Origin of the sequence: Enterobacter cloacae complex sp. SYL001, assembly GCF_049237025.1 — a bacterium.
Taxonomy (GTDB): Bacteria; Pseudomonadota; Gammaproteobacteria; order Enterobacterales; family Enterobacteriaceae; genus Enterobacter; species Enterobacter intestinihominis.
In genome coordinates this window covers 1-46,542 of the sequence record NZ_JBMKJI010000031.1, presented here as the reverse complement: position 1 = coordinate 46,542, position 46,542 = coordinate 1, and the positions used below count along the sequence as shown (strand labels likewise).

General features: G+C 49.8%; 41 protein-coding genes. 2 read left to right on the top strand and 39 right to left on the bottom strand.

Going from position 1 to position 46,542, the window contains the following annotated elements; translation table 11 throughout:
• Positions 1-135: 135 nt before the first annotated feature.
• Complete coding sequence (wzzB, locus tag ACOTZP_RS21035) at positions 136-1,116, bottom strand: LPS O-antigen chain length determinant protein WzzB (RefSeq protein ID WP_271075220.1); 981 nt, start codon at positions 1,114-1,116, stop codon at positions 136-138.
• A 192-nt stretch (positions 1,117-1,308) separates the two neighbouring features.
• On the opposite strand from wzzB, the gene ACOTZP_RS21030 reads away from it, so the two are divergent.
• Positions 1,309-2,313 (top strand): NAD-dependent epimerase, encoded by a 1,005-nt coding sequence (locus ACOTZP_RS21030; protein WP_271075219.1) that lies wholly within the window; start codon positions 1,309-1,311, stop codon positions 2,311-2,313.
• A 49-nt stretch (positions 2,314-2,362) separates the two neighbouring features.
• Here ACOTZP_RS21030 and ugd read toward each other — a convergent pair whose 3' ends face one another.
• The 38 genes from ugd to ACOTZP_RS20840 form a co-directional block, all read right to left on the bottom strand.
• The gene (gene ugd, locus ACOTZP_RS21025) at positions 2,363-3,529 is read right to left on the bottom strand and encodes a UDP-glucose 6-dehydrogenase (protein WP_271075218.1); all 1,167 of its coding nucleotides are present in this window, start codon (positions 3,527-3,529) and stop codon (positions 2,363-2,365) included.
• A gap of 225 nt (positions 3,530-3,754) precedes the next feature.
• On the bottom strand, positions 3,755-5,161 hold the full coding sequence (gene gndA / locus ACOTZP_RS21020) for an NADP-dependent phosphogluconate dehydrogenase (RefSeq protein WP_271075217.1): 1,407 nt from the start codon (positions 5,159-5,161) through the stop codon (positions 3,755-3,757).
• 167 nt (positions 5,162-5,328) lie between these two features.
• A complete protein-coding gene (gene cpsG / locus ACOTZP_RS21015; protein WP_271075216.1) occupies positions 5,329-6,699 on the bottom strand; it encodes a colanic acid biosynthesis phosphomannomutase CpsG in 1,371 nt (456 codons plus the stop codon).
• 67 nt (positions 6,700-6,766) lie between these two features.
• Positions 6,767-8,194 (bottom strand): mannose-1-phosphate guanyltransferase, encoded by a 1,428-nt coding sequence (cpsB, locus tag ACOTZP_RS21010; protein ID WP_271075215.1) that lies wholly within the window; start codon positions 8,192-8,194, stop codon positions 6,767-6,769.
• A gap of 6 nt (positions 8,195-8,200) precedes the next feature.
• Positions 8,201-9,214 (bottom strand): hypothetical protein, encoded by a 1,014-nt coding sequence (locus ACOTZP_RS21005; RefSeq protein ID WP_332976674.1) that lies wholly within the window; start codon positions 9,212-9,214, stop codon positions 8,201-8,203.
• Complete coding sequence (locus ACOTZP_RS21000) at positions 9,198-9,800, bottom strand: DapH/DapD/GlmU-related protein (RefSeq protein WP_332976672.1); 603 nt, start codon at positions 9,798-9,800, stop codon at positions 9,198-9,200. The genes ACOTZP_RS21005 and ACOTZP_RS21000 overlap by 17 nt, the downstream gene beginning before the upstream one ends.
• A gap of 2 nt (positions 9,801-9,802) precedes the next feature.
• On the bottom strand, positions 9,803-10,837 hold the full coding sequence (locus ACOTZP_RS20995; RefSeq protein ID WP_271075212.1) for a glycosyltransferase family 4 protein: 1,035 nt from the start codon (positions 10,835-10,837) through the stop codon (positions 9,803-9,805).
• A complete protein-coding gene (locus tag ACOTZP_RS20990; protein WP_271075211.1) occupies positions 10,821-11,876 on the bottom strand; it encodes a hypothetical protein in 1,056 nt (351 codons plus the stop codon). The genes ACOTZP_RS20995 and ACOTZP_RS20990 overlap by 17 nt, the downstream gene beginning before the upstream one ends.
• A gap of 185 nt (positions 11,877-12,061) precedes the next feature.
• A complete protein-coding gene (locus ACOTZP_RS20985) occupies positions 12,062-12,952 on the bottom strand; it encodes a glycosyltransferase family 2 protein (protein ID WP_271075210.1) in 891 nt (296 codons plus the stop codon).
• Complete coding sequence (locus tag ACOTZP_RS20980; RefSeq protein WP_271075209.1) at positions 12,945-13,469, bottom strand: acyltransferase; 525 nt, start codon at positions 13,467-13,469, stop codon at positions 12,945-12,947. The genes ACOTZP_RS20985 and ACOTZP_RS20980 overlap by 8 nt, the downstream gene beginning before the upstream one ends.
• Before the next feature lie 62 nt (positions 13,470-13,531).
• Positions 13,532-14,041 carry an acyltransferase gene (locus ACOTZP_RS20975; RefSeq protein ID WP_271075208.1) on the bottom strand — a complete coding sequence of 170 codons (510 nt, stop codon included), beginning with the start codon at positions 14,039-14,041 and terminating at the stop codon, positions 13,532-13,534.
• Between the two features lies 1 nt (position 14,042).
• Positions 14,043-15,539 (bottom strand): oligosaccharide flippase family protein, encoded by a 1,497-nt coding sequence (locus tag ACOTZP_RS20970; RefSeq protein WP_271075207.1) that lies wholly within the window; start codon positions 15,537-15,539, stop codon positions 14,043-14,045.
• A complete protein-coding gene (locus ACOTZP_RS20965; protein ID WP_271075206.1) occupies positions 15,536-16,366 on the bottom strand; it encodes an NAD-dependent epimerase/dehydratase family protein in 831 nt (276 codons plus the stop codon). Before ACOTZP_RS20965 ends, ACOTZP_RS20970 begins: the two co-directional genes overlap by 4 nt.
• A gap of 1 nt (position 16,367) precedes the next feature.
• Positions 16,368-16,919: a dTDP-4-dehydrorhamnose 3,5-epimerase gene (gene rfbC, locus ACOTZP_RS20960; RefSeq protein ID WP_271075205.1), complete on the bottom strand. Its 552-nt coding sequence runs from the start codon at positions 16,917-16,919 to the stop codon at positions 16,368-16,370.
• Between the two features lie 14 nt (positions 16,920-16,933).
• Positions 16,934-17,797: a glucose-1-phosphate thymidylyltransferase RfbA gene (rfbA, locus tag ACOTZP_RS20955; protein ID WP_271075204.1), complete on the bottom strand. Its 864-nt coding sequence runs from the start codon at positions 17,795-17,797 to the stop codon at positions 16,934-16,936.
• Positions 17,797-18,882 (bottom strand): dTDP-glucose 4,6-dehydratase, encoded by a 1,086-nt coding sequence (gene rfbB, locus ACOTZP_RS20950; RefSeq protein WP_271075203.1) that lies wholly within the window; start codon positions 18,880-18,882, stop codon positions 17,797-17,799. Before rfbB ends, rfbA begins: the two co-directional genes overlap by 1 nt.
• Positions 18,883-19,244: 362 nt before the next feature.
• Positions 19,245-20,141, bottom strand: coding sequence for a GalU regulator GalF (gene galF, locus ACOTZP_RS20945; protein WP_032669522.1), 897 nt, complete (start codon positions 20,139-20,141; stop codon positions 19,245-19,247).
• Between the two features lie 215 nt (positions 20,142-20,356).
• Positions 20,357-21,352 carry an NAD-dependent epimerase/dehydratase family protein gene (locus ACOTZP_RS20940; RefSeq protein WP_059295509.1) on the bottom strand — a complete coding sequence of 332 codons (996 nt, stop codon included), beginning with the start codon at positions 21,350-21,352 and terminating at the stop codon, positions 20,357-20,359.
• A gap of 189 nt (positions 21,353-21,541) precedes the next feature.
• The gene (gene wcaM, locus ACOTZP_RS20935) at positions 21,542-22,933 is read right to left on the bottom strand and encodes a colanic acid biosynthesis protein WcaM (RefSeq protein WP_063148525.1); all 1,392 of its coding nucleotides are present in this window, start codon (positions 22,931-22,933) and stop codon (positions 21,542-21,544) included.
• A 12-nt stretch (positions 22,934-22,945) separates the two neighbouring features.
• The gene (gene wcaL, locus ACOTZP_RS20930; protein ID WP_032623954.1) at positions 22,946-24,166 is read right to left on the bottom strand and encodes a colanic acid biosynthesis glycosyltransferase WcaL; all 1,221 of its coding nucleotides are present in this window, start codon (positions 24,164-24,166) and stop codon (positions 22,946-22,948) included.
• Positions 24,163-25,443: a colanic acid biosynthesis pyruvyl transferase WcaK gene (gene wcaK, locus ACOTZP_RS20925; RefSeq protein ID WP_154849137.1), complete on the bottom strand. Its 1,281-nt coding sequence runs from the start codon at positions 25,441-25,443 to the stop codon at positions 24,163-24,165. Before wcaK ends, wcaL begins: the two co-directional genes overlap by 4 nt.
• Before the next feature lie 15 nt (positions 25,444-25,458).
• A complete protein-coding gene (wzxC, locus tag ACOTZP_RS20920) occupies positions 25,459-26,937 on the bottom strand; it encodes a colanic acid undecaprenyl disphosphate flippase WzxC (RefSeq protein WP_022648629.1) in 1,479 nt (492 codons plus the stop codon).
• A 1-nt stretch (position 26,938) separates the two neighbouring features.
• Positions 26,939-28,333 carry an undecaprenyl-phosphate glucose phosphotransferase gene (wcaJ, locus tag ACOTZP_RS20915; RefSeq protein WP_023300544.1) on the bottom strand — a complete coding sequence of 465 codons (1,395 nt, stop codon included), beginning with the start codon at positions 28,331-28,333 and terminating at the stop codon, positions 26,939-26,941.
• A 128-nt stretch (positions 28,334-28,461) separates the two neighbouring features.
• Positions 28,462-29,832, bottom strand: a complete 1,371-nt coding sequence (gene cpsG / locus ACOTZP_RS20910; protein WP_271075201.1) for a colanic acid biosynthesis phosphomannomutase CpsG — start codon at positions 29,830-29,832, stop codon at positions 28,462-28,464.
• A 108-nt stretch (positions 29,833-29,940) separates the two neighbouring features.
• Complete coding sequence (gene cpsB, locus ACOTZP_RS20905; RefSeq protein ID WP_023300545.1) at positions 29,941-31,377, bottom strand: mannose-1-phosphate guanyltransferase; 1,437 nt, start codon at positions 31,375-31,377, stop codon at positions 29,941-29,943.
• A 3-nt stretch (positions 31,378-31,380) separates the two neighbouring features.
• Complete coding sequence (gene wcaI, locus ACOTZP_RS20900) at positions 31,381-32,604, bottom strand: colanic acid biosynthesis fucosyltransferase WcaI (RefSeq protein WP_022648633.1); 1,224 nt, start codon at positions 32,602-32,604, stop codon at positions 31,381-31,383.
• Complete coding sequence (locus tag ACOTZP_RS20895) at positions 32,601-33,080, bottom strand: GDP-mannose mannosyl hydrolase (RefSeq protein ID WP_072201098.1); 480 nt, start codon at positions 33,078-33,080, stop codon at positions 32,601-32,603. Before ACOTZP_RS20895 ends, wcaI begins: the two co-directional genes overlap by 4 nt.
• 2 nt (positions 33,081-33,082) lie before the next feature.
• Entirely contained in the window at positions 33,083-34,048 is a 966-nt protein-coding gene (fcl, locus tag ACOTZP_RS20890; protein WP_015572377.1) for a GDP-L-fucose synthase, read from the bottom strand.
• 2 nt (positions 34,049-34,050) lie between these two features.
• Complete coding sequence (gmd, locus tag ACOTZP_RS20885; protein ID WP_003863514.1) at positions 34,051-35,172, bottom strand: GDP-mannose 4,6-dehydratase; 1,122 nt, start codon at positions 35,170-35,172, stop codon at positions 34,051-34,053.
• 24 nt (positions 35,173-35,196) lie between these two features.
• On the bottom strand, positions 35,197-35,745 hold the full coding sequence (gene wcaF, locus ACOTZP_RS20880; RefSeq protein WP_063841327.1) for a colanic acid biosynthesis acetyltransferase WcaF: 549 nt from the start codon (positions 35,743-35,745) through the stop codon (positions 35,197-35,199).
• 16 nt (positions 35,746-35,761) lie between these two features.
• Positions 35,762-36,508: a colanic acid biosynthesis glycosyltransferase WcaE gene (gene wcaE, locus ACOTZP_RS20875; RefSeq protein WP_023300546.1), complete on the bottom strand. Its 747-nt coding sequence runs from the start codon at positions 36,506-36,508 to the stop codon at positions 35,762-35,764.
• Between the two features lie 16 nt (positions 36,509-36,524).
• Entirely contained in the window at positions 36,525-37,745 is a 1,221-nt protein-coding gene (gene wcaD, locus ACOTZP_RS20870) for a colanic acid polymerase WcaD (RefSeq protein ID WP_022648637.1), read from the bottom strand.
• The gene (gene wcaC, locus ACOTZP_RS20865; protein ID WP_023300547.1) at positions 37,720-38,937 is read right to left on the bottom strand and encodes a colanic acid biosynthesis glycosyltransferase WcaC; all 1,218 of its coding nucleotides are present in this window, start codon (positions 38,935-38,937) and stop codon (positions 37,720-37,722) included. The genes wcaD and wcaC overlap by 26 nt, the downstream gene beginning before the upstream one ends.
• Positions 38,934-39,425, bottom strand: coding sequence for a colanic acid biosynthesis acetyltransferase WcaB (gene wcaB, locus ACOTZP_RS20860; RefSeq protein WP_023300548.1), 492 nt, complete (start codon positions 39,423-39,425; stop codon positions 38,934-38,936). Before wcaB ends, wcaC begins: the two co-directional genes overlap by 4 nt.
• Entirely contained in the window at positions 39,425-40,267 is an 843-nt protein-coding gene (gene wcaA, locus ACOTZP_RS20855; protein ID WP_006811246.1) for a colanic acid biosynthesis glycosyltransferase WcaA, read from the bottom strand. Before wcaA ends, wcaB begins: the two co-directional genes overlap by 1 nt.
• Before the next feature lie 122 nt (positions 40,268-40,389).
• Positions 40,390-42,552 carry a tyrosine-protein kinase Wzc gene (gene wzc / locus ACOTZP_RS20850; RefSeq protein WP_058646963.1) on the bottom strand — a complete coding sequence of 721 codons (2,163 nt, stop codon included), beginning with the start codon at positions 42,550-42,552 and terminating at the stop codon, positions 40,390-40,392.
• Between the two features lie 2 nt (positions 42,553-42,554).
• Positions 42,555-42,998 (bottom strand): low molecular weight protein-tyrosine-phosphatase Wzb, encoded by a 444-nt coding sequence (gene wzb / locus ACOTZP_RS20845; RefSeq protein WP_003862078.1) that lies wholly within the window; start codon positions 42,996-42,998, stop codon positions 42,555-42,557.
• A 6-nt stretch (positions 42,999-43,004) separates the two neighbouring features.
• Entirely contained in the window at positions 43,005-44,141 is a 1,137-nt protein-coding gene (locus ACOTZP_RS20840; RefSeq protein WP_022648641.1) for a polysaccharide export protein, read from the bottom strand.
• A gap of 692 nt (positions 44,142-44,833) precedes the next feature.
• On the opposite strand from ACOTZP_RS20840, the gene ACOTZP_RS20835 reads away from it, so the two are divergent.
• Positions 44,834-46,417 carry a TerC family protein gene (locus tag ACOTZP_RS20835; RefSeq protein ID WP_015572372.1) on the top strand — a complete coding sequence of 528 codons (1,584 nt, stop codon included), beginning with the start codon at positions 44,834-44,836 and terminating at the stop codon, positions 46,415-46,417.
• Positions 46,418-46,542: the final 125 nt, after the last annotated feature.

Sequence of the window (46,542 nt, the reverse complement as noted above, 5' to 3'; positions counted from 1 at the left end):
GAGGGCCTGGGACAGTTCCATTTAAAAAGGGCTCCATGATGAACACAGAACCCTTTTTACACCAGCCGCTGGATCGGTCAACCGATCCTTAAACGATCGGCATTAGGGGAAACCCGGTCTTTTTTTGTGTGTAAATCAGGCTCTTGGTTTGTAGTTTCTCAGCGCGTTACGGCCGAGGACGACAGCAGAACCGATGATCCCGCCGAGGAGAACGGCAAGGATGAGGGTGATGGCCTTTTTCGGGCTGTCACGTCGGATAGGCAGATTAGGTTTCATAACGTAACGATAGACGTGAATGGTGTCTGGGTTAACGTTGAGGTTCTGAATATCCAGTAAGTTTTGTTTGGTCTGGTAGTAAGCGCCTGAGAAGACCAGCGGACGTGACGCTTCGTTATCAATCATTGACTTGAGCGCTACGGTACCCAGCAGGAACATGGTTTCCTGAGTGACATCCTGCGTTTGCTGGAGCTGTGGAGTACTAATTTTAGCTGCTTCCGCATTCTTGTAAGCTTCAGAGATCTGTTTGATACGCAGATCTTTCTGCTCCTGTGCCACTTTCTCCTGGTTCTGAAGCGAGTCTTTCAGGGTTGTGATCTGCTGCTTGAGGTTATCTCTGAGGTCAAGCGTCAGTTCTTTAGCCGTCTGCTCATCAACCTGCTGAATATACTGAGCTAATTGCTTTTGAGCTGCATCAGCGGATTCGCCCTGATAGCTTACGGTTAAAGGTAAACTTTGCCCTTTTACGGTAGGCTCAATAGTCAGTTTTTCCGGATCTTCCTGATTCTCCAGCGCCTGAGCTAATGCCGAGAAGGAGGAATTAAAACGACCAATAGCACGATTCTGAATATCCAGCATGGATGGAGCTGCCCCACCATAGAGGATATTCAACGCATTGGAATAAGTGGCAATTTGTGCCGCATCTGGCTGGGCTATGATGGCGGATGACGTCCATTTCTCTTTTGCAACAGTGATGTAAACAACGGCAAGAACAATAAAAGCAGCAACGAATGCTCCAACTACCCACTTACCACGCCACAGCTGTAGCACTAAATCCAGTAAATCAATTTGCTCCGGGTCATTGTTGCGTGTGACCAGGCTATTGTTGTTTTGCGTCATACAATCCCTAACAGATGAAAAAGGGCAAAAATAATCTTGTTTCCTTAGTGTATCTGTTGCTGGCGATTTTTCTATAAGAATCCGATGAGTTATATCGGAAAGATGGGTTATGTAAGTGAAGTACGACGCGCTATCATAGGCGGATTCTGATGTCCTGGGACATCAACAAGAAGACTGTGAATGAGGGAAGCTATGAAATTTCTGGTAACTGGCGCGGCGGGCTTTATCGGGTCTCATGTCAGCAAGCGCCTGCTTGATGCAGGGCATGAAGTTGTTGGGATGGATAATCTGAATGATTACTATGACCCTAACCTCAAACTCGCTCGCCTCGAACTGCTCAAATCCGAGAGTTTCACCTTCTACAAGCTGGACTTAGCGGACCGCGAGGGCATGGCAAACCTCTTCGCTGATGAGAAGTTTGACCGCGTAATCCATCTTGCCGCACAGGCGGGCGTGCGTTACTCGCTGGAAAACCCGCATGCCTACGCTGATGCGAACCTGGTAGGTCACCTGAACGTGCTGGAAGGCTGTCGCCACAATAAGGTTCAGCATCTTCTGTATGCGTCATCCAGCTCTGTATACGGCCTCAACCGTAAGATGCCGTTTTCTACTGACGACTCCGTAGATCATCCGGTATCGCTGTATGCCGCAACCAAAAAAGCTAACGAGCTGATGTCGCATACCTATTCGCATCTGTACAATCTGCCTACCACTGGCCTGCGCTTCTTTACCGTGTATGGCCCATGGGGCCGACCGGACATGGCGCTGTTCAAATTCACCAAAGCCATGATTGAAGGCAACAGCATCGACGTATACAACTACGGCAAGATGAAGCGCGACTTCACCTATATCGATGATATTGCGGAGGCGATTATTCGCCTACAAGACGTCATTCCTCAGGCCGATGCCGACTGGACGGTCGAAGCCGGTTCGCCAGCAACCAGCTCTGCCCCGTATCGCGTGTATAACATCGGTAACAGCTCACCTGTCGAACTAATGGATTACATCACCGCGCTTGAAGAGGCGCTGGGGAAAGAAGCGGTGAAAAATATGATGCCGATCCAGCCGGGGGACGTGCTGGAGACCAGTGCGGACACCAAAGCGCTGTATGACGTTATTGGGTTTAAACCACAAACCTCAGTCAAAGAAGGCGTGAAAAACTTCGTCGACTGGTACCGCAACTTCTATAACGTTTAAAAACAAAAAACCCGGCACAGTGCCGGGTTTTTTTATATCACGATTTTGATCAGTCGCTGCCGAACAAATCGCGGGTATAGACTTTATCTTTCACGTCCGCCAGCTCTTCCGCCATACGGTTGGAGATAATTACATCCGCTTCTTTCTTAAACGCATCCAGATCGCGGATCACACGCGAATGGAAGAACTCATCTTCCTGCATCGCCGGTTCATAAATAATGACCTGCACGCCCTTCGCCTTAATACGCTTCATGATCCCCTGAATGGAAGAAGCGCGGAAGTTATCGGAACCGCTCTTCATGATCAGACGATAAACACCCACCACTTTCGGCTGACGCGCGAGAATGGAATCCGAGATGAAGTCTTTACGCGTGCGGTTGGCATCCACAATGGCGGAAATCAGGTTGTTCGGCACCGCCTGATAGTTAGCCAGCAGCTGCTTGGTATCTTTTGGCAGGCAGTAGCCGCCGTAACCGAAGGACGGGTTGTTGTAATGGTTACCGATACGCGGGTCAAGACACACGCCCTCGATGATCTGACGGGTGTTCAGACCTAAGCTCTCGGCATAGCTGTCCAGCTCGTTGAAGTAAGCCACACGCATCGCCAGATAGGTATTGGCGAAAAGCTTAATGGCCTCTGCCTCGGTGGAATCGGTGAACAGAACCGGAATATCTTGCTTGATAGCGCCTTCCTGAAGCAACAAAGCAAAACGTTCTGCACGCTCGGAACGCTCGCCAATCACGATACGGGATGGGTGCAGGTTATCGTAAAGCGCCCTCCCTTCACGCAGGAACTCTGGCGAGAAGAAGATATTATCAATACCAAATTTTTCTTTGATGGATTTGGTAAAACCAACCGGGATCGTCGACTTGATAACCATTACTGCATCAGGGTTAATGCCGATAACATCTTTGATAACCGCTTCGACGGTTGAGGTGTTGAAATAGTTGGTTTTTGGATCGTAGTCAGTAGGCGTGGCAATAATGACGTAATCCGCATCGCGGTATGCATCTTCTTTATCCGTCGTGGCGCGGAAATTCAGCGTTTTGTTGCTGAGATAATCCTGGATTTCTTTGTCGACGATCGGCGATTTCTTCTCATTGAGCATATCCACTTTGGCCTGCACGATATCAAGTGCAACCACTTCATGGTTCTGAGCAATCAAAATGCCGTTTGAAAGACCGACATACCCTGTTCCGGAAATTGTTATTTTCATTCGCTAATGACTTCTTTTAGTTAACTGTACTGATGGCCGCCAGACCATCGCGATAAACATAACTGTTGGGCTTTGTACCTCCTGGCAAACAACACTGTCAAGGCAAACCAGGAGTAATCATTACGAGCGGGACGAGATTCAGACTACTTCGATTATTGCGCGGCATTTTTTGCATAAAAAAACCCGGAGACGAGCTCCGGGTTGATGTTATTGCAGAGAGTTAACTCATTCCATCCATTCGGTATGGAAGACACCCTCTTTATCCGTACGCTTGTAGGTATGCGCACCGAAGTAGTCACGCTGTGCCTGAATCAGGTTCGCTGGCAGAACGGCAGCACGATAGCTGTCGTAGTACGCCACCGCAGCGGAGAAGGTAGGAACTGGGATACCATTCTGCACCGCGTACGCAACCACATCACGCAGCGCCTGCTGATATTCATCTGCAATTTGCTTGAAGTAAGGAGCCAGCAGAAGGTTTGCGATACCTGCATTTTCTGCATAGGCATCGGTGATTTTTTGCAGGAACTGTGCGCGAATGATACAGCCAGCACGGAAAATCTTCGCGATCTCACCGTAGTTCAGATCCCAGTTGTTTTCGTCTGAAGCTGCACGCAGCTGAGAGAAGCCCTGCGCGTAAGAAACGATTTTTCCCAGGTACAGTGCACGACGTACTTTTTCAACGAATTCAGCTTTGTCGCCGGCTGGTTTTGCCTGCGGGCCGGACAGCACCTTAGATGCCGCAACGCGCTGCTCCTTAAGAGAAGAGATATAACGCGCGAATACGGATTCGGTGATTAGAGACAGCGGCTCGCCCAGATCAAGAGAGCTCTGGCTGGTCCATTTACCGGTACCTTTGTTCGCCGCTTCATCCAGAATCACATCGACCAGGTATTTACCCTCTTCATCTTTCTTAGTGAAGATATCTTTGGTGATGTCAATCAGGTAGCTGTTAAGCTCGCCTTTGTTCCACTCGGTAAAGGTCTCAGCGAGTTCTTCGTTAGAGAGGTTCAGGCCGCCTTTCAGCAGGGAGTAAGCTTCGGCTATCAGCTGCATATCGCCGTATTCGATGCCGTTGTGCACCATCTTCACATAGTGGCCAGCACCGTCAGGACCGATATAGGTCACGCATGGCTCACCGTCTTCAGCAACGGCTGCGATTTTGGTCAGGATTGGCGCGACCAGTTCGTACGCTTCTTTCTGGCCCCCAGGCATGATGGATGGACCTTTCAGAGCGCCTTCTTCACCGCCGGATACGCCAGTACCAATGAAGTTGAAGCCTTCAGCAGACAGTTCACGGTTACGACGAATGGTGTCGTGGAAGAAGGTGTTACCACCATCAATGATGATGTCGCCTTTATCCAGATATGGCTTCAGGGAGTCGATAGCTGCATCGGTACCTGCGCCCGCTTTCACCATTAACAGGATACGACGAGGCGTTTCCAGAGACTCAACGAACTCTTTTACCGTATAGAAAGGAACGAGTTTCTTGCCTGGGTTTTCGGCAATCACTTCTTCAGTCTTATCACGGGAGCGGTTGAAAACGGAGACGGTATAACCACGGCTTTCGATGTTGAGCGCCAGGTTGCGCCCCATAACTGCCATACCGACAACGCCGATCTGTTGCTTGGACATTACATACTCCTGTCAGGTGTGGTCACCACGGCTTATGCGCGGCTTGAAATGTGGTTGAGATGTTAACTCAGTATTAGGTGACCTGAATAGCTTTTGCTGATCTATGTCACACTGATTGCACAATCCAGGTACAGTCAAGTCGCCAGAAATACGCTGGCGGCAGACCCTCACTTCCTGAGCAAAGCCAGAATTTCTTGTGTCTTCTCTTCCATCAGCGCCGTGTCAGCACGGGATTCCACGTTCAGGCGCACCACCGGCTCGGTGTTGGACGAGCGCAGGTTGAAGCGCCACTGCGGGAAGGCCATGCTGATGCCGTCCGTACGGTCAATTTCCAGCGCGTGAATCGCAAAGTGCTGCTCCACGCGGGCAATGGCCTCGGCTGGCTCCGCCAGCTTGCTGTTGATTTCCCCGCTCGCCGGGAACGCCGCCATACGGTCGCGCACCAGCTCGCCCAGCGTCTGTCCCTTCAGGCACAGCAGCTCGGTAACCAGCAGCCACGGGATCATCCCGCTGTCGCAGTAGGCAAAATCACGGAAGTAGTGGTGGGCACTCATCTCGCCGCCGTAGATGGCGTCTTCCTCGCGCATACGCTCTTTGATAAACGCGTGACCGGTTTTGGACATCACCGGCTCGCCGCCCGCGGCCTTCACCACGTCGACGGTGTTCCAGGAGAGGCGCGGATCGTGAATGATCTTCGCCCCCGGGTTTTTCTCGAGGAACGCTTCCGCCAGCAGGCCGACAATGTAGTAGCCTTCGATAAACTGCCCTTTCTCGTCGAACAGGAAGCAGCGGTCGAAATCGCCGTCAAAGGCGATACCCATATCGGCGCCGTGCTCAATCACCGCGTTGCGGGTGTCGTCGCGGCACTCCGGCAGCAGCGGGTTAGGAATACCGTTCGGGAAGTTGCCGTCTGGCGTGTTGTGCACTTTGACGAAGGTCACCGGCGCGTTCAGCGCCTTAAAGCGGGCTTCAAGTGCATCGACAATCGGGCCTGCCGCGCCGTTGCCGGAGTTAATCACCAGCTTCAGCGGTTTGAGGTTTGCCACATTGATGTAGCCCAGCAGGTGGTCGATGTACTCTTTTTGCAGGTTAATCTGCTTATAGCTGCCGCGTGTGGCTTCATTCACCGGCGGGAAGTCGTTGGCCTCGGCCAGACGCTGCACGTCACGCAGGCCGGTGTCGCCGCTGATAGGACGCGCGCCCTTGCGCACCAGCTTCATGCCGTTGTAGTCCATCGGGTTGTGGCTGGCGGTCACTTCGATACCGCCGTCCACGCCCATGTGGAAGGTGGCAAAATAGATCTCTTCTGTACCGGAAAGACCGATGTCCTGCACGTCGACGCCCGCGTCCTGCAGCCCTTTCGCCAAGGCCAGCTTCAGGGATTCACTGGTCAGACGCACGTCGCCGCCCAGCACGATGGTCTGTGGTTTTAAATATTCGCCGTACGCGCGGCCAATGCGCCACGCGATGTCTTCATTCAGCTCTTCGCCCAGCCTGCCGCGAATATCGTAGGCTTTAAAACATCTCAATTTTTTCATAGGGTTCGCTCCTTCGGAGGATCATTTCCATTTAAAGTATGTAGTTAATGGCATGGATTAATGGTAATCAGATTCGCCCGTAGCGATCTTTAAAACGAACGATATCATCTTCTCCAAGATATGTTCCGGAACGCACTTCAATGATCTTAAGAGGTATTATTCCTGGATTTTCGAGGCAGTGACGAACTCCCTGAGGGATATAGATAGACTCATTTTCTCGGAGCAATTTCACTTCCTCCCCCAAAGTTACCTGGGCAGTACCTGAAACCACAATCCAATGCTCCGCTCGGTGATGATGCATCTGTAAAGACAATCCTTCACCTGGCTTCACAGTCAGTCTTTTCACTTGATACCCATTACCCGTATCGATTGAGTCATACTTGCCCCACGGACGGTATACTTCGCGGTGAATGTGGTGCTCGTGGCGGCCATCTGCCTTGATCTTCTCCACAACTTTTTTAACGTCCTGCACGGCGTTACGATCGGCAATCAACACAGCGTCTTTGGTTTGGACAACCACCAGATCTTTCACCCCAACCGTGGTCACCAGGCCAGACTCAGCGTAGACGTAGCTATTTTCCGTAGCATAGCTGATTACATCGCCATGATGAACATTGCCGCTGAGATCTTTATCACTGATATCCCATAATGAAGACCAGGAGCCAACATCGCTCCAGCCTGCATTCATGGGCACGACCACCGCATCAGCAGTTTTTTCCATAACGGCATAATCAATTGACTCGTCAGGACAAGCCAGAAATGCCTGTTCGTCTACCCTGACAAAATCGAGATCATGGTCAACGCCAGCGATTGCCTCTTCACAAGCGGCCAATATATCAGGTCGGAATTTCGCCAACTCTTCCAAATAACGTGATGCGCTGAACAAAAACATGCCACTATTCCAGTAATAATCACCACTGGCAATATATTTCTTAGCCGTAACCAAGTCTGGCTTTTCAACAAATTGAGCTACATCAAAGGCAAAATCATAGTTATTTTCAGATACGCATGTACCACGACGAATATAACCGTACCCCGTTTCAGGTTGATTAGGAACAATACCAAATGTGACTAACTTTCCCATCTCTGCAAGAGGTATTGCACTACTAACTGCTTGACGAAAAGCATCTTCATTCTTGATGACATGATCTGCAGCAAGAACAAGAATAAGAGAATCCTCAGACTGCGTAGTACGTAAGATGGTTAGAGCAGCTAATGCTATAGCAGGAGCAGTATTTCTTCCTGTTGGTTCAAGAATGATATTCTGAGTTAGTTTATCAAGCTGACGCAGTTGCTCAGCAACAATCGAACGGTGATGCTCGTTACAAATCACAATCGGGTTTTCACATGCAATACCATTAAGACGATTAATGGTTGTTTGCAGCATAGTCAGCTCCCCTGTTAGACAAAGAAACTGTTTCGGATAAAGCTCACGAGAACGCGGCCACAACCTACTACCTGCTCCCCCAGCCATAATTACTGGAAAAAGACTCATATATAATCAACCCTTTGTTAGCAACACATCAACCCATTCAGATAAAGATAAACATCCTGAAATTTTAACACGTTCATCTTCACTAATAAGATTTTTAATATATTTCTCACATTGCTCGATAGACCACTCAAGCCCTGTATCTCGATCAATAACCGTAACATTATGGCTATTAATATGTGCTAGCACTGTTGGGTTAGTTGTCACGAGTTTGCTATTACTTTGGAGTGTTTCCCATGTACGCATCGTCAGACCCGTTTGTTTCTGATGATGGATATCAATAGTATAATGGCTTACAGCAGTAATTTCTTCTAGTTTTTTTCTTGAGATTGGTTTAAAAGTTACCCATTCTTTTGGACAAGAACGCAAAGCCGGATTTAAGAGGTAATAAATAATATACTGCAATCGACTTTGGAAGTATATTTTAACATAATGCCTGATTGATTTTTTAGGCCCTAAAAAACGAGAAAGGACATTTACACGATCACCATGATAACTACCGATGAAGCAATAATCGAATATTGCTTTTATATCGTGAATATGTTTTTCATCATGATGACTTGAATTATAAAATAGAGGTAGATATGGTATTTTATATTTTTGACTATCTTTCAAATCAAAAGTATAAGTATGGTTAGATAATTTTGAAAGTGTAATAAACGTTTTAATATTGGATATGGAATCCCACGTGTAAGTCGTTATATTAATGTTATAATTACTACTTCGGAGTTTTTGTAAGAAAGAAGGAGTAATACAAGTTCCTTTTATTATTATAACTTCAGATATGGAAGATAAATCATCAGCTATAGAATCATAAATATCCCTACAGTATTTTTCTGAAAGTCTAGAAGAATAAATTGGAAAGTTATATTTAAAAAGGGCTTTGGAAATAGATGAGCATACGGGCCTGTCAGAGAAGCTATAGAGTTTATCGAAATGCTTGCTTAACTCTTCTTCTATCAATTTTTTATAATCAAAAAAATTGGGACAGATAAACAAGACAGAATTAATTTTTGCCATCATAGTTAACCCATTCGTTTTTATCAAAATCAAATTGCTTTATAATTCTAACAGGGTTACCAACAGCAATTGAATATTCGGGAATACTTTTAGTAACTACCGAATTAGCCCCTATGATTGAAGACTTACCAATACGTACTCCAGGTAAAACCACAACCCCTTCTCCCAACCATACATTAGATTCAATATATACTGGATCGGTATGTAACTCTCTTTCTCTACAGATTGTATCCGGATGCGAATGATTGTTGCCGGCATATTGACCATGATTTAAGTCTGTAATAAATACCCTGCTTGCTATCAATACATTATCTCCAAGACTGACACATTCCCCAGCAACAATATGGACTGAATCATTGATTTGACAATCAGAACCAATAATCAAAGCAGGTGTTTGCTTTTCACCATGCGCTTCAAGACGGCAGTAACGTCCGGTTGTAAAACCGCTGCCTATTGCGATCTTATCTTTACCGCGGATATCAAAAGGATGTCGGATAATGCGAGCATCACGACAAATCAGAAAAGTTAATAATTTATCTATAAATAAACGTAAAACACCTAATATACCGTACCGACGTAAAAAAGACATTATTATAAGAGCTCCTTATAAGCAGACAAGGTATCATTATAACATTTTTCCCAGGAAAACTTTTTCGCTTGAATAAAGCCTTCATTACGTAATTGATGGTAGAGCGCTGTATTTTGTAAATCGTTAAGAGCTTGAGAAATTGTGACTGGGTTAGGCTGTTCCAGTAAAACAGCTGCATTTCCAGCAACTTCTGGAATAGAGGAAACATTAACAGCGATTACAACACACCCGCTGCGCATCGCTTCAATTACAGGTATGCCAAAACCTTCATATAACGAAGGATAAAGTAAGCAGAACACACGGTTATAAATTTCATTAAGTTCTTCATCAGTGACACGACCAAGCTGTTGGTAGCGTCCAGGAATTTTACTTTCAAGAAGCTCTATTTCGTCACGTGTTAGCTGTCCGCCACCAACAATACTCAACACCAATGAAGGAGAAAGCGCGAGAGCATCGACAGCCATGGAGAAGTTTTTATAACCACCTCTGGCACCAACAAATAATACTTCGTTAGTTTTAATAGTATTATCTATTGGATAATATTTTTCGGAAGCACCATTATGGACAACACGAATTTTATTTTCAGATACAGGACAAAATCTCATTAAATCATTGGCGGTATTTTGTGATACACAAAGGATGAGATCGCTATTCCTAATCGCTCGATTTTTCTGCCAAGTATGCATCCATTGAGCTGGGCCACTACGGAAAAGCTCATAGGTAAAATCATGGACCGTTGTAATTATTTTTGACTGTTTCTTATTTGTTGGCAACCGATAATGGGTGGAATGAAATATCGTATTTAGATCAAATTCATTAATATTAACATCACGCCAGCGTTCTTGAATACGTAAAGCGCGATGAGTAACATGAGTATTATTACCGCTTAGTGTTATATTCTCATGGCTGTTATTATATCTTATATAGTTTAATTTATGATTATCTTTTTGATAAAATGATAATATCTGATCAAAATAAACCGTACAACCTCCGCCATTTTGTAGGTTTTCAATGATTCCATCAATGACTAGTTTCATAAGAAATCTCTTTTCGCACAATTTTATTAGGTATGAAATATAAAACCGAAACAATTAAAAAGAACATACCGGGAGTAAAATAGCCAGCCCCTCGAATAAAAAACTCAAGGAAACTTGCTAAATAAAAACTTGAAAAAAGTAATGTCTTTTTATCAACATTGAAGCGTTCTCGCCTCACTGCTAAAAAAATCCTGACCCATCCCACAAGATATAGCATTACGATGAGAATACCAAAAACCCCAAATTCACCAATAATCTTTGGCGCAGTTGCACCGGCATCGAACTGATTAATATATATATTAAGCATTTCGAAAATTTTATTAGATATATTCCCGTATATAGTGGATATACCATATTGTTGAAAACCTGCACCGATTGGACTCTGGTGCAAGGTCAAAAACGCATTATCCCATCCCTGCATGAGAACAAGTGCAGATAAATTATTAGTATCACTGGATAAATCAAGTCGTTCTCTATAATAGACAAAAAAATCGCTTTCGATAAAAATATAAACAAGGATCGCGAACAAGCAAAAAATGACAAATGCTGGTAAAAGATGTTTTGCTGAAATCACATAGGCTAATACCACTGCAAGAATCATAGTGAAATTCTGAATGTATACACCCCAAAGCCCAAATATTAATAGCAAAATTAATCGTAATGGACTTCTAATATTACTAAACGAAAAATATATGAGTAAGGGGGCACAGACCAGAGCAAAATGCGAAGGTTCCTGGAATACAAAAGTAGGTTTTTCCAACATCGTATTGAAAAAATCTATCTTTGTAAGGCTAATCATCGCATTGAATATAATAACATATAATATGAATAAAATCGTGGAATGGATATCTACTTCCGATGTATCATCAATTGCGCTTTTAACAACATAAGCAGCACTTGCTGATATAATAATAAAGATGAAACTCAAGAGGAACTTTGGGAAGTCGGGTTGAGCTAACTCTCCACCAAATATGAAATTCACTAGAGTAAAATGCATAACGATAAAAAATAAAAAGGATACTAACAGCAGAACGAGCATTACATCCTTATTACTAAATACAATTTTCTGCTGATTAACCAGAACTCGCAAAAAAATAATAACAAGTGAACTTATTACTATTCCTATTGTGAATGAAGACTGATGCGCCAGTATCATTAGTAACGAAGGTAAAAATATTACCATGGAAGCCATCAGGGACAAATTGATAACATTCAATCGGATTTTCATTTCATTTTTAAACCATCAATGAGACCTTTGCGAATTGCTTTTTTCTGAGTATTAGAGGTCATCAACATAATATAGATTCTAGTCAGGAGTACAAAACTTAAGGCAATATATCTTTTGAATCCCTTCAAATTCTTGCGAATAAAATAAAGACGATTACGCGTTAAATGATACATTCCGAAATAAGAAAGGTCTCCACCGGTACTAGCACCAACTTTATGATAAATAATAAGTGATGAAATAACGTTCACTATAAAACCTGCTTTATAAGCACGAAAAAGGAAGTCTGTATCATCATAATAAGCAAAATATTTCTCATCCATTTCACCGACTGCATCCCAAAGACGACGGGATACCATTAAGAAACATGTAGGCGCATAGGCATGCTGGTGAACTTCTTGATAATCAGATATATTATATTCTTTATCGATATTATTATGTGGTGCTAATGCTTTATATTCATCGAAATAACCGCCACAATACCATATCTTTTTTTTAGGGTAATTTAAAATTGTTGGCCCAACCATATCTAGTTTTTTTGTCTGAGCTTCAAAAACTAGTCTTTGCAATATATTAGGATCTTCAAATATCAAATCATTATTAAGAAAAACGATGTAGTCACATTCGTCAACATATGCTTCCTTCGCCCCTTGATTATTCCCAGCGGCGACACCGACATTCACGCCATGATTATCAATAAAATGAGTAGGAATGATGAAATCTGCACTTAATTTTTTTGCTAATTCTATAGATTCTGGCGATGAGCTGTTATCAACAACATACAAGAAATAATTATTATAGTTTTGGAGAGCAAGGCTGGAAAAAAAATCTGATAAAACTTCGGGTGAATTATATAAAACAGTCACCAGCCCAATCTTAGGGTTATTCATATTTATAACTTTCCCATCTGTTACTCTTTAAATTCAATGATTTTATAATTCGTGCAGGATTACCGGCCACTACGCAATTATCCGGTATATCTTTTGTAACAACCGACCGTGCCCCGACTACACAATTTTTACCTATTTTAACGCCAGGGTTGATATGTGAGCCAAAACCGATAAAACTATTATCACCGATTGAGACAGGCAATACTTTATTAGAAATACGATTACCAATTTTTTCTATTTCGTATTGCTCATCGAATGGATGGATAATATCAACAATAGAGCAACAACCTGTGATAGAAACATTATTTCCAATTTTTATATGGTTTTTTGCTACGATATGCACATACTGTTCGATATTAACATTATCACCGATATCAATGACAATTCCGTTGCCACTATTCAAAACCTCAATTCTGGCACCATTGCGAATAAGAACATTGCGACCTATCGCAACACGAGAGGTATTCACCATAAGTAATGGTTTTATAATACGACTCCCTTTGCCAAATTTAGCCATGATAATCCGATATCGTATAAGATCGATAAAATACATAATCTTATTACAGAATTTTTTTAATATCATGGCGCAACCCATTCTCCGGTATTTTTGTTGTAGTGTTTAATTATACGTGCCGGATTACCACCAATCATAACAAAACCATCGGGAAAAGATTTTGTCACAACAGCGCCTGTCCCAACGATGGTCCAACTACCCAAGACTACCCCAGGTAGAACTTTTGCACCAAACCCAAGGAATACATTATCCTTAAGCACTATTTCCCCTTTATCAATATCTTTCTGGGAAAGAATTGGACCTGCGGAAGGCTCCATTCCATGCGCCAACGTGCTTAAAAAAACATAATCGCTTAGTACCGAGTTCTCACCAATGACAATTTTTGAATTTGTATGAATATTAGCGTATCGACCGATATAAACGCCGGACGCTATATCTATTGAAGCTTGCGAATTATCACGGATGATGAACGTTGCACCATGATGGATAAATGCTGATTTTTCGATATTAATTCTGCGATCAGTTAAGTATAAATATTTTATTTTGTAATATACGTTTAATATTCTGCTTATCACATTACCTCCCTAATATATGTTTTATTTTTATTGTATTTTTTAAAATAAATATTGCAGTCAACACTAAAAGTACAAACATAGACGTGGAAAATAGTATATATTCTGTTCCATCTGTTATGTTCATTTTTACCTTCATAATCGACAGGATTACCGTAAACAAAACTACTGGTCCACCTGCCAGCAGTAACCTATAGCGAAGCCTACTTCCTTCCTGAGCAGAGATTCCTATTAGTTTGAATGAATAAATAAGCATGATAAGGGCTGTTGATATTGCCAAGGATATTGCAGAAGCATATATACCGAACTTGCTAACAAACACATATGTAAGAACCACACTGACTACTCCTTCGAGTAATGGTAAATACATAATTTCATTTTGTTTGCCCTTTGCCAGGTAAACGAGCCCCAGCGGTGAACCAATCAATCGAGTTAAGTTAGTCAACAGTAGGAATGAAAAAATGGGATATGTCAGTATCGCCACATCATACCCTATCCATAATTCCATTACATATTTACCAATAAAGAAATTAGCGATTAGAATAAAGAAAGAAAGATATAAAAGTGTTTGTGATAACAAAAACACAAAACGATCAAGCGAATTTTTATCGTCCCGATGAACCATTTTAATCAAAGGCTGCAATACTGGAGTAATTGCTGCATTCAAAAAGCCAACCACAGCAGTTACTAATGTAATCGACAATGCATAATATGCATATTCTTTGAATGCAAACTTGCCAATCAAAACACTATTTAGGTTTACAATTAAGAATGTGGATAGATTAAAAATGAAGACACCCAAACAATAATTAATAAACTCACTGAATTTAACATTATCTAATAAATTTTTAGTTTGCGTCTTTCCAATAATTCTTAAAGTGCTAGCTTTCCTATATAAAAGATAAGTTATTATATAGGAAAAAGTATTTATCAATAAAAATACACATGCCATCGTAAGCATACTGTTTCTTGCTGATAAATATATCCCCACCCCAAGAATTACGCGTGAGGTTAAGTTTATATATGCTGGTATTTCGTTTTTCTCAATCCCAGTAAAATAACCATTATATGAACTGGTAATCAATCCTAAAATAAAAGAGAGAGAAACAATAAAAAAAACAACAGGAGCAAAAGGAGAATCACCCTGCTTTATAGCATTAAAGATCTCATAAAAATTATAATAGCTAAAACAAAGAACAGTAACTGACACCAGCACACCAAGCAAGGATACGATTAATCCAAAATTTATTACACGACGAACTTGTAGTTCATTCTGCTGTGCTTTCGCCAATGTTACGTAACGTGCAACAGATAATTGTCCAGTAAAACCAATTAATGAAAAAAATGCACCAACTTGCAAAGCCAAAGACCAAATGGCAAAATCATTTATTGATAGTATTTTAATCAATAAAGGGGATATAATTATCCCCAAAATTACATTTGAAAAACCATTTATTACATTTGATATGGCATTTTTTATGAGTCGATTAAACCCACTCATTGGTAGTTTACCATCTCAGCTCGGAAACGAGTCACCATATTTTCGATATCATCAAGAACGTTTCTTGGATTATAGTCTGGCATAACAGATTTAAGAATACTGATGTTGTTAACGGGGAATACTTCTCTTGGGAAGTTACGCTCGTGCCAGGTTACTGTACAATTTGTTGTTTGAATCAGTACATCAGCAATCTGCTCTGCAGAAATATTATATCCAGCAGCTATATTATAAATATTTCCAGATGTATTCTTATTCTGTGATAAGTTGATGCAAGCTTCTGCAACATCCTCGACTGACACATAATCTTTTTCATAATGTCGATCAATGAACATGTCGATATGACCATTATTAATTGCATTACGTGTAATTGATGGTAAGAATAGCGGGCTATTCAACGCTACACCATAGACATTACTTGGTCTGACAATGACAATATCTTTTCCGCTTTTAAGGCATAGCTCTTCTGATACAAGTTTTGTCAGATTAAATAGCCGGCGAGCATCATCCTCACTAACAACCAAATCGGCATTTTCTCGTGTATCACTGCCATTCATGTAAACACGAGTAGAAGACATAAATACCAGGCGATTAAATTTCGAATACTGCAAAACATCAGATAGAAGTGCGCAGTTAGCCCGGAAGACATTAAATGGTGTGTTTTGACAATCACCATTGCCGGCACAATAAATAACGGTGCCCAAGTCTTTTGTAAAGAGGGTTTGCTCGTCTCGTTGTGGAACCCAAACATCGTGTTTTAGTTCTTTTAACTGTTCGACGATTTCGTTACCAATGAATCCCCGTCCACCAACTACTGTATACTGCGCCATTTTACCATCCCTCCTTAATTTTTTTAGTTATTTGTTCTAATGAAGGAAGAATTTTGTCTTTCTCAGATAGAATTGGATCTTTTATTGGCCAATCAATATTCACAATTGAATCGCTCCAGATTAATCCGCCTTCATCAGATGGATCGTAGAAATCTGTGCATTTATATTGAAAATCAGCACTATCACTTAACACACAAAAGCCATGAGCAAACCCCGGGGGAATGTAAAACTGAATTTTATTCTCTCCAGTTAACACAATAGATTCATACTGGCCAAATGTCGCAGAACCAAATCGGAGATCAACCGCGACGTCGAAAACTTCGCCCTGAGTGACAGTTACCAATTTTCCTTGGGGTTTCGTTTTCTGGAAATGGAGTCCTCGTAATACGCCTCCTGTTGAACGAGAGCGGTTATCCTGAACAAACTCTTCCTTAATACCCGCGTCTTTGTAACGTTTCGCATGAAATGTCTCATAAAAGAACCCACGTTTATCACCGAAAACTCGAGGTTCAATAACCAGTACACCTTCCAACTTTGTTTTAATAACATTCATGATGAAATAGACTCTTATTTTACGAGATTTAACAAGTAGCTACCGTAACCAGTTTTAGATAAAGTTTTGCCAATAGACTTAACCATTTCTTTATCTAACCACCCTTGGTTGTATGCAATTTCTTCGAGGCATGCAATTTTAAAACCTTGCCGTTTCTCGACAGTTTGCACAAACTGTGATGCCTCAAGTAACGAGTCATGCGTACCGGTATCCAGCCATGCGAAACCACGACCTAGCTGCTCAACTTTTAGTTCACCCATTTCAAGATATTTTTGGTTAATACTAGTTATTTCAAGCTCGCCCCGCTCCGAAGGCTGTACTTTCTTAGCAATGTCAACAACACGATTATCATAAAAATAAAGTCCTGTAACTGCCCAATTTGATTTTGGCGTTTTTGGTTTCTCTTCTATGGATATTGCATTAAAGTCTTCATCGAATTCAACGACCCCAAAACGTTCCGGATCCATAACTTTGTAACCAAACACTGTCGCACCATTAAGATGTTCGACTGCGTGTTTGAGTTGTTTTCCAAAAGACTGACCAAAGAAGATGTTGTCTCCTAGCACCAGACAAACACTATCATCACCGATGAAATCTTCACCCAAAATAAATGCCTGAGCGAGCCCATCTGGAGTGGGTTGAACCTGGTACTGTAAATTGATACCAAACTGATTGCCATTGCCAAGAATACGTTTGAAGCTTGCCTGATCTTCTGGCGTTGTGATCAATAAAATGTCGCGAATCCCGGCCAGCATCAGCACCGACAGTGGATAATAAATCATAGGTTTGTCATAAATAGGTAATAATTGCTTAGACGTACCCAATGTAATAGGATGCAGACGCGAACCAGAACCACCAGCGAGAATAATGCCTTTCATCAGTTATTTTCTCCATATTGTTTTGAAAGCCATGAAGCATATGCTCCACTTTTTACATTATTTACCCACGATTCATTAGATAAATACCACATAACTGTTTTACGAATTCCACTCTCGAAAGTTTCTTGAGGATGCCAACCTAGCGCATTACCAATTTTTGTTGCATCAATTGCATAACGACGATCGTGCCCAGGCCGATCCTTAACATAAGTGATCTGATCGCGATAAGAACCTTCTTTTGGCACAATTTCATCCAGCAGGTCGCAAATTGTATGCACCACCTCCAAGTTCTGCCTCTCGTTATGACCGCCAATATTGTACGTTTCACCCGGTTTCCCTTGAGTTACAACGGTATGCAGTGCACGCGCATGATCTTCAACGTAGAGCCAGTCGCGGATCTGATCGCCCTTGCCGTAAATAGGCAGAGCTTTCCCATCCAGCGCATTCAGGATAACCAGCGGGATCAGTTTTTCCGGGAAATGATACGGGCCATAGTTATTTGAACAGTTGGTGACGATGGTCGGGAAACCGTAGGTACGCAGCCAGGCACGCACGAGATGATCGCTGGAGGCTTTCGACGCTGAATACGGGCTGCTGGGCGCATACGCCGTGGTCTCAGTGAAGAACGGCAGCTCAGTTGATGCCGGTTGCTCATCAGGATGCGGTAAATCACCATACACTTCGTCGGTAGAGATGTGATGGAAACGAAACGCTTTCTTCGCCTGGTCATCCAGCGTGGACCAGTAACCACGGGCGGCTTCGAGAAGAACATAAGTGCCAACGATATTGGTTTCGATAAACGCTGCCGGGCCGGTAATGGAACGATCGACATGGCTTTCAGCGGCCAGGTGCATCACCGCATCAGGCTTATGCTTTGCGAAGATGCGATCCATGGCGTCTTTATCGCAAATATCCGCATGCTCAAAAGCATATCGGTCGCTATCGCTGACGTCATTAATCGACTCAAGGTTGCCGGCATAGGTCAGCTTGTCCACATTGACGACGTCGTCCTGGGTATTTTTAATAATATGTCGTACAACCGCAGAGCCGATAAAGCCGGCCCCGCCCGTCACAAGAATTTTCACGTTATCTGTTCCGTCTAGTGTATATATCTGGATACTGGCGTTCTGAAACCTGAACATTTATTAACGGTTTCAGAAATTAAGCACGCTACCGCCCCTGGCTTAACAGCTACCAGTGCACTGAGCGATGTTTGATTGAATGATTCTACTTGTCTGGTTACAGACAAAAACTGGCGTTAATTGTCGTCCTAAATGACCTCAGAAACAAGCACAAATCGTTACAAACCCGTCCAGATTTGAAGCATATAACTTTCTGTCATCACAGGAATAAATAACAAAAAACGGCAGCCATCATTTTAGTTATGTTGTTACATACCAAAATGATGGCTGCCGCGCATGTAGACTTCCAGGCTACGGAAGGGCTGTCAGTCGTTAGCCAGCAACTTCTCAATCCGGCTTCTGAACTTCGCCCCTTCCTTCAGATTACGCAGGCCATAGTTCACAAACGCCTGCATATACCCCATTTTCTTACCGCAGTCATAGCTGTCACCGGTCATCAGCATGGCATCAACCGACTGCTTCTTCGCCAGCTCGGCAATCGCATCGGTCAGCTGGATACGGTCCCAGGCACCCGGCTCGGTTTTTTCCAGTTCAGCCCAGATATCCGCATTCAGCACATATCGGCCGACAGCCATCAGGTCGGAGTCCAAGGTCTGCGGCTGATCGGGTTTTTCGATAAACTCAACGATACGGCTCACCTGCCCTTCCGTCTCCAGTGGCTCTTTAGTCTGAATAACAGAGTACTCAGAGAGATCGCCCTTCATACGTTTCGCCAGCACCTGGCTGCGGCCCGTTTCGTTGAAGCGTGCGACCATTGCCGCCAGGTTATAACGCAGCGGATCGGCGGAGGCGGTATCAATGATGATATCGGGCAGTACCACGATAAACGGGTTATCGCCTACGACCGGGCGAGCGCACAAAATAGAATGGCCCAGACCCAGCGGCTGCGCCTGACGCACGTTCATGATGGTCACGCCAGGAGGACAAATAGACTGAACTTCAGCCAGAAGCTGACGCTTAACGCGCTGCTCAAGCAACGCCTCGAGTTCATAAGAGGTGTCGAAGTGGTTCTCGACGGCGTTCTTTGAAGAGTGCGTCACCAGAACGATTTCTTTGATCCCAGCAGCAACAATCTCGTCGACGATGTATTGAATCATCGGCTTGTCAACGATCGGCAGCATCTCTTTAGGAATGGCCTTTGTGGCAGGCAACATGTGCATGCCCAGACCCGCTACCGGTATAACTGCTTTCAAATTGGTCATTTTATCTTCCACCTTAAAATGGTTGACGAAGTATAGACCTAATCAGGAAAATTGCCCGATCAAGAAGTCTACTACGCCTTATGCAAATCACGTTTCGCGTTAAAACTCACATTACTAAACATGAGTATGCATTAAGTGTGACCCAGAATTATCGGAAACCCTGTCGCGAAAATCGCACAGCCCTCTGTTTCCGACAAATCGCAACCTTTGAGGCATTATTCAGATACAAACGTGATGTCATCTTTCTTCTCATGAACGAACTCATACTTCAGCGTACGGTCCAGACCTTGAGATAAGGTATAAGGCGCTTTAAATCCAGAGCTGTGTACCTTGGTGGCGTCAAACTGTGTAGTTGCACAGAATTTCTTAACGCGCACAGAGCTTATTGCATATTTCTTCCCGGTAACTTTGCTAAGAATGTCAAAACAATACCCACCTAACATACCAAGCGGGTAAGGAAGATGAACTGAAGGGATTTTTTTATTGAGACTCTTCTCAACTTCTGAAACTAGCTGATTCATGTTAAGGTCTGGCTTGTCTACATAGTTGTAGACATCATAACCCGGCTTAACATTGGTCAGCTTAAATTTGATAAATTCAACAATGTTACCGACATAAGCCATTGACTTATAATTGGTTCCAGCGCCTACCATGGCGAACTTACCACCTGCAATTTGCTTAAGCAGGTTATACACGTTTCCACGGTTACGCTCACCGAAGATGACCGTAGGCCGGACAATTGTCAGGGATCTTTCCTCTGGAGCCTTATTAAACCACTCGCGCAGAACTTCTTCCGCTTGCCATTTGCTTTTGCCGTAATGGTTGAAAGGATCGTGCGGATGGGATTCGTCAGGGTTCACTTTGTTAAGGCCATACACAGCCACAGAACTGGTAAAAATAATGTTCTGAACGTTATTTTTTTCCATAGCAGACAATACGTTACGAGTACCCTGTACGTTTACATCATAGTATAGTGATGTTGGGCTAACGTCATCACGGTGCTCAGCGGCGAGCAGCACGACCGTTTCAAAACCAGCAAGCGCCTGATCGAGTTGATCCTGATTACGAACATCACCGGAGACAGTAATATCCGGATAAAAATGACTCTGCTGTTTGTCGAAGTTAGTAACATCAAAATCAGTCTTGGAAATCTCGATTAAACGAGTGCCGACAAAACCAGACGCGCCAATAAACAAAACCTTATCGTTCATAATCCACTCAATGCGTTATGTGTGTTTGGCGAACCTCTGGCAATCGCTTCTTTCCCTGAGGTAGCGCTGTTGATTAAACAAAACTTGCAAAGTAATTTCAGGGATTATAAACCTTAAAACCGCTGAATTCAGTAACAAATTTTTAGGGGTTACATCAGATTGAATGGCATACGCCTAAGGCCTCCACCGTCACCTGTGCGGCAGCGCAAAATTCAACCTTTCCGTATTCACCACGTGTTGATCGACCCGATCAATATCCACCGAGCTCTGCCCCTTTTCATTAACCGCTTTTATGTTCGCAAGCGACAGCAACGTCTCGTTTTTAGCCATAAACTTCCCGCGCACGTCTTTGCGCAAATCGAAGTTCATCTTCAGAGCCGGTCCCGTCGCTGACTCCTGCATCACGTTGATATTACGTAAGAAAAGGTGCTGGGGTTTGTTATGCAGTTCAAGCGTTGCCCGCTGCATCTCAACGTTGGTGATGGCAACAAACGACGTGGCATTGCCGGAGGAAATCTGTATCCCGCGCAGCTTATAGGCAAGCTGTCGGTTATCCAGGCGAATATCGTTAAGTTTGAAGTTCTGCGGTATCGACAGATAATCGCCCTTGATCACGCCATAGCCAATTAGCATTCCGGCGCTGTTGACCATATCGACATTATCAATAACGAAATTATCACAGCCATAAATAGCTACCGTCGCGTTATCAATTCCGGCCTTTTTACTGAAGTCGGGAGTAATATTGCTGGCCTTGATATTACGGATTACAAAGTGTTTACCGTTTTCAACATGCACCAGCTGCCGACAGTTGCTGCCGGTGATATTTGCCACCACGAAGTTTTTAACGGTCTGCTGTTCCGGATAATCATTGTCGTACGTACTGCCGGCCAACCCGATGCCTATGCCCCAGTTGATCTTGCCGTTGGTGCAGTTGATGTTATCGATCACGTGGTCCGAGATCAGGATGTTGCGGTCGTTAATCGCCACGTTCCACTCAATCGCGTCACCCTGCAAGTGGCTGAATTTACTATTGGTAATGCGCGCACCGTCCACCTGATTGTGGAACCCCTGACGCAGGATCGCGTAGTTGGCTTGCGTCACGGTAATGTTATCGATGAGCAGGTTGCGCATCACTCGCCGCTTTTTACCGCCGATGTAGATCTGGGTGACGGGGCCGAAGCCGCTCATCGCCAGCCCTTTAATGACACAGTCGGAGCCACGCACGTCCAGCGTGATGTTATGCGTGCGCCCTTCTCCTTCCCCAATGACCTTGCAGCCTTCCTGGAGTACAAATCGTCCGCGGCCGTTGCCCTTCAGCGCACCGCGGATCAGCAGGGTTTTGCCATCAGGAATGAAAATGCCGGTATTGATGTTTTCACAGGTAAACCCGGCGGGAACAACAACGGTATCGCCCTCGGTAAATGCCTGCTTAAAGGCGGCGATCCAGTCCTTATTGTTGTAGCGATCGACAGAAACCGTCTTCCCGGTTGCCGCCCGCACAGCGCGGGGCGACAGCAGCGGCATGGCAGCCAGGACGGATAAAGAAGAGACAAATCGGCGTCGGGTAATCTTATTCAGCATACAACCTCAGCGTTACAACGTTTGCAGCAGGCTCGCTAACTGGCGATTAATCACCTGCTGATTGAATTCTGCTTCAACTTTTTGCCGCGCATTTTGCAGCACAGGGATCAGCGTCTGCTGATCGATATCGCTGAACGCGGCCAGACGGTCCGCCAGCGCCAGCGCATTGTTTTCAGGGACCAGCCAGCCGGAATGCTCAGAGGTGATCAGCTCCGGGATGCCGCTGTGTAACGTCGAGACCACCGGAATGCCGACCGCCATCGCCTCCATCAGCGCCACGGGAATGCCTTCCATATCGCCGTCGGCACCGGTTACGGAAGGCAGCAGGAACACATCCGCCTCATCGAGCATGGCTTTCACTTCGTGGCTCGGCTTGAAGCCCGGCATCTCCACCACGTCTTCCAGCTGATACTGTTCAATCAGCGTGCGCAGGCGACGCTCCCACGGCCCGATACCCAGGATGCGGTAGTGGAAGTCCACTCCACGCGCCTTCAGCTGGCGACAGGCTTCGATGGCTACGTGCAGCCCTTTCTTTTCGGTCAGGCGGGCAACAGAGATAATTTGCAGCGGCTTGCCCGGCACCTTGACGGGTCGCTGGGTGAAGCGTTCCATGTCCACGCCCATGCGTGAAACGGTGATTTTCTCGCTCGGGCACCCCATGGTTTTCAGGCGCCCGGCCCACAGGTCGCTTATCGGCAGCATCATGTCGCCACGGCGAAACAGCTGCTGATATTCCGGCGTGTAGTGGTTCAGCACTTCACGGCTGGAGATATCGATACCGTGGAAAATCGTGGCGATTTTGCCGTCAATCACCCCCAGCTCACGCAGTTTTGCCGCCGTGACGCCAGCCGGGCCAAAGTGAGCGATAAAGACATCGGCCCGGTACGGCTGGGCCGTTTGCCCGCAAATGGCGGATAAGATCAGGTTGCGGGCTTCCGCCCCATAGCGCGACATATTCAGCGCCCGCCACGTCGAGGCGCGATGCAGGCCGCGCAGCGTCTGTCCGGCGCGATGGCGCAGTTTGTTCATCCGTCCGGCGGGTTCGTCCTGCAACCAGCGGGTTTTCGCCTCCAGCCCATACTGGGTATACGCCGCATGGGTGTTTTGCGTATCGCCCTTTTGCAGGGCGATAATCTCCACGTCATACCCCATATCGATAAACGCGGTGATTTGGTTCAGCACAAAGGTTTCAGACGACAGCGGAAATTTCAGTAAGAAGAAACCAACCTTCATTTCCCCTCCCGGATGCGGTCGAGGACGGATTTCACCATGCCAATACCTTTTTCGCGTTCGGCTTTCACCGCCACCGCCAGACGTTCGTTGATCGCAGGCAGCTGACCGAGCGTGTCGCCCACCATCGCACCCAGCGATCCGTCCAGCAGATGACGAATATCGACGGCCATTTCCGGCATACCGAGCTGCTGCATAATGCCCGCGGACTTGTGTTCGTAGTTGATGGCGATGGCTGGCGTGCCGAAGTTCATCGAGATAATGGCCGAGTGCAGACGCGTGCCCACGGTCAGGTCGCAGGCGGAGAGCAGCTTGCCCATCTCAAGGTCGTTCAGCTCGTCCATCACCACGTGATAGCGGGACGGATCGTTCACCAGGTTGCGCAAGTTGAGCGCCACCATACGGTCATCTTTGTTGTAGCTGTCGATACCGGTACAGGTGGAAAGCGCCAGCACCTGGTAACCGCTGTCCAGCACGCGGTTCACCACCTCGGCAAAGGCTTTCTCGTACGCCGCCTGAGTCGTGCCGAGGCGTTTATCGAAGGGCGCAAGTTCACGCAGGGTAATGGCGACGGTTTTCTGTTTTGCCGCCACGTCCAGCCAGTGCTGTACCGCGTAGCTGGCCTGGAAGCTGTCATCCTGATGATCTACCAGCCAGGCGGTGTCTACGCCGTGCTCCACTTTGGTGGTGTCGATTTCGCTGCGCTTCATCATGTCGAGGCTGACCGATTCGCGCAGGATCAGCGCGTCACAGTGGCCGAAGACATAGTTCGCCAGCTGGTTGAACTGCGGATCCTGGAACGGCCCGACGCTGTGGCCGATCATAAACAGCGGTTTTTTCGCCATAAAGGTGCAGAGCGCATGCTCAAACTGCGGCACGCCGTACAGGTCGACGAAGAACGAGCCGCCCACCTGAATAATGGCGTCATAGCCGGACAGCAGACGCACGAAATCGGTAAAGCCCTGCGCGATGGCGATGTTGCGCAGCTTGCCGGTGTCGGTTACGCGAGAAAGCAGCACCTGATGCTGGTAGCGGCGACGTAGCACTTTCTTCACGCGCCCCATCACGCCCGCAGCGTTGTTGTGCTGTTTCATCTGGCTGTAGAGCGGGTCGCCCATCACCGGGCGGTTCAGTAACCAGGATGAGCTGACCGGATAACGGCTCATCACATCCACTTCTGTCTCAGGCTTAAGGGTGTTAATTGCATCCAATAAACCGCGCAGGATGGCGCTGTCGCCACGGTTGCCGCAGGTATGGTTGCCAAGAATAAGTAATTTCATAATGGCCTCGTAAAATTAGCCTGCGCGAAGCAGCGTTTTCATTTTTTCGTTACGGCAAAACTGGCGCTTTATCTCAACCACCAGCGCATTGCGTGACAGTACAATCATCACGCCGAATGCCAGCGCGCCTGCCGCGACCTGCACCGCAAGCAGCGCCGCCAGCGGCAGATGCCCGTTGAGCACCACGCCCAGGCCGTAACTCACCGCCAGAGTCGGTAAGGAGAGATAAAACGGCAGCCACAGGCTGAGAATGTACTGACGGTAGCTGGAGCCCAGCACCGGTTTGATCATCACGAAGTAGCTCAGCACGGTATTGACGATCTGCACCAGCAGGAAGCCGAGCGTCACGCCAATGGCGCCCGCCATGTGCCCGCCCACAATGATTGCCGGAATAAACAGGAAGGTTTTAAACACGTTGAACTTGAAGCTGATATCCACGCGCGCCTTCGCCATCAGCAGAGAACCAATTGGATTCCCCACCGAGCGCAGCAGCCCCACAACGCACAGCAGTTGCAGGATCGGGATGATGCTGTTCCACTTCTCGCCAAACACCAGCGGTACGAAATTGCTGGCGACCACCATCAGCCCCAGCAGTACCGGGAAGTTGATGATCCCCACCACGGAGAGCAACTTGTAAAAGTTCACGCGCAGCTTCTCTGTATCGTCCTGAATTTTGGCGAACGCCGGGAACAGCACGCGGGTAATGATTGGGTTGAGCTTCATCGGTGGGACAACCGCGACGTTATACGCCAGGTTGTAGCCGCCCGCGACGCTCGCACCCAGAATGCGCGCCAGCACCAGCGTAGAGAGGTTAGTATTCACATAGTTGATAATGCTGTCTGCCGTCAGCCACGCGCCGAAGCGCAGGTTGGATGAAACAGACGCCAGCGAAAAATGCAGTCCCGGGCGATAAATCTTGCGGCCAAAGAAGCCAAACAGCAGCGTGCGCACGGCAGAGTTAACGAGGTAGCCGAGAATGGCGGTCATCGCCAGCGGCCAGAAATGGGCGCTGACAACGGTGAAGGTAAAGCCCGCCAGCACGGCGCTGGTTTCAATCATGCCTATCTTATTGAACTCCAGCTCTTTCTGCATCAGCGCGCGGAACTGCTGCCCGTGCGGGATCACCACGAAAGCAAACGACAGGGTGCGCATTAGCGGCGCCAGGTCCGGGTTATGCAGCACGCCGGCAATCACATCGCTCAGCAGGAACACCAGCACAAAGACGAAGATACCCAGCCCGACGTTCAGCCAGTAGAGGGTGGTCAGCTCAAGATGGCTGATCTCTTTGCGCTGGATAATGGAGTTGGCGATACCAAAGTCCGACAGCGTATCGGCCAGGGCGATAATCACCAGCGAGACGGTCAGCAGACCAAACTGGTGGTTATCGATAATGCGCGCCAGCACCGTCATCTGCACCAGGCCGAGGCCAATGATGACGATGGTGGCCATGGCTGACCATTTTGCGCCGCTGATGGTTTTTTCTCGTAAGCTCATCTTAGTACGCCGCTTTGTTCACGAAGCCTTTGAAAATGGTCAGAAAAACAATCTTGATATCGAACCAGAGGCTCCACTCGCGGATGTACTCCAGGTCGAACTCGATGCGTTTTTCCATTTTTTCCAGCGTGTCGGTCTCGCCGCGCCAGCCGTTAATCTGCGCCCAGCCGGTGATGCCCGGCTTCACCTTATGGCGCAGCATGTAGCCTTCAATCAGGGTACGGTACTGCTCGTTATGGGCCACGGCGTGAGGACGAGGCCCGACGATGGACATCCCGCCGGTGAACACGTTGATGAACTGCGGCAGCTCATCGAGCGAGGTGCGGCGAAGGAAGTTACCCACGCGGGTGACGCGCGGATCGTTCTGCGTCGCCTGGGTCACCACCTTGTCGTTCTCCATCACCTTCATGGAGCGGAATTTCCACACCATGATCGGCTTACCGTCCATGCCGTAGCGGGTCTGACGGAAGATGATCGGCCCCGGAGAGCTGAGCTTCACCGCCAACGCAATGCAGCACAGCACCGGGGAGATGAGCAGCAGGATCAGGGACGAAAGTACGATATCTTCCACGCGCTTCAGCACGCGGTTAATCCCCGACAGCGGCGTGTCGTACAACGGAACAACCGGTACCCCGTTCACCTCTTCAATACGGGAGTGGAGAATATTGAAGGTAAACACGTCAGGGATGAGGATCACCGAGCAGGTGGTATCGGCCAGCTCGCGCATCAGTGTCTTGATGCGGGATTCATCTTTCATCTGCATGGCGATGTAGACGTTGTGAATTTTGCCGGCTTTCGCGTCTTCTATCAGCTGTTCGTAGCTGCCCGCCCAGTCAGATGGTACGCCGCCGGGCTTCGCGTCGTGATAAACCCCCACCACTTCAAAACCTAACCACGGCTCTTTGCGGAAGCTGTCAAGCAACACCTGTCCCACCGGCAGGTCGCCCGCCACGGCAACGAAGCGGCGGTTATAGCCGCGGTTGCGCAGCCAGCCCGCGCCAAAGCGGATCAGCGAGCGGCAAACCACCATGCCAACGCTGGTTAACAGATACCAGCAGAGATAGGTCACAAGCCGATTATCAAAATCATGGCTGAACGCCACCAGGCCTGCGCTGAAAATCAGGCTTAAGGTCCAGTTCTGGAGCAGCAGCATCAGTTCGGTGGTCATTTTGACGCCACGCCATGAACGATAGAAATCGGTCATGCCGCCGATCATCTGAAACACCACCAGCGCAATCAACGCCATCAGCAAGTGCATGTATAAGAACGGCTGCCCGCTGACCCAACACACCGCCCACAGTCCGCCGACCATGATGGTGATATCAGAAAAACGCTGCACCATAGAGATTAACGATGCATTCGTTCTCGCTCGCTCGCGCTTTTTTAGATTTGTCATCGTTGTTCCTTTAGTTCTAAACCTTTCCCCTCGCCCCTCACCCCGGCCCTCTCCCCAAAGGGGAGAGGGTGTTCAAGTTCCCTCTCCCCTTTGGGGAGAGGGTTAGGGTGAGGGGTAAGGTTTTCTTTTTACTGATTCAACAGCGCCAGAATGTCCTTCGTTCGGGCTTCCATCAGCGCGGTATCGGCGCGGGACTCAACGTTCAGGCGCACCACCGGCTCAGTGTTGGAAGAGCGCAGGTTGAAGCGCCACTGCGGGAACGCCATGCTGATACCGTCGGTACGGTCAATCTCCAGCGCATGAATGGCAAAGTGCTGTTCGACGCGGGCGATGGCCTCGGCTGGCTGTGCCAGTTTTCTGTTGATCTCGCCGCTCGCCGGGAACGCCGCCATGCGGTCGCGTACCAGTTCGCCCAGGCTCTGCCCTTTCAGGCACAGCAGCTCGGTTACCAGCAGCCACGGGATCATCCCGCTGTCGCAGTAGGCAAAATCACGGAAATAGTGGTGGGCGCTCATCTCGCCGCCGTAGATGGCGTCTTCCTCGCGCATACGCTCTTTGATAAACGCGTGGCCGGTTTTAGACATCACCGGCTCGCCGCCCGCGGCCTTCACCACGTCGACGGTGTTCCAGGAAAGACGCGGATCGTGAATGATTTTCGCCCCCGGTTTTTTCTCGAGGAACGCTTCCGCCAGCAGGCCAACGATATAGTAGCCTTCGATAAACTGCCCTTTCTCGTCGAACAGGAAGCAGCGGTCGAAATCGCCGTCAAAGGCGATACCCATATCGGCGCCGTGCTCAATCACCGCGTTGCGGGTGTCGTCGCGGCACTCCGGCAGCAGCGGGTTAGGAATACCGTTCGGGAAGTTTCCGTCAGGCGTGTTGTGCACTTTGACGAAGGTCACCGGCACGTTCAGCGCCTTAAAGCGGGCTTCAAGTGCATCGACAACCGGGCCTGCCGCGCCGTTGCCGGAGTTAATCACCAGCTTCAGCGGTTTGAGGTTCGCCACGTTGATGTAGCCCAGCAGGTGGTCGATGTACTCTTTTTGCAGGTTGATCTGCTTATAGCTGCCGCGCTTCGCTTCGTTCACCGGCGGGAAGTCGTTGGCCTCGGCCAGACGTTGCACGTCGCGCAGACCGGTGTCGCCGCTGATAGGACGCGCGCCCTTGCGCACCAGCTTCATGCCGTTGTAGTCCATCGGGTTATGGCTGGCCGTCACTTCGATACCGCCGTCCACGCCCAGGTGGAAGGTGGCAAAATAGATCTCTTCGGTACCGGAAAGGCCAATGTCCAGCACGTCGACGCCCGCGTCCTGTAGCCCTTTCGCCAGCGCCAGCTTCAGGGATTCGCTGGTGAGACGCACGTCGCCACCCAGCACGATAGTTTGTGGTTTCAGGTATTCGCCGTACGCGCGGCCGATGCGCCACGCAATGTCTTCGTTCAGCTCTTCGCCCAGCTTGCCGCGAATATCGTAGGCTTTAAAACAGGTTAATTTTTCCATGATGACCCCTTTTTCAGGCAACAGTTGGCCCGCCCGTTAACAGGCTTAATTGTTTTTTATTCATTCGTAGGCCGGATAAGCGAAGCGCCATCCGGCGTTAAGACGGCGCTACACCCGCCCGTAGCGGTCCTGGAAGCGCACGATATCGTCCTCTTCCAGATAAGAGCCGGAACGCACCTCAATTAAGTCGAGTGGAATTTTCCCCGGGTTTTCCAGGCAGTGCGTGGCACCCAGCGGAATATAAATGGACTCGTTTTCACCGAGCAGCTTCACTTCACCGTTGATGGTCACTTTGGCGGTTCCCGCCACCACTACCCAGTGTTCGGCGCGGTGATGGTGCATCTGCACCGACAGCCCTTCACCCGGCTTCACGGTGATGCGTTTCACCTGGTAACGCTCGCCGGCGTCGATGGAGTCATATTTGCCCCACGGACGGTAGACTTCGCGGTGAATATGGTGTTCGTGGCGGCCATCGGCCTTGATCTTCTCCACCACTTTTTTAACGTCCTGCACGGCATTACGGTCGGCAATCAGCACCGCGTCTTTGGTCTGCACGACCACCAGATCTTTCACCCCTACCGTGGTGACAAGGCCAGATTCGGCGTAGACGTAGCTGTTTTCCGTTTTGTGGCTGATCACATCCCCGTGATGGACGTTACCCTCCGGGGTATGGGCGCTAATCTCCCACAGTGACGACCAGGAGCCAACGTCGCTCCAGCCCGCATCCATCGGCACCACTACCGCATCTGCCGTACGTTCCATCACCGCATAGTCAATGGACTCTTCCGGACAGGCGAGGAAGGCTTCTTCGTCCACGCGGATAAAATCAAGATCCGGATCCACCACCGCCATCGCTTTTTCGCAGGCATTTAAGATATCCGGGCGATATTTTTCCAGCTCTTCCAGATAGCGACCGGCGCGGAACAGGAACATACCGCTGTTCCAGTAGTATTCACCGCTGGCCACGTAGGCCTGGGCGGTTTCCAGATTCGGTTTTTCGACAAACTGCGCCACGTCAAAGGCCACGCTGTCGCCTTCACCAGGCGTAACGCTGCCGCGGCGAATGTAGCCATAGCCGGTTTCCGGAAGATCCGGCACGATGCCGAAGGTCACCAGCTTGCCGTTCTCAGCGTAAGGAATCGCCGCGCGAACCGCGTCGCGGAAGGCGTCTTCCTGCTGAATAACGTGGTCAGCCGCCAGCACCAGCATCAGCGGGTCGCAGTCCGGGCTGCTGCGTTTTGCCGCCAGCGCCGCAAGAGCAATAGCAGGCGCGGTGTTGCGTCCGGCAGGCTCCAGAATGATATTTTCGGTCAGTTTATTCAGCTGGCGCAGTTGCTCGGCAACGATAAAGCGGTGCTGCTCGTTACAGATCACCACCGGGCTTTCACACTCCACGCCGTGCAGACGGTTAACCGTCGTTTGCAGCATGGTAAGGTCGCCCTTCAGGCACAGAAATTGTTTTGGATAAAGCACGCGGGACAGTGGCCACAACCGGCTCCCGGATCCACCCGCCATTACGACCGGATACAAAGTGGTTTGACTCATGATTTATCCCCGTATATCTGCAATAAATTGGCTCAGCACGTTCTCTTTCTCGAGCGTGCGTTCGGCATATTCACGTGCCACCGTGTTCTCTTTTGGCATGGCGAGTGCCTGCTCAATTCCGGTCACCAGCGCAGGAACCGATTCTGGCTCTACGCAAACGGCAATGCCCGGGTAGCTGTTGCACAGCTGGCCTAATTCTGTTGCGGCTTCTGCCGTAATCACCGCATTTCCGCCCACTGCCAGAATGTTGGTCAGCTTGGACGGCAGCACCGCATCCGCCGCGCCGCGTTTTTGCACCACCAGATGGCAATCCGCCATTTTCAGCAGCGCGGGCAGCGCGTCATAAGACTGAAGCGGGAAGAAGCGGATGTTGGTCAGTCCGCGCTCGCTGGCCATTTTTTCCAGCCGCGCTTTACCCCCGCCCTGCCCGACTATCACGAACATCCACGGGTGTTCGCTCAGCTGAAGCGCGGCGTCAATCACGCTCTCCAGCCCCTGTTTTTCACCGATGTTGCCTGAGTAAAGAATGATTTTTTGATCTTCAGGCAAACCGAGCTGCGCGCGTAACGCCTGCGCATCCTGGTCTGTCACATCGCGGAAACGCGCCACTTCGGACCAATTCGGAAAGAAGATCACCTTCTCCGCCGGGACACCCTTCTCCTGCGCCTTGTTCATCATCGAGCGCGAGATGGTCGAGACGTAATCCACGTTGTGCAGGCCGCTGCGCTCAAAGGCGCTGGCGAGCTTCGCCACCTTGCCGCCCTTACCTTTCCCGGCCATCCCCAGTCCGAGCATGGCGTCCACTTCATAATCCTGAATGTGCAGCAGGGTGCGCGCGCCGGAGAGTTTTCCCAGCAGGCGCATGCCTGGCGTGCAGAACAGCGTCGGCACCACGCCGATGATGCGATCCGGCTTCCAGCGACGTTGCGCCATCAGCGGGAAAAAACTGCTCAGGGCAAAGCTGCCCAGATGAATTAAACGTTTCAGCGTCGAGGGCTGTTTCGGCACGTAGAGCGGGCAGCGCCAGACGGTCGCAGCCCCCTCTTCGCGGCGGTAGCGCCAGCTGGAATAGCGTTCGCCTACCTTCCACTCCGGGTAATACGGCGGGGCGGTAATCACCCGCACGTCATGTCCCTGGCTCGCCATCCACTCGACCATCTCGCCGGTGTATTTCCCGATACCGGTAAGCTCCGGCGAGTAGTTAATTCCGTAGACGAGGATTTTCATAGGCCTGGCACCTCGGCCTGACGTTCCGCAAGGAAGTACGCCCGACTGTTGTCATGGACATTGTCGCTTGCCAGCAGCGCCTCTGGCGTTAACCAGCGGTAATCGTCATGCTGAGAATCAGGCAGACGCAGGTCTGCCTCACTCACCTTCAGGCGGAACCCCAGCACGACATAGTGCGTGGTGAACCCGGTGCCCGAAAAGTTATCGTCATAGAAGTGCTGCCAGACCCCGTAAAACTGGCCCGCTGCCATCGGCAGTTGCAGGCCCAGTTCCGCCAGAGTGAGACGCTCAAACGCATCGCTTAGCGTCTCATCCTTCTGCACGCGCCCGCCGGGCACGAACCAGAAGCCCTGTGCAGGACGATTGGTTCGTTTCCCCAGCAAGAACTCGCCGCGTTCGTTCTCCACGATCAAATCAATTGAGATGAGCGGAGTGGAACGCACCACCGTGGCAAAATCTTCCTGACTTAAAAACATCATTACCCCCGGAAGCGGTGCTGGTTTTCCAGGAACCACTGGTAGGTGCTGGCCAGCCCCTGCTCCAGTGAGACCTCGTGATACCAGCCAAGCTGATGCAGACGGGTCACGTCCAGCAGCTTGCGCGGCGTGCCGTCCGGTTTGGTGGCATCAAACACCACGCGTCCTTTGTAGCCCACCACCTGCGCGATGGTCTGCGCCAGCTCGCGAATGGTGCAGTCCACGCCGGTCCCGACGTTAATGTGCGACAGCATCGGCTCGGTGTTTTCCTGCCACACCTCGCGATCCAGCTCCATGACGTGAATGCTGGCAGCCGCCATATCGTCCACGTGCAGGAACTCGCGCATTGGCGTACCGCTGCCCCACACCACCACGTCCGGGGCGTTTTCGGCAGTCGCCTCGTGGAAACGACGCAGCAGCGCCGGGATCACGTGCGAATTACTCGGGTGGAAGTTGTCGTGCGGTCCGTAGAGGTTGGTCGGCATCACCGAGCGATAGTCGCGGTTATACTGACGGTTGTACGATTCACACAGCTTGATCCCGGCAATTTTGGCAATCGCGTACGGCTCGTTGGTGGCTTCCAGCGTGCCCTGCAACAGTTCGCTCTCGGCGATCGGCTGTTTCGCCATTTTTGGGTAGATACAGGATGAACCGAGGAACAGCAGCTTGTTCACGTTGTGCAGATGCGCCGCGTGAATGATGTTGCTCTCAATCATCATGTTCTCGTAGATGAAATCCGCCGGGTAGGTGTTGTTAGCGACAATGCCGCCCACCTTCGCCGCCGCCAGATACACCTGGTCGATACGTTCGCTGGCGAAGAAGTCCTGCACCGCTTTGCTGTCAAGCAGGTTCAGCTCGTCGCGGGTGCGAACAATCACCTCAACGTCGCCGCGCTGTTCAAGCTGGCGGACAATCGCGGAACCCACCATTCCGCGATGACCGGCGACAAAAATACGTTGTTTTGTCATTCTCAGGACTCCAGCGCGATGGCAACCTCGTAGCCATGGGACTTGAGCAGGGAGTGTTTTTTCGCTGCTTCAAGATCTTTGGCCACCATCTCGGATACCATTTCTTGCAGGGTGGTTTCTGGTTTCCAGCCCAGCTTCTCGTGCGCTTTGGTTGGGTCGCCCAGCAGGGTTTCCACTTCAGCAGGACGGAAGTAACGCGGATCCACCTGAACAATCACGTCGCCTGGCTTCACGCCCGGTGCGTCGTGGCCGGTCACGGAAACAACGATACCCTTCTCTTCCACGCCGGTGCCTTCGAAGCGCAGCTTGATGCCCAGCTGTGCCGCAGCCATCTCAACGAACTGACGTACGGAGTACTGCACGCCGGTCGCGATCACGAAGTCTTCTGGCTGTTCCTGCTGCAGCATCATCCACTGCATTTTCACGTAGTCTTTCGCATGGCCCCAGTCACGCAGGGAGTCCATGTTGCCGAGGTGCAGGCAAGACTCCAGACCCTGAGCGATGTTAGCGATCGCGCGGGTGATTTTACGGGTCACGAAGGTTTCGCCACGACGTGGGGATTCGTGGTTGAACAGAATGCCGTTACAGGCGTACATGCCGTAGGATTCACGGTAGTTCACAGTGATCCAGTAAGCGTACAGTTTCGCTACCGCGTACGGAGAACGTGGGTAGAACGGCGTAGTCTCTTTCTGCGGAATTTCCTGCACCAGACCATACAGCTCAGAGGTAGATGCCTGATAGAAACGGGTTTTCTTCTCAAGACCCAGGAAGCGAATCGCTTCCAGCAGACGCAGGGTACCCATGGCGTCCACGTCAGCGGTGTATTCCGGGGATTCGAAGGAGACCGCAACGTGGCTCATCGCGCCCAGGTTGTAGACTTCATCCGGCTGTACTTCCTGCAGGATGCGGGTCAGGTTGGAGGTATCGGTCAGGTCGCCGTAGTGCAGGTGGAATTTCGGGTTCGCCGCGTGAGGATCCTGATAAATATGATCGACACGTTCGGTGTTAAATGAAGACGCACGACGTTTAATACCGTGTACTTCATACCCTTTTTCCAGCAGTAACTCTGCCAGGTAAGAACCATCCTGCCCGGTAACGCCGGTGATGAGAGCGACTTTAGACATGTTTATATTCCTCTACTTATGAATTTAATCAGTTTCAACGCGTTCGCGTATCACCACTGCGGGGTTGCCACGGCAAATTTTATTTGCCGGTAGCGATTTAAAAACGCTGCTGCGGGCACCGACTACTGTGCCATCGCCAACAGAAACACCGGGTGCAACAAAAACATCCGTTGCCAGCCAGCATTTTTCACCGATCACAACAGGCGAAGCGGTAATATCAAAATGCGGGCTCATAAAATCGTGGCTGCCGGCGCACAAATAACACTTCTGTGAAACCACCGAATTTGCGCCAATCGTAATCTCGCCAAGGGTATATAACACCGCGTCATCCCCTACCCAGGCGTAATCCCCAAGCGTTAATTTCCAGGGATAAGTAATTTTCACCGAAGGACGAATGACTACGTTTTTTCCTATTTTTGCGCCAAACAGACGCAGTAAAAATGCGCGCCAGCGGTACAGTATTTGCGGCGACCAGGCAAATAACGTTGCCTGTACAGCCCACCACAGTTGAACTTTAATACCGCTCCCGCCCCGAAAACCTTTCGGCACGGAGAATCCATTTAATTCCTGCATTACGTTTCCTTATATCTCAGGCTTTGTTATATAAGGCTTTCGCTTTACCCGTCGTTTTCAGACGTAAGAAATAAGATAATTCCGCCCAGAACCCCGGCACGCGTAATATTTTACGCTGCACGTTTTTGGCATCCTGGCACAATTCCAGATTATTCGAGGTTGACACGCCGCCCATTGAAAATTCGGATACCAGTCCTTTAATTCGACGGAACGGGTAGCCAGATTTGTACAGGCTGGCGGCCAGGGCATAATCTGATGACACTTTATATTGCAAATCGTAAGGCTGCTTTTTCAGGCCACTCATCGGGAAGAAAATAGCCTGATGGCTTGCCGGCAGGCTGTGGTAGATATACCAGCCTGGTTTCGCGCCGCGCAGCACTTTTTTCCCCTCGCCGAAATCAAGCAGCGCATCACCGATAAACATGGCATCTTCTTTCTGGCGCGCCAGCTGGCGTGCAAACAGCGCCACATCTTCATGGAACACGTCGCCGGAATTGAGGAATATGGCGTAGCGCCCCTGCGCCATGTTGATGCCTTTATTCATGGCATCATAAATGCCTTTATCTTTCTCGCTGATGTAACGTAAGTTGAACTCACCGTTAAGTTTTTCCAGGAACTCCGCCGTGCCGTCGTTCGAGCCGCCATCGACCACGATCCACTCAAAGGTGAGGCTCGGATCGCGCGCCAGGTTGCGCAGCGAGCGCCAGGTTTTTACCACCCCTTCGTGGTTACGAAAGGCGACAGTAATGACGCTAAGAAACATAAATCACCTCATTTCTTCATACGCTCGTAATATTCAGCGCTTTGCGCAAAATAAACGGACATACAATTAAGAATGCATATTCCGGGCTAAATATTGACCCGGTAAAAAACAACGACACCGGTGTGAACAGATAAAGTTGCACGCGAAAGTTCTGGTTATCACCAAACGCGTTAATCATCATTTTGAAAACTTTAAACAGATACCACAGTGTCAACAGTACGGCGAACCAGGAAAAATAGATAATTAACAGATACAGACCATTGTCTATGGTTTTACCGACATCCGCACCGTTAAAGATTCCGAATGATGCAACATATTCGTAAAGTGAGCCGAATCTTACTACGCCATCAATATGGGTTAAGGAATAACCCACCATCACCAGTGGACCAATGATGCGATAATAGGACGACGAACCTTCCGTTCCCAAATCACCCAGACGTTCAGAAATGTACGGGAATGCGAATATTACGCCCACTAAAAATACCGTCAGAGAAATGATCGCCAGCGGCAGTTTTTTCTTAATCGCCTCTTTGTTCAGGTACTGGAACGCCCACTCCAGCAGGTAAAACAGAATAAACGTCATTACCCCTGAGAACGACCCTGACAGAACGATTCCTGCAAGAATCATAGCATCGGTCTTGGGGGTTTTGATACCGAACTGTTTGATGCTGAGCCAAATTGAGATTAATGCCAGAGCAAAAAACGCCGGTTCAAAATAGAGCGCAGTGGTACGCTTGCCACCAAACTTAATGAAGTTCAGTACATAGCTGTTACTGTATATAAGATATTTCGAAATTATTTCCATCAGGCTACTGCCGCCTGTGAGAATAATTTGCGCCATCTCCAATGCCGCAAGCATAACAATCAGCCCGACGACAATATAAAAGAACCTGAGGATTTTCCTATAATTGTGCGGAGAGATAGTTTTAAAACGAATACTCCACACCATGCCAATAATGATAACGATATAAACAAACAGCATGGTGGAGGTGACATATTTGCTGGCGTCCAGCGACTGACCAAAGATGTAGTTAAACGCCGTCAGACCAAACCCGATCCCCAGCGCAATCATCAGCTTTTTGAGGTTAAGCTTATCAACGTATAGCAACAGCAGAACCGGCAGGAAGGTGACGATGGTGATTGGGAAGCTTTCACCGAGCTGGGCAATCTTGACGTTGACCAGCAGGTAGATCAGCGGCAGCAGCAGATAACTACAGATTCTGATAGAACGAGACATACTCCTCCAGCATCTGTTGTCCACTGTACGCTTTGCGGCTGCGGTTGCGGAACGATTCCAGGTCCGTGCCAAAAACAGCCTGCGCGATATCGGCCTTCGACAGCTGCACCAGCGGCAGCACCTCGTTCTCACTGAAGGTTTTACCGCCCGATTTCTCCAGCACTTCGCGCGCCGCGTCGCTGTGGGTGGCAATGACCGGCACGCCAATGGAGAGCGCTTCGCACAGGATCAGCGGGTAGTTGTCCACGCGGGAGCTGAACACCAGCGCGTCCATACCGTTGAGCGCGCTCATCAGTTTGCGCTTGTCGGTTTCAAACCCGTGATTCACCACGTTAGCGCCTTCGAACGGCGAGAATTTGCCGAAGGTATGCAGTTCAATTTTGTCGCCGAGCGCCATCATGTCGCGCACCAGCTGTTGGTTGGTTTTGCCGTCGTAGCGCAGGTCATGGGCGACGACCGCAATTTTCGGCTTGCCGGTGGTAATGGCTACGGGCGTCAGTTCGGCCAGGATCTCTTCCGTCGCCACATCAATACCGTTGTTGATAATCTGGCAGCGCCCTGCTCCGTACAGGCTATTAAAAGCATCTGCCACGTGCTGGCTTGGAGAGATAAAGGTGCAGCCGAGCGAGAGCATGTCGCGGAACAGCTGACGCTTGCCCTCAACCAGCTGATGCGCGCGATCGACCTTCACCGGCGGATAGTTGCTGAGCGTAGGGCATTTCTGGCAGTTATCTTTCCAGCCTTCGCAGCCGTCGGTAAAGGCGCAGCGTCCGGTCACGCTCCAGTGGTCGTGTAGCGTCCAGACGAAACGGGTGTCCGGCTTGTGCGCCTTCACTTTGCCACAAAACGCTACCACCTCTTCCAGATTCAGCCAGTAGCTGTGCAGCACGTGGAAGTGCAGCACAACCGGCCCGCGGGTGCGGGTGACGGTGCGGTAGAGGTTATTCAGGTTGCCGAACAGGTCGCGGTTAAACAGACGGAACAGCGCAATATTGGCGATGGAGGTCAGACGTGGCGTCTGCTTCAGCACCTGCGGATAGTTATCATGGCTGACGCTTTTCTTGCCGCCCTTGCCGTAACCGTAAACAAAGCGCGACTGTAATCCTTTTTGCAGCGCGCGCTGGTGCAGATCCAGCGCTACGCCTGCCGCCCCGCCCTCTGCGAGGCGTACGTTAAATTGCAGAATGTTCATTTAATCACCTTCACGCGGGCTTTCTCGCCCACCACCAGCGCATTGTCCGGAATGCTGTCCAGCACTACGCTACCTGCGCCAACCGTCACGTTATTGCCCACGGTAATCTCCCCGATCATCACCACGTTGGCGCCCAGCTCGACGTTATTGCCAATCACCGGGCAGGCCAGGCTGTCTGGCCCACGGTTGCCGATTGTCACCCCGTGGCGAATGGTGAAATCATCACCCGCGACGACGAACTTGTTGATGACGACCGCATAGCCGTGATGAATGGTAAAGCGGCGGCCAATGGTGGCAGCGGCCTGAATTTCATAGCCAAAAAAGCATTCGGTGATGATGCGGTACAGCACCAGCACCGGCGCGGCCCAGATATTGTTCAGCACATTTTTTTTGCGCCACACCGAGCAAAAGTGCGCAATACGGTAGGCCAGAACCATGCAGCACGGGCGCAGGCTCCAGCTGTTAGCGCGGCAATCTTCCAGAAACATTATTTCCCCCGAAGCCCGTCAGCCAGACGCTTGCCGTTACGCACCGACAGCAGCGTCAGCAGCGTGCGCCAGTTCATGCGCTTGTTACGGATCTGATAGAGGGTAAAGAGCTGATACTTCCGACTGGCACGGTCAAACTTGTCCTTGTGCTTGCGGTAAAAATGGAAGTAGCCCGAGAATTTTTTCGGTGACGAGGTGATCTGCATCTCCCCGTGGTTGATGTGCAGGATCTGCGTGGCCTCTTCCACCTTCCACGGCTCGCCGTACTCCACCACCATCCGCAGGAAAATGTCGTAATCCTGTGCGGCCTTCAGCTCGGTATCGAACAGACACTCCTTAAAGCGCCAGGCCCAGGTAAACACCTGGTTGCCGATAATGTTGCGCTTGTAGAACAGGCGGCGGGAATACGGTGATTTCGGATACAGCGGCAGGCTGGCCGGCTGCGAATAGACCTCGCCCTGACAGACATAGTCGTTGGCATACAGAAACGCGTGGGTCACCAGCTGCGCTTTGTGCGACAGGAAGATCGACAGACGGTTTGGCGTCCATTCGTCATCATCGTCGATACCGGTCAGATACTGCCCTTTCGCCTGCATAATCGCCTGATTGCGCACCGCGCACGCCCCGGAGTTGATGGCGTTGTGCGTGTACACCACGCGCGGGTCGTTCAGGTCTTCGACAAACTTTTGCAGCTGTTCGTAAGAGGAGGAACAGTCATCCACGATAATCAGTTCCCAGTTATCGTAATCCTGACGCAGGACCGATTTAATCGCGCGGATCGCCAGCTGCTGACGATTCCATGTCGGCATATAGATAGAAATCAAAGGGCGTTGTGTGCTCATGTATTCCTCCTGCCCCTCACCCCGACCCTCTCCCCGAAGGGGAGAGGGTGAAAGACCGCACCAGGCAGTCCCCTCTCCCCTCAGGAGAGAGGGTTAGGGTGAGGGGTGTGGGGTGTGTTTTGTTATTTAGAGTCAGACTTGTATTCGTACTCGTAGTAGCCGTAATCCTGATAACCCGTCGCACGGCGGAAGATGGAGTTCAGAATGACCCCTTTCACCTCAATACCGTTCTGCTCAAAGCGGCTCAGGCTGGTTTCCACTTCCTTCAGGGTGTTCACCGCATAGCGTGCAACCATCAGCGTGGTGCCCGCATGACGCCCTACCACGGCGGCGTCGGTGACCGCCAGAATTGGTGGGGTATCGATCAGCACCAGGTCATAGTTTTTGCTTGCCCACTCGATCAGCTGCGTGAAGCGCTCGCTCATCAGCAGTTCAGACGGGTTCGGCGGTACCTGGCCACGCGGGATCAGGTCAAATTTCGGAATCGAGGTCGGCTTGGCGCTCTCGCTGATCTCCCCTTTACCCAGCAGGATTTCCGACAGACCGTTAACGTTGTTGGTACCCAGCAGCTCATGGGTGTAGCCCTTACGCATGTCGCAGTCGATCAGCAGCACGCGCTGGTTGGTCTGGCTCACCACCGCCGCCAGGTTGGCACAGACGAAGGTCTTACCAATTGACGGGCTGACACCGGTCATCATCAGGACGTTGTTTTTGGCCTGCATCATGGCGAAGTGGAGGCTGGTACGCAGGCTACGCACCGCTTCAATCGCGAGGTCGGTCGGGTTACCCACGGCCAGCAGCTGGCTCTGTTTGTAACGCTTGACGCCCTTAACGGTTTTGACGCTGTCACGGGACTTCTGCCACTCCGAAAGCGGGATGCTGGCGTACACGCTGATCCCGTTCTCTTCCAGCACCTGCGGGCTTTCGATACCGCGGTTGAACAGCGAGCGCAGCAGCACGCCGACGATAGAGAGCATCAGGCCGAGAATAATGCTGCCGAGGATAATCAGCGCTTTCTTCGGCTTCAGCACGCCCGGCTGGGTAATCGCCGGGTCAACGATACGCACGTCGCCCACGGTGCTGGCTTCGGTGATTTTCAGCTCCTGCTGCTTGTTCAGCAGTTGCATGTAAACCTGCTGGCCGGATTCCACATCACGCGTCAGGCGTACGATTTCCTGCTGCGTCTTCGGCATCGCGGTCACGCGGTCATTCAGCTTCGCCTTCTCTTCTTCCAGGGTACGACGTTTCTCGAGCAGCGTGCGGTACGCCGGGTGACGTTTGGTATAGAGCTTGGAAATTTCCGCCTCTTTAAAGGTCAGCTCGTTTAGCTGCGCATCAATATTGACCATGGAGTCGAGAACCGATTTCGCCTCCAGCGGCAGGTCGACGGAGTCTTTATCCTGACGGTATGCGTTCAGCTTGTTCTCGGCGTCATCCAGACGGGCGCGCACCTCCGGCAGCTGTTTACTGAGGAACGCGAGGCTTTTAGCAGCTTCCGCTGACTTGCGCTCAACGTTCTGCTCAAGGTAGTTACGGGTGATGCTGTTCAGGATGTCGCGGATTTGATCCTTGTCTTCACCGGTGAAGGTCATGCTCAGGACGCCGGTGTCCTTGCCGTTTTCGGTGACGGTCAGGTTGTTTTGCAGATTGTTGATCATCCCGAGCGTCGAGAATTTGGTGACCGTAAACTCACCGCCCTCGTGCGCCTGGATGGCACCAACCCTGATGCTCACGCCATCTTTGGTCAGCATCTGCCCCACTTCGCCGCGCGCGCTGAAGCCTGCGTCGCTGGTCAGCTGATACTGTTTTGGTCCCAGCACGGTCAGGGTAAAGGTTTGGTCCCCTGCCCCTTTTGGAATCACGAAGTCGGTCACTTTTACCGTATCGTTACTGCGCCCCATCAGGCGATCCCAGCCTGCGCCAAACACCGGGAAGGTGTTTTTGGTGACCGCGATATCCAGCCCCAGATCGTGAACCGTTTTGCCCAATACCAGGCGCGACTGGATCAGCTGAATTTCAGCCTCCGATGCCGGCGGCTTGTTGGCCAGCGCAGAGCCGATATCCTGAACCAGCGAGTTTCCGGTATTTTGTTCGATCTGCACCAGCGCGTCGGCGCTGTAAATAGGCGTCGCGAACAGCGTATAAACGATCGCCGCCACGGCAAAGATGGCGGTTATACCCAGCACCCACCATTTCGCTTCAATAACGGTCCCGACCAGGCGACCGATATCGATTTCATCACTGCCCGACGTCGGGGCGGCAGAAGGTCTTGTTTTTTCTGTCATTGTTATCCCTGCTGAGCTTTCAGTGCCTGCGCCCACTGGCGGGCAGACTGGTCTAGTAAGGTGTATACCGCCTCAAAGGCCTCGCGGCTCTTGCGATACGGATCGGGAATTTCGCGCTCACCATCCCAGTGACCAAACAGCATCACCTTGCCGCGCATCTCCGGTGCAATATCGCACAGCGCGTGAATGTGGCGTTTTTCCATCGCGAGGATCAGGTCATATTCCCGGCACATTCGGCCAGAGACCTGACGGGCAACGTGCCCGTCGAGTGAGAGGTTATGCTCAAGGGCGACGCTTGCGGCACGTTCGTCGGCACCTTTTCCGACCAGCGCGCCCAGCCCTGCGGAGTCGACCGTTAACGCAGGCTGGTAATTTTTCAACAGCCTTTCAGCCGTGGGGGAACGGCAAATGTTCCCCACACACACCACCAGAATTTTGTTAAACATCGCGGCTTACCAGGTATGAATGTCGCTCGCCGTATCCGTCATGTAGCGAACGCCACTGATGGTAGGCAGCAACTGGTTGATCAGACGGTTCCAGCGGGCAACCGGCGCGGTGGTGACATAGACCACATCGTATGGCTGGAGACGGAACGACGTTGCCATGACCAGCGACGTCGCGTCGGACATGTCCAGCTGGTAGATGTTGGCAATCTTGCCTTTCGCGTTTTCGCCTTTGATCGGACGGATCACAAAGATACCGCTGGCGTTGGAGGCGGTCAGATCGATACCTTCCGCGTTGCCCAGGGCTTCGGTCAGGGTCATACCGCTGAAGTCCATCTTGAGGGTGCTCTGTTTCTTCACTTCACCCATCACGAACACTTTCAGATCGTCGTTGCGCGGCACGTAAAGAATATCGCCCGGATAGAGGAGACGGTTCTGGGTCAGGTCACCGTTTTGCATCAGCGCCTGAAGCGAAATGCGCTGCTCTTTGCCGTTGTGGGTCAGCACCACGTTGCGCCAGTCAGCACCGTCGGTTAAGCCGCCTGCGGCATTGATCGCATCAAGCACGGTGAGCGGGACGTTGGTGATAGCCTGCTGGCCGGATTTGTTGACCTGGCCTGAGATATAGGCTTTCTGGGATCGGAACGCGGCGATATTAACGTCCACCTGCGGGTCAGCAATGTACTGCGCCAGGCGGCCGGTAATATCACTACGGATCTCAGCAAGCGTTTTTCCCGCGACGTGCACTTTGCCAATGTAGGGATAGAACATGGTGCCATCGGACTGTACCCAGTTACCGGTGTCGCTTGAGCTACGGTACTGGCCCGCAGGTGTGGTCAGTTCCGGGTGATCCCAGACGGTCACGTTAATGACGTCACCCGGACCAACGCGATACTGGTAAGAGGCAATTTCCTGGTCCAGAGACATATTTGGCTGAGCAACATTCGGACGTGGGCGTAATTGTTCTACCAGACGTGGGGTTAATGGGTAAACATTCACCATTTTGTCGAGATCAAAATCAGCATCCTGCTGTTTAATCACATCCTTGCCCATTGTTGACATATTGCTGCCGGGAAAGACCGTGCAACCACTCATCAAGGTCACAGACACCAATAATGGCATCAATTTCATTTTGGATTTCATCATTGATTATTTATCACTTTGGCAGAGTAATTATCCTGTGCAATTAAAATAAGCGCGGGTCGTGGTGACAATCAGAATGCAGTTAATCATTTAGCAATATAACTGGCATCAGTCCTAAAAAAAGCTTATTCATCCATTGGCTATTGACAGAATAATTGAGGCTGATTCACACGCTTTCAGGCACGCTACCGCCCTTGGCTTTCAGTTACCAATCCACTGACTAAACAATGCGTTATGGTTAGACACCCTCTTGGATCAGGCCTTTTGAGAAATATATCCGCCACCTTAAACGGGTGATTGATAATGTATAACCTTCACCAAAGACTGAAACAAAAATAGCAACAAGGAGATTTAACATTTGATGCTGGAAGAATTGTTGCAGCTAACCTAATAGCAGGCAAGGAGACAACCGTCCTAATATTCGTTTTTAAGATTAATATTAAGAGCAAAGTTTTGAGGTTTTCGGATTTTCTTTATATTGACAAAATAGAGCGCCAGACCATTTATTGCGATATATCCTAAATGTCGTCTTTTGTAATTAAATCTTCGCATTTAACTTATTTACACAGCCCGTAAATGGGTTTTACCTGAGTGTAGCATTAAGAGAAATCTCACCCCGGCATTGCAATTTCCGTCTGCTTTATCCATGATCGAAGTGTGACATTAGTCATATAACAGAAGGTATTGCATTTACTATGGAATGGATTGCCGATCCATCAATCTGGGCCGGGCTGGTGACGCTGGTCGTCATCGAATTAGTGCTCGGCATTGATAACCTGGTGTTTATCGCCATCCTTGCCGATAAATTACCCCCTTCACAACGCGACCGCGCCCGCGTGACGGGTCTTCTGCTCGCCATGGTGATGCGTCTGCTGTTACTGGCCTCAATCTCCTGGCTGGTGACGCTGACCAAACCCTTATTCAGCGTGCAGGGTCTGAGCTTTAGCGCCCGAGACCTGATCATGCTTTTCGGCGGATTGTTCCTGCTGTTCAAAGCCACGGTTGAGCTTAATGAGCGGCTGGAAGGAAAAGACAGTGAAAACCCCACCCAGCGGCGCGGCGCTAAATTCTGGCCGGTGGTCGCGCAGATAGTGGTGCTGGATGCCGTCTTTTCTCTCGACTCCGTGATTACTGCCGTCGGGATGGTTGACCATCTGGCGGTGATGATGGCCGCCGTGATCATTGCCATCACCCTGATGGTGCTCGCCAGTAAAGCCCTGACGCGCTTCGTGAACAGTCACCCGACTATCGTCATTCTGTGTCTGAGCTTCCTGCTGATGATTGGCTTTAGCCTGGTGGCGGATGGTTTTGGCTTCCATATCCCGAAAGGATATCTGTACGCTGCCATTGGTTTCTCGGTGCTTATTGAGTTTCTTAACCAGCTGGCCATTTTCAACCGCCGCCGTTTTCTTTCCGCGAACCAGACATTACGACAGCGCACCGCAGATACGGTGATGCGCCTGCTGAGCGGCAAAAAAGAGGATGCCGAGCTGGATGCTGAATCCGCTGCGATGCTAGCCGACCACAGCGACGGGCAGATCTTCAACCCGCAGGAACGCCGGATGATAGAGCGCGTGCTTAACCTCAACCAGCGCTCGGTCAGCAGTATCATGACCTCCCGCCACGACATTGAGCATATTGACCTGACGGCACCGGAAGAGCAGATCCGTGCCCTGCTGGATAAAAACCAGCACACCCGCGTGGTGGTGACCGGCGGAGAAGAGGAAGAAGAGCTGCTGGGCGTGGTACACGTGATTGACCTGCTGCAACAGCAGCTTCACGGTGAGCCGCTCAACCTGCGCGCGCTGGTGCGCCAGCCGCTGGTCTTCCCGGAAGCGCTGCCGCTGCTCTCCGCGCTGGAGCAGTTCCGCAACGCGCGTACCCACTTCGCGTTTGTCGTTGATGAGTTTGGTTCTGTGGAAGGGCTGGTGACGCTCAGCGACGTGATGGAAACCATCGCCGGTAATCTGCCTAATGAGGTGGATGAGATCGATGCGCGTCACGATATTCAGAAAAACGCCGACGGCAGCTGGACCGCCAACGGCCACATGCCGCTTGAAGATCTGGTGCAGTTCGTTCCGCTTCCGCTGGACGAGAAGCGCGAATACCACACCATCGCCGGTTTGCTGATGGAATATCTGCAACGTATTCCGCAGCCGGGCGAAGAGGTCCAGGTGGGGGATTACATGATCAAAACCTTGCAGGTAGAGAGCCATCGCGTGCAGAAGGTGCAGCTGATACCGCTGCGCGGTGAGGATGAGATGGATTTTGAGGTGTAAAAAAGCCGGGTGGCGCTTCGGTATGAACCGGAAACATGGGTAACACTTTAGACCGGATACATGGGTAACAGTTATAACTGGCATAGAAGAGGAGACTCGCTATGCCCTGGACTGAGACCCGACCT

Excerpts from the sequence above, each read along its gene's own strand:
- wzzB (WP_271075220.1), bottom strand. The coding sequence starts at position 1,116 with ATGACGCAAAACAACAATAGCCTGGTCACACGCAACAATGACCCGGAG.
- ACOTZP_RS21030 (WP_271075219.1), top strand. The coding sequence starts at position 1,309 with ATGAAATTTCTGGTAACTGGCGCGGCGGGCTTTATCGGGTCTCATGTC.
- ugd (WP_271075218.1), bottom strand. The coding sequence starts at position 3,529 with ATGAAAATAACAATTTCCGGAACAGGGTATGTCGGTCTTTCAAACGGC.
- gndA (WP_271075217.1), bottom strand. The coding sequence starts at position 5,161 with ATGTCCAAGCAACAGATCGGCGTTGTCGGTATGGCAGTTATGGGGCGC.
- cpsG (WP_271075216.1), bottom strand. The coding sequence starts at position 6,699 with ATGAAAAAATTGAGATGTTTTAAAGCCTACGATATTCGCGGCAGGCTG.
- cpsB (WP_271075215.1), bottom strand. The coding sequence starts at position 8,194 with ATGAGTCTTTTTCCAGTAATTATGGCTGGGGGAGCAGGTAGTAGGTTG.
- ACOTZP_RS21005 (WP_332976674.1), bottom strand. The coding sequence starts at position 9,214 with ATGATGGCAAAAATTAATTCTGTCTTGTTTATCTGTCCCAATTTTTTT.
- ACOTZP_RS21000 (WP_332976672.1), bottom strand. The coding sequence starts at position 9,800 with ATGTCTTTTTTACGTCGGTACGGTATATTAGGTGTTTTACGTTTATTT.
- ACOTZP_RS20995 (WP_271075212.1), bottom strand. The coding sequence starts at position 10,837 with ATGAAACTAGTCATTGATGGAATCATTGAAAACCTACAAAATGGCGGA.
- ACOTZP_RS20990 (WP_271075211.1), bottom strand. The coding sequence starts at position 11,876 with ATGCTCGTTCTGCTGTTAGTATCCTTTTTATTTTTTATCGTTATGCAT.
- ACOTZP_RS20985 (WP_271075210.1), bottom strand. The coding sequence starts at position 12,952 with ATGAATAACCCTAAGATTGGGCTGGTGACTGTTTTATATAATTCACCC.
- ACOTZP_RS20980 (WP_271075209.1), bottom strand. The coding sequence starts at position 13,469 with ATGGCTAAATTTGGCAAAGGGAGTCGTATTATAAAACCATTACTTATG.
- ACOTZP_RS20970 (WP_271075207.1), bottom strand. The coding sequence starts at position 15,539 with ATGAGTGGGTTTAATCGACTCATAAAAAATGCCATATCAAATGTAATA.
- ACOTZP_RS20965 (WP_271075206.1), bottom strand. The coding sequence starts at position 16,366 with ATGGCGCAGTATACAGTAGTTGGTGGACGGGGATTCATTGGTAACGAA.
- rfbC (WP_271075205.1), bottom strand. The coding sequence starts at position 16,919 with ATGAATGTTATTAAAACAAAGTTGGAAGGTGTACTGGTTATTGAACCT.
- rfbA (WP_271075204.1), bottom strand. The coding sequence starts at position 17,797 with ATGAAAGGCATTATTCTCGCTGGTGGTTCTGGTTCGCGTCTGCATCCT.
- galF (WP_032669522.1), bottom strand. The coding sequence starts at position 20,141 with ATGACCAATTTGAAAGCAGTTATACCGGTAGCGGGTCTGGGCATGCAC.
- ACOTZP_RS20940 (WP_059295509.1), bottom strand. The coding sequence starts at position 21,352 with ATGAACGATAAGGTTTTGTTTATTGGCGCGTCTGGTTTTGTCGGCACT.
- wcaM (WP_063148525.1), bottom strand. The coding sequence starts at position 22,933 with ATGCTGAATAAGATTACCCGACGCCGATTTGTCTCTTCTTTATCCGTC.
- wcaL (WP_032623954.1), bottom strand. The coding sequence starts at position 24,166 with ATGAAGGTTGGTTTCTTCTTACTGAAATTTCCGCTGTCGTCTGAAACC.
- wcaK (WP_154849137.1), bottom strand. The coding sequence starts at position 25,443 with ATGAAATTACTTATTCTTGGCAACCATACCTGCGGCAACCGTGGCGAC.
- wzxC (WP_022648629.1), bottom strand. The coding sequence starts at position 26,937 with ATGAGCTTACGAGAAAAAACCATCAGCGGCGCAAAATGGTCAGCCATG.
- wcaJ (WP_023300544.1), bottom strand. The coding sequence starts at position 28,333 with ATGACAAATCTAAAAAAGCGCGAGCGAGCGAGAACGAATGCATCGTTA.
- cpsG (WP_271075201.1), bottom strand. The coding sequence starts at position 29,832 with ATGGAAAAATTAACCTGTTTTAAAGCCTACGATATTCGCGGCAAGCTG.
- cpsB (WP_023300545.1), bottom strand. The coding sequence starts at position 31,377 with ATGAGTCAAACCACTTTGTATCCGGTCGTAATGGCGGGTGGATCCGGG.
- wcaI (WP_022648633.1), bottom strand. The coding sequence starts at position 32,604 with ATGAAAATCCTCGTCTACGGAATTAACTACTCGCCGGAGCTTACCGGT.
- ACOTZP_RS20895 (WP_072201098.1), bottom strand. The coding sequence starts at position 33,080 with ATGTTTTTAAGTCAGGAAGATTTTGCCACGGTGGTGCGTTCCACTCCG.
- fcl (WP_015572377.1), bottom strand. The coding sequence starts at position 34,048 with ATGACAAAACAACGTATTTTTGTCGCCGGTCATCGCGGAATGGTGGGT.
- gmd (WP_003863514.1), bottom strand. The coding sequence starts at position 35,172 with ATGTCTAAAGTCGCTCTCATCACCGGCGTTACCGGGCAGGATGGTTCT.
- wcaF (WP_063841327.1), bottom strand. The coding sequence starts at position 35,745 with ATGCAGGAATTAAATGGATTCTCCGTGCCGAAAGGTTTTCGGGGCGGG.
- wcaE (WP_023300546.1), bottom strand. The coding sequence starts at position 36,508 with ATGTTTCTTAGCGTCATTACTGTCGCCTTTCGTAACCACGAAGGGGTG.
- wcaD (WP_022648637.1), bottom strand. The coding sequence starts at position 37,745 with ATGTCTCGTTCTATCAGAATCTGTAGTTATCTGCTGCTGCCGCTGATC.
- wcaC (WP_023300547.1), bottom strand. The coding sequence starts at position 38,937 with ATGAACATTCTGCAATTTAACGTACGCCTCGCAGAGGGCGGGGCGGCA.
- wcaB (WP_023300548.1), bottom strand. The coding sequence starts at position 39,425 with ATGTTTCTGGAAGATTGCCGCGCTAACAGCTGGAGCCTGCGCCCGTGC.
- wcaA (WP_006811246.1), bottom strand. The coding sequence starts at position 40,267 with ATGAGCACACAACGCCCTTTGATTTCTATCTATATGCCGACATGGAAT.
- wzc (WP_058646963.1), bottom strand. The coding sequence starts at position 42,552 with ATGACAGAAAAAACAAGACCTTCTGCCGCCCCGACGTCGGGCAGTGAT.
- wzb (WP_003862078.1), bottom strand. The coding sequence starts at position 42,998 with ATGTTTAACAAAATTCTGGTGGTGTGTGTGGGGAACATTTGCCGTTCC.
- ACOTZP_RS20840 (WP_022648641.1), bottom strand. The coding sequence starts at position 44,141 with ATGATGAAATCCAAAATGAAATTGATGCCATTATTGGTGTCTGTGACC.
- ACOTZP_RS20835 (WP_015572372.1), top strand. The coding sequence starts at position 44,834 with ATGGAATGGATTGCCGATCCATCAATCTGGGCCGGGCTGGTGACGCTG.